Annotated in this window: 49 protein-coding genes, 2 tRNA genes and 1 pseudogene (2 of these 52 cut by a window edge); 19 read left to right on the top strand and 33 right to left on the bottom strand. The window is 65.9% G+C overall.

All coding sequences use genetic code 11. The features are described 5' to 3' along the window. The 6 genes from RPB_RS11120 to RPB_RS11095 all read right to left on the bottom strand — a co-directional run. Positions 1-786, bottom strand: partial view of a filamentous haemagglutinin family protein gene (locus tag RPB_RS11120; protein WP_011441106.1) — the 5' end (the start) only. Its footprint begins 11,307 nt before the window's first position; the window shows 786 of its 12,093 coding nt (coding positions 1-786); it begins with the start codon at positions 784-786; the stop codon falls past the left edge of the window. A gap of 113 nt (positions 787-899) precedes the next feature. After that, positions 900-1,844 carry a FecR family protein gene (locus tag RPB_RS11115; protein WP_245258342.1) on the bottom strand — a complete coding sequence of 315 codons (945 nt, stop codon included), beginning with the start codon at positions 1,842-1,844 and terminating at the stop codon, positions 900-902. Positions 1,845-1,869: 25 nt separating this feature from the next. Further along, positions 1,870-2,478, bottom strand: coding sequence for an RNA polymerase sigma factor (locus tag RPB_RS11110; RefSeq protein ID WP_011441104.1), 609 nt, complete (start codon positions 2,476-2,478; stop codon positions 1,870-1,872). Further along, positions 2,475-3,188 (bottom strand): STN domain-containing protein, encoded by a 714-nt coding sequence (locus tag RPB_RS11105; RefSeq protein WP_011441103.1) that lies wholly within the window; start codon positions 3,186-3,188, stop codon positions 2,475-2,477. The genes RPB_RS11110 and RPB_RS11105 overlap by 4 nt, the downstream gene beginning before the upstream one ends. Before the next feature lie 193 nt (positions 3,189-3,381). Beyond that, positions 3,382-3,756, bottom strand: coding sequence for a hypothetical protein (locus RPB_RS11100; RefSeq protein ID WP_245258341.1), 375 nt, complete (start codon positions 3,754-3,756; stop codon positions 3,382-3,384). A gap of 128 nt (positions 3,757-3,884) precedes the next feature. Next, complete coding sequence (locus RPB_RS11095; RefSeq protein WP_011441101.1) at positions 3,885-4,628, bottom strand: S1 family peptidase; 744 nt, start codon at positions 4,626-4,628, stop codon at positions 3,885-3,887. A gap of 224 nt (positions 4,629-4,852) precedes the next feature. Here RPB_RS11095 and RPB_RS11090 point away from each other — a divergent pair, with 224 nt between their 5' ends. Beyond that, on the top strand, positions 4,853-5,050 hold the full coding sequence (locus tag RPB_RS11090; protein WP_041798206.1) for a hypothetical protein: 198 nt from the start codon (positions 4,853-4,855) through the stop codon (positions 5,048-5,050). 191 nt (positions 5,051-5,241) lie between these two features. Here the strand turns inward: RPB_RS11090 and RPB_RS11085 are convergent, their stop codons facing one another. From RPB_RS11085 to RPB_RS11065, 5 genes are all read right to left on the bottom strand, one after another. Continuing rightward, complete coding sequence (locus tag RPB_RS11085; protein ID WP_198135168.1) at positions 5,242-17,349, bottom strand: filamentous haemagglutinin family protein; 12,108 nt, start codon at positions 17,347-17,349, stop codon at positions 5,242-5,244. A gap of 239 nt (positions 17,350-17,588) precedes the next feature. Then, complete coding sequence (locus RPB_RS11080) at positions 17,589-18,575, bottom strand: FecR family protein (protein WP_011441098.1); 987 nt, start codon at positions 18,573-18,575, stop codon at positions 17,589-17,591. Positions 18,576-18,691: 116 nt separating this feature from the next. Next, on the bottom strand, positions 18,692-19,171 hold the full coding sequence (locus RPB_RS11075) for an RNA polymerase sigma factor (RefSeq protein ID WP_049824677.1): 480 nt from the start codon (positions 19,169-19,171) through the stop codon (positions 18,692-18,694). Between the two features lie 94 nt (positions 19,172-19,265). Beyond that, positions 19,266-19,958 carry a TonB C-terminal domain-containing protein gene (locus RPB_RS11070; RefSeq protein WP_049824676.1) on the bottom strand — a complete coding sequence of 231 codons (693 nt, stop codon included), beginning with the start codon at positions 19,956-19,958 and terminating at the stop codon, positions 19,266-19,268. Between the two features lie 558 nt (positions 19,959-20,516). Further along, positions 20,517-20,602 (bottom strand) — tRNA-Tyr (locus RPB_RS11065). Positions 20,603-20,801: 199 nt separating this feature from the next. On the opposite strand from RPB_RS11065, the gene rlmB reads away from it, so the two are divergent. Beyond that, the gene (gene rlmB, locus RPB_RS11060; protein WP_011441095.1) at positions 20,802-21,623 is read left to right on the top strand and encodes a 23S rRNA (guanosine(2251)-2'-O)-methyltransferase RlmB; all 822 of its coding nucleotides are present in this window, start codon (positions 20,802-20,804) and stop codon (positions 21,621-21,623) included. 65 nt (positions 21,624-21,688) lie between these two features. Here the strand turns inward: rlmB and RPB_RS11055 are convergent, their stop codons facing one another. From RPB_RS11055 to RPB_RS11045, 3 genes are all read right to left on the bottom strand, one after another. Further along, positions 21,689-22,234 carry a hypothetical protein gene (locus tag RPB_RS11055; protein ID WP_011441094.1) on the bottom strand — a complete coding sequence of 182 codons (546 nt, stop codon included), beginning with the start codon at positions 22,232-22,234 and terminating at the stop codon, positions 21,689-21,691. 69 nt (positions 22,235-22,303) lie between these two features. Then, positions 22,304-22,792: a hypothetical protein gene (locus RPB_RS11050; RefSeq protein ID WP_011441093.1), complete on the bottom strand. Its 489-nt coding sequence runs from the start codon at positions 22,790-22,792 to the stop codon at positions 22,304-22,306. A gap of 162 nt (positions 22,793-22,954) precedes the next feature. After that, positions 22,955-23,029, bottom strand: a tRNA-Thr gene (locus RPB_RS11045). A gap of 135 nt (positions 23,030-23,164) precedes the next feature. On the opposite strand from RPB_RS11045, the gene RPB_RS25155 reads away from it, so the two are divergent. Continuing rightward, entirely contained in the window at positions 23,165-23,299 is a 135-nt protein-coding gene (locus RPB_RS25155) for a hypothetical protein (protein WP_283804839.1), read from the top strand. Between the two features lie 33 nt (positions 23,300-23,332). On the opposite strand, the gene RPB_RS11040 is transcribed toward RPB_RS25155, so the two are convergent. The 3 genes from RPB_RS11040 to RPB_RS11030 form a co-directional block, all read right to left on the bottom strand. Further along, the gene (locus RPB_RS11040; RefSeq protein WP_041798204.1) at positions 23,333-23,446 is read right to left on the bottom strand and encodes a hypothetical protein; all 114 of its coding nucleotides are present in this window, start codon (positions 23,444-23,446) and stop codon (positions 23,333-23,335) included. 374 nt (positions 23,447-23,820) lie between these two features. Continuing rightward, a complete protein-coding gene (locus RPB_RS11035) occupies positions 23,821-24,534 on the bottom strand; it encodes an outer membrane protein (protein WP_011441091.1) in 714 nt (237 codons plus the stop codon). 225 nt (positions 24,535-24,759) lie between these two features. Further along, complete coding sequence (locus tag RPB_RS11030; RefSeq protein ID WP_011441090.1) at positions 24,760-25,152, bottom strand: hypothetical protein; 393 nt, start codon at positions 25,150-25,152, stop codon at positions 24,760-24,762. A 298-nt stretch (positions 25,153-25,450) separates the two neighbouring features. On the opposite strand from RPB_RS11030, the gene RPB_RS11025 reads away from it, so the two are divergent. The 4 genes from RPB_RS11025 to RPB_RS24565 all read left to right on the top strand — a co-directional run bounded on the left by RPB_RS11025 (position 25,451) and on the right by RPB_RS24565 (position 29,362). Further along, positions 25,451-25,972 carry a tetratricopeptide repeat protein gene (locus RPB_RS11025; protein WP_041798681.1) on the top strand — a complete coding sequence of 174 codons (522 nt, stop codon included), beginning with the start codon at positions 25,451-25,453 and terminating at the stop codon, positions 25,970-25,972. Between the two features lie 123 nt (positions 25,973-26,095). Beyond that, positions 26,096-26,875, top strand: a complete 780-nt coding sequence (locus RPB_RS11020) for an NAD kinase (RefSeq protein WP_011441088.1) — start codon at positions 26,096-26,098, stop codon at positions 26,873-26,875. Between the two features lie 610 nt (positions 26,876-27,485). Further along, a complete protein-coding gene (locus RPB_RS24125) occupies positions 27,486-28,661 on the top strand; it encodes a DUF262 domain-containing protein (RefSeq protein ID WP_011441087.1) in 1,176 nt (391 codons plus the stop codon). After that, positions 28,658-29,362, top strand: coding sequence for an MAE_28990/MAE_18760 family HEPN-like nuclease (locus RPB_RS24565; protein ID WP_011441086.1), 705 nt, complete (start codon positions 28,658-28,660; stop codon positions 29,360-29,362). The genes RPB_RS24125 and RPB_RS24565 overlap by 4 nt, the downstream gene beginning before the upstream one ends. Here RPB_RS24565 and RPB_RS24120 read toward each other — a convergent pair. Further along, positions 29,326-30,387, bottom strand: a complete 1,062-nt coding sequence (locus tag RPB_RS24120) for a DNA cytosine methyltransferase (RefSeq protein WP_157038805.1) — start codon at positions 30,385-30,387, stop codon at positions 29,326-29,328. The genes RPB_RS24565 and RPB_RS24120 overlap by 37 nt on opposite strands. 234 nt (positions 30,388-30,621) lie before the next feature. Between RPB_RS24120 and RPB_RS11010 the strand changes: the two genes are divergently transcribed. After that, complete coding sequence (locus tag RPB_RS11010; RefSeq protein WP_245258340.1) at positions 30,622-31,017, top strand: hypothetical protein; 396 nt, start codon at positions 30,622-30,624, stop codon at positions 31,015-31,017. Between the two features lie 569 nt (positions 31,018-31,586). Here the strand turns inward: RPB_RS11010 and RPB_RS24880 are convergent. Both RPB_RS24880 and RPB_RS11000 read right to left on the bottom strand, forming a co-directional pair. After that, positions 31,587-31,763, bottom strand: coding sequence for a hypothetical protein (locus RPB_RS24880; protein ID WP_011441084.1), 177 nt, complete (start codon positions 31,761-31,763; stop codon positions 31,587-31,589). Between the two features lie 213 nt (positions 31,764-31,976). Next, on the bottom strand, positions 31,977-32,159 hold the full coding sequence (locus RPB_RS11000) for a hypothetical protein (RefSeq protein ID WP_011441083.1): 183 nt from the start codon (positions 32,157-32,159) through the stop codon (positions 31,977-31,979). 249 nt (positions 32,160-32,408) lie between these two features. On the opposite strand from RPB_RS11000, the gene RPB_RS10995 reads away from it, so the two are divergent. Both RPB_RS10995 and RPB_RS10990 read left to right on the top strand, forming a co-directional pair. Further along, on the top strand, positions 32,409-32,954 hold the full coding sequence (locus RPB_RS10995; protein ID WP_011441082.1) for a response regulator: 546 nt from the start codon (positions 32,409-32,411) through the stop codon (positions 32,952-32,954). A gap of 4 nt (positions 32,955-32,958) precedes the next feature. Next, entirely contained in the window at positions 32,959-33,537 is a 579-nt protein-coding gene (locus tag RPB_RS10990) for an Hpt domain-containing protein (protein WP_011441081.1), read from the top strand. 514 nt (positions 33,538-34,051) lie between these two features. Here RPB_RS10990 and RPB_RS10985 read toward each other — a convergent pair. From RPB_RS10985 to folE, 5 genes are all read right to left on the bottom strand, one after another. After that, complete coding sequence (locus tag RPB_RS10985; RefSeq protein ID WP_041798200.1) at positions 34,052-35,221, bottom strand: DUF2336 domain-containing protein; 1,170 nt, start codon at positions 35,219-35,221, stop codon at positions 34,052-34,054. A gap of 12 nt (positions 35,222-35,233) precedes the next feature. Then, positions 35,234-35,443, bottom strand: coding sequence for a hypothetical protein (locus RPB_RS24560; protein ID WP_157038804.1), 210 nt, complete (start codon positions 35,441-35,443; stop codon positions 35,234-35,236). Between the two features lie 861 nt (positions 35,444-36,304). After that, a complete protein-coding gene (locus RPB_RS10980; RefSeq protein WP_011441079.1) occupies positions 36,305-37,438 on the bottom strand; it encodes a transglycosylase SLT domain-containing protein in 1,134 nt (377 codons plus the stop codon). Positions 37,439-37,690: 252 nt separating this feature from the next. Then, positions 37,691-38,137 carry a phosphoribosyl-AMP cyclohydrolase gene (gene hisI / locus RPB_RS10975; RefSeq protein ID WP_011441078.1) on the bottom strand — a complete coding sequence of 149 codons (447 nt, stop codon included), beginning with the start codon at positions 38,135-38,137 and terminating at the stop codon, positions 37,691-37,693. Positions 38,138-38,165: 28 nt separating this feature from the next. Then, complete coding sequence (folE, locus tag RPB_RS10970; protein ID WP_011441077.1) at positions 38,166-38,855, bottom strand: GTP cyclohydrolase I FolE; 690 nt, start codon at positions 38,853-38,855, stop codon at positions 38,166-38,168. A 270-nt stretch (positions 38,856-39,125) separates the two neighbouring features. Here folE and RPB_RS10965 point away from each other — a divergent pair, with 270 nt between their 5' ends. Beyond that, the gene (locus RPB_RS10965; RefSeq protein ID WP_011441076.1) at positions 39,126-39,578 is read left to right on the top strand and encodes an iron-sulfur cluster assembly scaffold protein; all 453 of its coding nucleotides are present in this window, start codon (positions 39,126-39,128) and stop codon (positions 39,576-39,578) included. Between the two features lie 238 nt (positions 39,579-39,816). Here RPB_RS10965 and RPB_RS10960 read toward each other — a convergent pair whose 3' ends face one another. Further along, positions 39,817-40,737, bottom strand: coding sequence for a hypothetical protein (locus tag RPB_RS10960; RefSeq protein WP_011441075.1), 921 nt, complete (start codon positions 40,735-40,737; stop codon positions 39,817-39,819). Positions 40,738-41,040: 303 nt separating this feature from the next. On the opposite strand from RPB_RS10960, the gene yidD reads away from it, so the two are divergent. Continuing rightward, positions 41,041-41,406, top strand: a complete 366-nt coding sequence (gene yidD, locus RPB_RS10955) for a membrane protein insertion efficiency factor YidD (RefSeq protein ID WP_011441074.1) — start codon at positions 41,041-41,043, stop codon at positions 41,404-41,406. A gap of 304 nt (positions 41,407-41,710) precedes the next feature. Here the strand turns inward: yidD and RPB_RS10950 are convergent, their stop codons facing one another. Further along, positions 41,711-42,505: a DUF3750 domain-containing protein gene (locus RPB_RS10950; RefSeq protein WP_011441073.1), complete on the bottom strand. Its 795-nt coding sequence runs from the start codon at positions 42,503-42,505 to the stop codon at positions 41,711-41,713. 149 nt (positions 42,506-42,654) lie between these two features. Between RPB_RS10950 and RPB_RS23805 the strand changes: the two genes are divergently transcribed. Then, positions 42,655-43,008, top strand: a complete 354-nt coding sequence (locus RPB_RS23805; RefSeq protein ID WP_011441072.1) for a hypothetical protein — start codon at positions 42,655-42,657, stop codon at positions 43,006-43,008. Positions 43,009-43,303: 295 nt separating this feature from the next. Then, a complete protein-coding gene (gene chrA, locus RPB_RS10940; protein ID WP_011441071.1) occupies positions 43,304-44,551 on the top strand; it encodes a chromate efflux transporter in 1,248 nt (415 codons plus the stop codon). 24 nt (positions 44,552-44,575) lie between these two features. Here the strand turns inward: chrA and RPB_RS10935 are convergent, their stop codons facing one another. Next, positions 44,576-45,799: an alpha/beta fold hydrolase gene (locus tag RPB_RS10935; protein ID WP_041798677.1), complete on the bottom strand. Its 1,224-nt coding sequence runs from the start codon at positions 45,797-45,799 to the stop codon at positions 44,576-44,578. A 370-nt stretch (positions 45,800-46,169) separates the two neighbouring features. Between RPB_RS10935 and RPB_RS10930 the strand changes: the two genes are divergently transcribed. The 3 genes from RPB_RS10930 to RPB_RS10920 all read left to right on the top strand — a co-directional run bounded on the left by RPB_RS10930 (position 46,170) and on the right by RPB_RS10920 (position 47,093). Further along, complete coding sequence (locus tag RPB_RS10930; protein ID WP_011441069.1) at positions 46,170-46,379, top strand: cold-shock protein; 210 nt, start codon at positions 46,170-46,172, stop codon at positions 46,377-46,379. A 193-nt stretch (positions 46,380-46,572) separates the two neighbouring features. Next, positions 46,573-46,818, top strand: coding sequence for a hypothetical protein (locus tag RPB_RS10925; protein ID WP_011441068.1), 246 nt, complete (start codon positions 46,573-46,575; stop codon positions 46,816-46,818). A gap of 74 nt (positions 46,819-46,892) precedes the next feature. After that, entirely contained in the window at positions 46,893-47,093 is a 201-nt protein-coding gene (locus RPB_RS10920; RefSeq protein ID WP_011441067.1) for a hypothetical protein, read from the top strand. Here the strand turns inward: RPB_RS10920 and RPB_RS10915 are convergent. From RPB_RS10915 to RPB_RS23800, 5 genes and pseudogenes are all read right to left on the bottom strand, one after another. Beyond that, the gene (locus tag RPB_RS10915) at positions 47,083-47,493 is read right to left on the bottom strand and encodes a DUF3574 domain-containing protein (protein WP_011441066.1); all 411 of its coding nucleotides are present in this window, start codon (positions 47,491-47,493) and stop codon (positions 47,083-47,085) included. The two genes, RPB_RS10920 and RPB_RS10915, sit on opposite strands and share 11 nt — an antisense overlap. A gap of 661 nt (positions 47,494-48,154) precedes the next feature. Continuing rightward, positions 48,155-49,090, bottom strand: a pseudogene (ftsZ, locus tag RPB_RS25055) (cell division protein FtsZ); the annotation flags it as partial. A 322-nt stretch (positions 49,091-49,412) separates the two neighbouring features. Beyond that, positions 49,413-50,246 (bottom strand): hypothetical protein, encoded by an 834-nt coding sequence (locus tag RPB_RS24555; RefSeq protein ID WP_011441064.1) that lies wholly within the window; start codon positions 50,244-50,246, stop codon positions 49,413-49,415. 123 nt (positions 50,247-50,369) lie between these two features. Then, complete coding sequence (locus RPB_RS10905) at positions 50,370-51,488, bottom strand: MFS transporter (protein WP_011441063.1); 1,119 nt, start codon at positions 51,486-51,488, stop codon at positions 50,370-50,372. Between the two features lie 155 nt (positions 51,489-51,643). Next, on the bottom strand, positions 51,644-54,082 hold the full coding sequence (locus tag RPB_RS23800) for a diguanylate cyclase domain-containing protein (protein ID WP_011441062.1): 2,439 nt from the start codon (positions 54,080-54,082) through the stop codon (positions 51,644-51,646). Positions 54,083-54,606: 524 nt separating this feature from the next. On the opposite strand from RPB_RS23800, the gene thrS reads away from it, so the two are divergent. Both thrS and RPB_RS10890 read left to right on the top strand, forming a co-directional pair. Beyond that, entirely contained in the window at positions 54,607-56,661 is a 2,055-nt protein-coding gene (thrS, locus tag RPB_RS10895) for a threonine--tRNA ligase (protein WP_041798197.1), read from the top strand. 122 nt (positions 56,662-56,783) lie between these two features. Beyond that, a protein-coding gene (locus RPB_RS10890; RefSeq protein WP_198135167.1) for a tyrosinase family protein crosses the window boundary here: on the top strand, positions 56,784-57,671 show its 5' portion. 450 nt of this gene lie beyond the right edge of the window; 888 of the gene's 1,338 nt are visible here — the first part of the coding sequence; it begins with the start codon at positions 56,784-56,786; its stop codon lies beyond the right edge, outside the window.

The following is a 57,671-nucleotide window of genomic DNA, read 5'->3' as shown; positions in this document are numbered from 1 at the left end:
GATGCCGTAAGTGAGGAACTGATTGTCGGTGATGCTCGCCGCCGAGGCGATCAGGCTGCCGACAGTGATCTGGCTGGCGCCGCCGAAAATGATGCCGTTCTGGTTGATGATGTAGATCGAGCCGTCAGCCCGGATGCTGCCGAGAATGCGACTGGGCGAGCTTGAAGCGCCGACGCGGTTGAGCGCGACCCAGCTTGAATTTCCTTGCTGATCAAACACAAGGCTGGTGTTCGCGCCGATGTTGAAGCTCGACCAATTGAGGATCGCCTGCGCGCCGGTCTGCTGCACCGTGACGGTCGGCGCATCGCTCGGACCGCTTTGCATCGGCGTGCGCGCGTTGGTCCAACTCACCACCGGACGCGCGATACCACCCGCCGCGAGGCCGGAATCAGGCACCAGTCCGCCGACGGTCAGGCCGTTCGGCACGCCGCCAGAGCTGCTCGCGGCGGCACGTGCGGCTGCTTGCGCCGCCTGCATGGCCTGGATCGCAGTGGTTGCCCGCGTCAGCGACGCCGACCCCTGCGCCGCAGCCGAGGCCGCCTGCGCGGCGGCTTGCGCCGCCGCGTCTACGGCGAGAGTCGGCGCCGACAGCGTTGCGCCGCCGCCCAACGAACGCGCCGACGCGGGCGGCGCGCAAAGCAGCAGAGCGCTCGCGCTTACCGTGACCAGCAACGCGGCATGCGCGGCGAGTCGACGGGTTGCGCCGGGGGAACCAAAGAGCATACGGGAGGCGGCATTGGCAACGGGCATGGTCTCTCTCAGTTCGATCGGCGACACGGCTGGCATCGATCGTGCCCAGCACGATCGATGCGTCCGAGAGAGACGATTGCCGCGAAGCGAGTCTGAACCTGACGACGCGTTAATTTTTGTGAAGATTTTTTATCATGGTGGGACGACGGCTAGACTACGAGCATGACGCCGCCCGGCAGAGACCGGGTCCTGGCGCCGTAAGCCTGAGCCAGCCAGGTCAACACATCATCGATGCGATCGACGCGAAAACGGCCGTTGACGGTCCTGTTCGCCAGCGCAGATCGCATCAGGACGATCTTGCCGGGTCGATACCTGTTCAACTCCGCGATGACATCGGCGAGCGGCGTGTCGCGAAAGATCAACACCCCGTCGAGCCAGGCTGCGGCGTCGTTCGGATTGACCGACACCGTCTGGCCGAGCCCGGCGCGGTCATAACGGAGCTGCTGATTGGCGCCGAGTGTGGCGACGTGCGGTCCGCTCTCGACACGCACTTTGCCCTGGGAGCAGGTTACGCAGACGCTGTTTCCGAAGTTGCGGATGTCGAACCGGGCAACGCTGCCGATCGTCAACCCGCTGTCGGCCGCAACCACGAGCGCCCTCGCCGCCTGCGCCGGAACTTCAAACGACGCCTCGCCTGCAATCAGCGTGATCTGGTCCAGATCGCCGTGGGAAACCGGCACCGAAATCGCGGTCTGCGTGTTCATCCGCACCGCTACGTCGCCCGGCAACATCAGGCGTCGCTGCTCGCCGGTGGCTGTCCGATAGTCGGCTCGCAGCTCGTCGAGCGACGGCCACAAGCCAAGCGGCGGCATCACCACCGCGGCGCTCGCGGCAGCGGCGGCGAGCGCACCACCGCCCACCAACATCGCACGCCGACTCATCGGCGCCGCTGGCGACGGCCAGACCGGGACGCCCTCCTGGGCCACCAAGTCTCGCCCCGCGGCGCCGAGATTGCGCCACAACCTTGCCGCCTCGGCGAACTCTCGCTCGTGCGCGGGGCTCTGCCGGCGCCAGAGGTCAGCGGCATCGAAATCCGAGCGTTTGGCTTCTCCGGAGAGCAGATGCGTGATCAGCCGGCGTGCGTCGGTTCTCAATTCGGTTCTTTCGCCCCCGTCGGATCTAATCATCGCGCGCAGCCAGGATGTGCGGCCCGCCCGGGAGCGGTGATGAAAGTCTCTCTGGAAGAGACGTTTCTCGCGGCGCCAATCGGTACAGGTCCGCCGTCATTTTTTCGAGACGCTCGGCGCAATAATCGTGAGCGGCCTGCAACTCACGATGCACGTAGCGCACGGAAACGCCGTAACGCCGCGCGATCTCGCCGCGCGGCAGACCTTCGACACGGGCGGCGATCAGGATCGCCTTCTGCCGTGGCGGGAGTTCGGCCATGATGGCGGTGAGCAGCCGCAATTCCGAGCGTCCCTCGGCGTCGCGTTCGGCGTCCGGCGCGTCGTCGGAGATGCCGAGCAAGGTCGCAGCATCGGATGTGGACACCAGACGGTTTTCGGCACGCAGATGATCGCGGCCCATATTGATTGCGATGCGTAGCAGATAGGTGTCAGGACTGCGCACAGCATCGATCTGGCCGCCGCGCTGCAAGCGCAGCCAGGTATCGTGCAATGCGTCGCCAGCCAGTTCGGACGACCCGAGATAGCGTGTCAGGCGCCGTTTGAAATCGTCGTAGCGCAGCAGCAGGCGTTGCTGCAGCGCTGCCCAACCCGCCTCCGTCATCGCTCGACCCGCTGCCGCTGCCGCTGAAGCGTCCGGCAATCATTCTGCATATCCGGCAACACCGTCATGATGACCGGCTGAGCGAAGCCGGCGGGCGGCGGCTCACCGATTTGGATCCGCTGAAGCGCCGCCTCCAGCGCCGCGTCCCCGTCGACGTCGCCGGTGGTGTCGAGCAACGCCGAGCGCGCGATCAGGCCGGACGGCGCGATCCAAAGCCCGATCGCAATCCGATGTGGCACTATTGACGGACGCGCATCGCCGCAGAATGCCTGTCGAAGGCCAGCCTGAATCCGGCCGTAGTAGCGGATCACGGCGCTCCGCAGCACCGAATGGGCTTCTGACGCAGCCGGATCGAGTTCGAGGACGACCCCATCCTGCGCCATGTAACGCGGAACGAGGCCGGTACCGGCGAGCAGCCGGCGCAGGGCCACGTCCGGTGCAAGCGCGCCGCGGACATCCGAAGACTGCCGGCCCTTGGCCAGCGCGGCGTCATAGATCACCTGGAAGCCGGAGATCACCCCATAGGCTTCCAATGCCGCCCCCAATTGCTGCGCCGGGATGTCGAACGGCAGCGGACGCGCCGCGGCGCTGCTGGTGCCACGTTGCACGGGATCGGCCTGCTCCGCAGCAACGGGGCATGGGACATTCGCTGTCAGGCACAGCGCCAATAATGCAGCGGTTCGCCGACATCGCAAGACTGCCTGGCCCATCCATCTGCATCCAGTCGCCGGGCGGATGGAGCTGACACGTTGATCCGCGGGCAACGCCTCGTCTCGTAGTGAGGAATTGTGACAATTTGACCACGAAACCCCGCGAAGCGCGCCTGCTCGCGCTTGGGTGGAGCACCTTCGGAGCCGCCCCATCTCTGCCGCGGGGCGCATGGGCCTGCGCCGGTCGCCTCGCTTACTTCTTCAGATTGAGCGAGAATTGCAGGTTCAACGGCTGCAGCATCTCGGGCGGCGGGGGTTCGCCGACATTGCCGCGCATCAGGATGGTCCGCAAATCGGCTTCGGCCCGCGCATCGTTCAGAGCCGGAAACGCGATCTTCTCGACAGTGCCGTCGGGATTGAGCCAGGCCCGCACCACCAGCGTCGGCGGGAGCCCGCCGGGCTTCCCTGCCCGCTCGACGACATGGGCGCGAAACCGATTGGCGATCTCCTCGTCGTCGCTGATCCAGGATTCGAAACGGTACTGGACCAGCTTGGCGAACTGTGTCCACGACGGCGGCGCCGCAGCCGGGCTGCGATAATCCATCGACTGTGCTGCAGCCGTCTTCATGCCACCCGCGCAGACTGAAAACAGGCACAGGGCGAGGACGCAACTTCGCACACCCAGCCGATTGATCGCGAACACCGCCACTTCTATGTCTCCCCGGTCGGCCGAATCCGACGCCCGAACATCGCCGCTCAATTTTGCAGGCATGTGACCCGCGCGGAAATCGATGCCGCGCGATGGGCGCGCGAGCCGCCCCCGGCAATTTGAGGCCGGTCGTCCTCGGACGGCCTGACGCTGTGACTGGCGAGGAACGCCTTCGCTTCGGTGGTCCCGACCGCCTGCACGCGGTTGATCATGCGGCGCCGACTGACGACGCCTTCGACCAGACCGCGGCTGTTCAGAACCGGCGCGCCGCTTGTTCCGAAGCTGGCATTGGATTCGAGCTCCAGCGTCCCGCTACCGTTCCGGCGATCCGCAACCACCGCATTGGCGAGCGTCCCGCCGCCTGCAATCATGCCCGGCAGATTGTCATAGGACGCCGCGAACATCAGATCGCTGGTTGCGGGGGACGAATTTCGAGGGAACACGGCAGCCAGGCCGAGCGTCTTCGGCACCTTGAGCAGCGCAAGATCCTCACGCGGCGACAGCGCCACCACCCGTGCCGCGAACGACCGCCCCTCCTTGGCAATCACGACGCGCGCGCAATCCTCGACCGCATGGCGAGCCGTCAGCATGTGTCCGGCTCCATCGACAAAAAACGCAGTCCCGTTCAGCTCGCGCCGGAAACTGACTGATCTTGCCGTGTGCGACAGCCGGTCGGGTTGCTGCGACAGCTCTCGTCCGCGTTCGGCAATGCTGCTTGGCAACGACTGGCCCATCGCAGGCAACAAGCCGGCGGCGGTCCATCCAGCGATCAGAAGCGTGGTTCGAAGCATCGGCGCAACATGTCTCGTAGCGTGACCGTTGGAGTGAGCTGCCAGCTACTGACGAGCACCATCGTCGCTGTCAATCGCAATTCTCATTCGCAACATCCGGCCGCCGGGTCGCGGACCGCATACCGAGCGCGCGCGAGTTCGAATCCGATGCCCCCCCCCCCCCGATCGGCACTGTCCTGACAGGCTTGCGGCGGCGTGTCTGTCGCAATATGTTCAAACAATCGATGACCAACTCTGATGAGGACTTTGTGGCGAACGAAGCTCTCGAAACAGTGTCGAAACAAGATCAGTATCTTTCCGCCGTTCGACACGAATTGGATCTGTTCGAGCGCCGCGAACGCGACTTTCGCGCTCAGTTGCGACGGCAGAGGGCTGAGCAGTTGACCGAGGGATTGAGCCTCCAGCTCAGCGATTTGCGTTGATTTGAGTAGCGTCCCCGCTTCGCTGACGACCGTTTCCCGCGACGATGGTGTAGTCCCAGGCATCTGCTCCGGCTGCGAATGAGCCCGGTGATGATGGGGTCATGGCGATTGCCGAACGAGGCGCACGCAACCCTCGCGCCTAGCGTCGCAGCGATGCGCTGCCGCTTTGTGCAGGGCAACAGGGTCCGCCCTCAGCGACTCTCGAGGTTCCTTTTCTCTTCGGCGGTCAGCGCGCTCATCTGCGCCTCAGTCAGCGGGCCATTGCCGACGAGTTGAACCGGGCTGTTGACGTTATAGCTGTGCTGCTCGCGTGAGTTGTCTTTTGGGCCCTGATTGCCAGACCCAGGCTGACCGCTGCCGTCGCCTCCGCCGAAGCCGAGGAATTCAACCAGAATGATCGACGGTCGGTCGTTGTTCTGCGACGGGCCGGAGGCGGCTGGCGTCGCGGCACCTGCGACGTTATTTGCAGCCGTCAGCGCCGCGACTGGCGGGCCCTGCACGGTCGGCAAGCCTGTCGATGTCCCCTGAACCTGGATGTTGGCGGCATTGACGATCTGCAGCGCCGCGAGGTTGATGTTGCCCGAGACCCGGATGCCCGCCTCGCCGGCGTCGATGGTGCCTTCAGGCGCGATCAGGTCGACGTCGCCGGCGGTGGTGCCCGGCACCGGATTCAGCGTGGCGATGCCGGCGCCGGTCGAGGGCGCCTGCGGCGACAGCACGACATGGCCGTATTTGTCATAGATCCGCTTCGGCGGCGTGTAGATCTGCGTGCTCTTGGAGCCGCGGCCGGCGTTGATGTCGCCCTCCGCCGACCAGGCCAGGATGCTGCCGCCGAAGGTGGTCATGATGCGCGACAGGCCGAGCAGGATCGAGCCCTTGCTATAGAGGTTGATGTCGCCGGCGCCTTGCGTGATCAGGCCGGAGGCGGCTGGCGGCGTCACGCCTTCGACGCCGATCACCTGGCGGCCGCCGGGCGTCAGCAGCGCGATGTCGCCGCCGCCGATAGTGCGCACACCGCCGCCGTTCTGGAATCCGTTGCTTGCGACGGAGGAGAAGATCGAGATGTCGCCGTCGTAGGTGATCGGCCCGCCGAGCGCGTCACGGTCTGGGAACAGCGTGGCGATCATCTGGCGCCCGCGCAGATAGGATCCGTAGCGCGGGCTGGAGGCGTCGTTGTACTCGCGCCCGCCGGCCTTCAACTCGGCAAAGTAGACCTGGCGCAGGAAGATGTTCTGCTGCTCCGGTTTGAGCCCGCCGAAGTAAGCGCGGGCGTCGGCGTCGTCGCGGGTGGCGTAGCCGTAACGCTGCGCCAGCCAATCCTTCAGCTCGGCCTCGTAGGTCTTGGCGACCTTGCCGGGCTGATCGGCCAGCGGCGTACCGCTGACGGCGCGATTGGCAGGGTCGAGATAGAGCGACGCCACCGCGGCATAGTCGGCGCCGGTACTGCCGGCGCCGGCGAGCAGCGCGACCGAGGCCCCCGGCCGCAGATCGGCCGCATAGGCCGGGCCGGTGCTGACGATGTTGCCCTTGTCGGCGAGGTTGATGTCGCCGCCGGCGGTCATCGACAGTGTTCCGGGGCCGGCGATGCGGACGTTCGGGTAGATGATCTTGCCACCGGCCTGGATCACGGAGACGTCCTTGGCGTCGGCATGGAGGATGGATATTCCGGCGGCGAAACTGGTGCCGGGAAGCACGATGTCGCCGGCCGCGATCATCTCGAGCCGCTTGGCGGTCGCAAGCTGCAGCCCAACGATATCCCCGTTCACCGCATAGATGCGTACCGGGTTTGGATCGCCGGCGTGCAGATCGCTGGTGGCGACGTTCGGAGCCAGTGCGTAGAGACCGAAGGTTGGAGTGTAGATATCGGTGAAGGCATCGTACGTCGTCAGCGTATTGGTGCGCGACATCACGCTATTCGTCCATTCGACGAAGGCCGGGTGGAACGGCGTCGGCAGCAGCGCCGGATCGGCCGGCGACATCCCGCCAATAGATTGTCCGGAGGCGTAAATCGAATTGCGGGCGAGCAGCTCGATCTGCGCCAAAGGTGCCGGCTCCTGACTTATCCCGTTCCCGTTGATGTAGTAGATGCTGCCGCTGGCCGCCGCCGCCGTGTAGATCGGGGACATCCCAATGGATGTGACGAGATCGCCGCCGAGCGACATGATGTCGACCGCGGTGGACGCCCGCATCAGCGAGAACCAGCTCGCGACCGTGCTGCCGGTGGTCGGGCTGGCGATGTCGCCCGTCGTCGCGCTGTCGAGGATGCCAAGATCGCCGGCGCCGCTCATATTCATATCGCCGCGCGACCGCACGGTGGCCATGGCATCGCCGAGGCCCAAGCCAGGGCCAGCAAAGGTACCGTTGTTGTCCAACCCGCCAGCCACCAGTGGCGAGCTCGGACGTGGATCGCCGATCGTCACTGTGTTATAGGTCTTGGACAGGGCGCCGATCTGGCCGGCGGTGAGCGTGACGGCGCCGCGCAGATCGACGATCGAGCCGCCTCTCGACTTCTCATTGAGCTTGCCGGCGACGGCGATATCGACCGTCCCGCCGCCGGTCTCGACCAGTGTGCCGCCGCCGAGTACCCGGCCGGTGGACGCGACGGTGACGATCAGGCCGGTGTATTTCTGAAGAAAATAATCATAAGGCGCGATGCCGCCGGCGTTGCCGCCGATCGTAACGGCCGCGTTGCCGCCGCCGAAGGTGCCGAAGCCGTTGATCGCATCGACGGAGATCGATGAGCCGCTATTATAGTATTTGCCGAAATTGACCGACCAGGCGGTCTTCTGGCCGATCTCGTTGGCCCCCTGGCGAATCAGCCAGTTGCCGGCATTCAGCGTCTGCAAGGTCTGGTAGCCGGTGTAATCGCCCTGCACGACGACGCGCAGGTCGCCGCCATGCTCCGGATAGTAGCTGATGCGGTCGTTCAGCGTCGCCATCAAAGCGGGGGTCGACAACGACCCGGCCGGGAGTTTGGTGGTGAAGTCGCTATCGTCGGAGCGGGGCGCGCTCTGGGTGCCGGCGGTGTAGATGCCGAACAGCGACTTGGTGACCAGCGAGCCACCGGCCAGCAGATCGAGATCGCCGGTGCCAGTGCGGATCACGCTCGATATCTGCGACGTCTGATTGTCGCCGCCGGACCCGGACGGCGTGTGGGTGTGGTAGTCGTCGAGAGTCATGTTGCCCACGCCCGCCAGAGCGGTGGCGGAGAGCAAGGCACGGCTGTCGGCCGAGGCGAGATCGGCGCCGCTGACCAGCCGGATCGAAGCCGACATCGCCCCCGGCGCCAGCATCGGCGCGATCGCGTAGATCTTGCCCTTGGAGAGGGTGGTGACGATCAACCGGAAGTCGGGAACGACTGTGCCGACGTTGAAATGGAGTGGATAGCCTCCGACATATCCGACCAATGTGGTGCCTGCCGGCACCACAGTCCCCGGCGCGTAAGTGCGGCCGGTGCTGTCTTTCATCGCTGTCCATTCGGTGTTCGTCCAATCGTGGACGAGGGTCATGGGCTGCGGGTACACATAGGCCCACCAATTGTCGGCGTCGAAATAGCCGGCTGTCGTGTCGTGCGATGTGTCGCCATCGTCCACGGTAAACCCGCCGGGAAATAATCCCATGTCTATCGTAGAGGTCGTCGAGATCGTCCGGTCGCGGAAGTTGTTCTCGTCAGGGCTGGTCTTCGGCACGCCGAAGCCGTCGGTGATCGAGCCCTTGATATCGAGATTGCCGCTGGCGCGGATGGCGAGCGCGAGCGGCTCGCCGAAGCCGTAGGTGACCGAAGCCGAGTTGCGGTCGGCGTCCGCCCCGTAGCGATAGCCGGCGAGATCGAGATCGCCGAGCACCGTCAGCTTGCCGCCCGAGGCAACGCTGGAGACGATCTCGACGCCCGGCCGCAGGTGATAGGCGGCGCCCGCCGCAGTCTTCAGGCCGGTGAGACGGGTCTGCAGCCCGCTATTGCCGAGCGCATTGGCGTAGAAGGTTTGGTTGGTGGCGTCGATCTGCTTCAAGCCGACAGCGCCGGTCGGAACTCCCGTCGTGGTGTTGTCCTGCACGATCGAGCCGTTGGCATCGCTCGGGCTGTAGGTCCAGTAGGCATTCACGGCGAGGCTGCCGATGCCGCGCAGATTGAGCGGACCGGAGGCGTCGATCTGGATGTCGCCGCCGGTCTCCGTGCTGCGGCGGGCGTTGAGGTCGACACGGCCGCGCGCGACGCCGTCGGGCGACGAGGTATCGATGGTGGCGCCGGCATCGAGGCGCAGCCAGCCGGCCGCGCCGGTGTTGATCTCGACGCTGTTGCGGTTGGAGGCCTCGATCACCTGACCATAGCTGTCCAGCACCAGCGACGTGCCACGGACGTCAAGCACGGCGCTCCCGGTCAGCCGCACGTCGTCGCGCGCCGACAGCCGGACCGAACCGGTGCCGCGGCCTGCGGCGTCGATGCGGCCGGCGACGGTCAGGCTGCCGCCGTTGACCGCGATCGCCACGTTGCGGGCGCGGACGTCGTTGCCGACCACAAGGCTGCCGCTGGCGAAGGTGAAGGCGCGGCTGTAGCCAAAACCGCTGCCGTTCAGCGCCTGGTTCAGCGCCGCGAACGATGCGGTGAGATCGCCGCCGAGCGAGTCGGCGGTGAGGTTAAACGCGCCGTCGCGCGCGCCGTTGCCGCCGCCCGAGCCCTTCAGGGCGCCGGCAAGACGCGCGGCGCCCGCCGCCGTGATGGTCAGATTGCCGGCGTCGCTGCCCTCCGACGACAGATCGATCACCGAGCCCTGCCCCGTTATCACGTTGCCGGTCTGGCTGGTCAGCAAGATGTCGCCCGCCCAAGCCTGTTTGAGCACGCCGTTGAAATCGATAGCATGACCGGCGACGTCGAGCCGCGCCGCATCGGTGAGAACGAGATCACCGTTGCGCGCGGTCAGGCTGAGCCGGCCCGCCGGCAGCACGATCGCCGAGGCCACCGTGAGGCTGTCGCCATTGATCGACAGTGTGCCGCCGAGGCTGCCGGCTGCGCCGGCCGAACTGCCCGCAGGCGCCGTCACGTCGATGGCGTTGCTGTAGAGGCTGAAGGTCGCGCCGGATTCGGTCGTCATCAGCGGCGTCTGCAAGCTCAGCGCATTGCCGGTGCCGCGATAGGTCGCGGGATCGAAGCTCGACGTCACCGCCGGCCCGCTGCCATAGACCGACAACGTGCCGCTGCCATTGGCGCTGATGCGCTCGGAGGCGCCGAACTGGACGCGGTCGAAGCCGAGCATCAGGCGATTGTAGTTCGCGCCGCTCACCGGCGCGACGTTGCTCGGCGTGCCGAACAGGATCTGCCGGGCGTCGACCGCGAATGCGCCCGCGTTGCCGAGGCCGGCGATGCGCGCCACGGGCTGCGAATTGCCCTGCCAGACCAGCGTGTCGGTGACGATCCGGGCGGTGTCAGCCGAGGTGCCGTAGCCGTAGATCGAAGGACCGGCCAGCACCAGCTCGGCGAGACGGGACTTGCCGGTCGCGGGATCGATGGTGCTGAGGGTGACGTCGCCGAAGAAATTGACGCCGTTGCGGGCACCGAGCGTCAATTGTTCGACCGCCGGCGCGCCGGGAACGCCGCCGCCGGCGAACAGCGTGTTGAGGAATGTCTGGGTGAGATTGAGCCCGGCCGGCAGCACGCTCGAAACCGCGGCGAGCGAAGCCTCGGTGCCAATGTTGAGCGACGCCGCGTTGAGCGCCAGCCGCCGGGTGCCGAGGCCGATGCTGCCCTGCGTTGACAGCCCGCGATCGGCAAAGAATCCGATGCTGCCCTCCGAATAGAGGCCGCTGCCGTTCTTCATCAGGATCGAGGTGGTCGAGCCGGTGGGCGTGCCGATGATGAATGTGTCATTGGAGGCGCCAAGCACAGCGCCTCCGTTGATGTAGCCCAACTTGAGGCCGGTGGCGGTATTGAGCCAGGAGTAGCCGTGGCCTAGCGTCGAGACGATCACCCCCTCCGACAGCGTGACGGTATTGACCGCGCCGAGGAAGATGGAGTCCGCCGTCAGGTGGACGTTGGCGTCGAGCGTGAGGCTGCGGGCGGCGGCGGTGATATAGACATTGCGGTCAGTGTTGCCGTTGAGACTGCCCAAGCTGTAGACACTGCTGCCAAGCGAGACGTTCGGTGCGTCGACGGCCGCGATCGCCGCCGCCGAGACCGTCGTTACATTGGCGCTGTTGACCGCCTGAGAAGCATCGCCCGTGATCACGAGATCCGTGGTGGCGTTGTCGTAGATCCCGCGCGCCGGCGCCAGCACAAACACGCCGGACAGCCCACCGGTGTCCGCGGTGAAATCCGCCTTGCCGCTGAACATAAAGGCGCTGTTGACGGCATCCGCCGCGGTCGAGCGCACGCTGGCGGTCAAGGTGTGAGCGTCCGCCTCGATCATGTAGCGGATGTTGCCGAACTGAGCGGCCTGGGCCAGCACGAAGCCGGTATAGCTCTGCTCCTGGTATTGCGAATATTTCCGCACCGTCGGCGCCGGAGTGACGATGGCCTGGGTCGGCAGCGCATTGACGATCGAGGTGTCGGCGATACCCCGATAGACCGGGACGATGGTCGAGCCGTTGGCAAGCGTCGCCACGTTCGGCAGCCGCGTGGTCGTCGTGGCCGCGAGTTCGACACGGAAGGCGCCGGGCAACAGCGCGTAGCTTGCCGGCAAGAGCGTGTAGGTGCCGGCCGGCAGGCCGGGAACACCGGCCGGAACGGTGATCTGTTGACCGATGCCGGGCGTCGATCCGGTCCACGCCGTGTTGTAGCCGCCAGTGACCGGTGCCGTCACCACGCCAGGAACGATCGCATAAACGGAATTGCGGGCCGAGCTGTAAGTGTTGCCGGGATTGGCGTTGGCGAGCGGCGTCATGAGCACGTCGACCGAGCCGCCGCGGCCGGTGAGGAAGGCCGCTCCGGTGAGCGTACCGCCACCCGACAGATCGAGCAGCGCGCCCGCATCGACCGTCTGCCGCCGGCCATTAAGCGTTATGCCGATACTCGCCCGCGTGCCGTCCTTGAGCGCGAAGGCGCCTCCCAGATCCGCGAACACCGCCGCGGCGCCGTCTACGAGATAGTTGACGCCGTCGCTTGAGCCGCCATAGGGCATCACCAGCCCGTCGGTGCTCACCGAGGTGATGCTGCCGGACAGCAATTCGACCTGGGTCGGAGCCTTCCCCCCATTCAAATCGCTGCGGCCGACGATGATCGAGCCGAACGGCGCGCGAACGACACCACCCTGATATATATTGTCCGCATAGAGTTCGAGCGAGCCGAACAGCGAATACGGCATCGCCGGCGTGTCGCCGTTGCGGCGGATGGTCAGCACCGAGCCGGTTGCGCCATAGGTCAGGGCGCCCTGCCAAGTGGTCTGCGTCACGCCAGCGGCAGCGACCGCGCGCGCGCCGGAGGCCGGATAGACCTGCGCGGCGGTGAGCGTCAGATTGCCGCTGGCGCCGAGCGTGGTGACCCGGCCGGAGGTGGCGGTGCCGTTCTGGCCGACTTCCGTCGCGGCAGTGGCGGCAAGGAAGCGCAGATCGCCGGAGCTGATCACGTTTGTATCGCGATAAGTGGTCCGCACCCGGTTTCTGGCATCGACGAGATCGCCCGAGATGGTCAGCGCGGCGCCGGTCGGATAGGCCGCGCGTTCGTTCGGGAGATAGACAGACTGGTAGCTGTCATCCCCCATCACCGTCATGCCGTCGAGCAGAACGTACGGCGCCGACACCGACGCCTGGCCGGTCGCCGAACTGTTCATCAGCGGACCCTGCCGCAGCGTCACGCTGCGCGACATCGCCAGGCTGACATTGCCGTCGAACAGGATGGCGCCCCGCGCCCACAGCGACAGCGAGCCGAAGCCGCCGGCCTGGATCTGATCGACGCCGAGCCGGGCCTGGCCGAGCCGAAGGCCCGTATCGGTCGCACCGGCGACGAGGTTGCTCGACAGGCTGCTCGCGCCATAGGTCTGCGCCACCGTGATCACCCGCGCGGCGCGCGCATCGACCGGCAGCAGGGCGATTGGGTCCTGAAAGGATTCCAAAGCGATCGGCGGCGTCTCGAGCGTATAGACCAGCGTGCCGCCGCTGGCCCCTGCACCGCCCGCGCGGGCATTGAGGCGGCCGTCGTTGTAGATGCCCCATTGCGATGCCAGCGCGATCAGGCCGCCGTCGCTGGCGACGAGACGGGCGTCGGCCGGGTTGTCGGACGACAGCATGTCGAGTGTGGCGCTGGCGCCGGAGGCGTCGATCACCGCGCCGGGGCGGATCACCACGAAGGCGTTGCCGGACCGCAGCCCATAGCTCGCCGGCGTAACGTTGAGCGCGCCCAGCACCACCGAGCCGCCGGCGCTCAGAGAGCCGTATGCACGGCCTTTGAGATCGAACGCCGTATAGGCGAGACCGGAGACGTCGAGCCGCGCCTCGCTGCCGATCCACACCGAGCGGCCGCTCAACACATAGGGCGCAGTCGACAGCACCTGTGGCTGCCACGCATTGTTGACGAGGGTGATCGCGCCGCCGCGGGCGGTGATGCTGCCGTCGATGGTGATCTGGCCGGAGCTGCCGACGCTGACCGAGCGGCCGGGATCGACCGTGATCGACGCGCCGCGGCCGAGCACGAAGTCGCCCTGGCTCGCGCTCGAACTGTTCATCGAGCCCGGCGTTACATTGATGTCGTTGGGATTGCCGATCACCAGATCGGCGCCGGCGCGCTGCGTGATCGTGCCGCGAACGGCATCCTCGGTGAACAATGGCGGCAGGACCACGGGCGCGACGATGGCCGGATTGCTGCCCGTAGGCGCCGTCAGGCTCGCCGTGGTGAACTGGAACACCGGCTGCGTCACCTGAATCGATGCACCCGGCAGCACGTACACGCCGCCCGGGCTGGTCAGGCCGTAAGACGAGAAACCGCGGCTGAAGAACGTCGCCGCGTCGGCGATCTGCGGCCCCGTCAGAACCGCCACGGCCTGCTGCAGCACCGTGTCCTTGGGAATGACGGTGCCGGCGAGCGCCGTGTAGGCGCTGGGAATCGGTGTGCCGGCAGCGACGCTCTGCGTCGACGGCTCGGCCGGAAGTCCGTTCGGGAAAGCACTCGCGCTGACGAGAAATCCGGACGGAGCGTTCAGATAAATATAGTTGATCTGGGTTCCAGCTGGGATGATGGCGCCGGCTTGGTACCACGTGGTGTCGTACGTATCCGGGTCCGTGTAGTTCGCTCTGCTTCCGGCCGGGACCGTCCAGCCGCCTGGACCGATGAGGACGGATTCGTACCGATCGACTCCCCTGTATTCGGCAGTGCCGACCACCGTCTGCCCAGGCAAATACAAGCTTGGCGTCGTTATGGTCGTCGCGAACGGCAATATGCTGCCCGCCGGAAACACGGTGTCCTTGGCCAGTTTGAGGTCCATCAGGAAGCTCTGGTTCGCGGCGACGACGCCGCCGTCCGCCAGTCTTCCGCCAATCGAGATCGGCCCCTGGGTGATGATATTGAGTTTGCCACCCTTACCGAAGCCGTAGGACGCGAACTCCCCGTCGAGCGTCATTGCGCCGGTGGCGCGCAGCGTGATGTCGCCGCCGTCGCCGCCCTTGGTCTTGCCGTTGGCCAGGATGGCGCCGCCGGCGGAGGCGTCGAGCGACGATCCGTCCGCAAGCGTCAGGTTGGTTGCGGACAGCGAGATCGCGCCGCCGTTGAGATAGCCGAGACCGTAGGACTTGAGCGGATCGAGCGACAGGTTGGTCCACAGACCGCGGGTGTCGATCGCCACGCCACTTTCGACGGTCAGGCTGCCGCCCGACGATGTGAGGGCGATGCGGCCGGCCGGCGCGGTGAGATTGCCGGCGACGTCGATCTTACCCTGGGCGTTGAGATCGAGCACGCCGCCCGGCGCCAGCGTCAGGTCGCCCTTGATATCGATGGTCGACGTCGTCGAAACACTGATGCCGCCGAGCTGATAGCTCGACAACGCTGCGCTGTCGAACACATGGCCGGCACCTTGCGCGCCAGCCGATTGCGGCGCATCGGTGAATACGACGGAAGACCGCGCGTCGCCATAGATGCCCGTGGCGGTCTCGTAGAATCCGAGCCCTAGCCGGCCCGCCAGCGGCACCTGGGTCTGGCCAAGCTTGTAACCGTCGGCGGTCGACGCGGGCCGCGCCGCAGTCTGGCGCTCGCCGTCATAGACCTGCGCCTCGATCGTCGCCTCGATCTCCGACGTGCCCGCATAGATCTGCAGCAGGCCGGCGTCGCGGCCGACGCTGTAGGATTCTTGATGCACGATGCGCGTCGCGCCGCGATTGGGGCTGGTCCAGGTCTCGCTCTGACCCCAGCGCGGATGTTCGCGGGTGAATCCGCTGCCGTAGCTGATGATCGGCAAATTCGCCGGCGCGTCGCCGATGCTGTAGGCGCGCCCGTCGGCGCCGATCACAATGGCGGTGAGAATGTCGCCCGCCGCGTAGGTCACCATGCCGCCCGACAGGTCGAACAACGCGCCCTTGCGCGCCGTGACGTTCGGCGCAGTCAGCGTGATGGTACCGCCGACCGCGGTCCATTCGCCGATGGTGTGGCCGGTGTTGGCGACGTAGCCGGCGACTTCGAGCAGCCCACCCTTGGTGTAATAGCGATCAGACGCGTAGCCGCCGGTGCCGGCCGGCACCAGCACCAGATCGCGGGCGTCGATCCAGACGTCCTTGTTGATCAGGACGCCGCTGTCGCGATTGATCGGGCTGTCGCGCAGCTCGTTGGGCTGGACGTTGATCTTGAGGCTGTTGGCCGAGGCCGGCAGCACCGTGCCGGCGGTACCGGACACGTCGAGCGTAGCGCCGGTTTCGACCAGGATGCGCGTGGTCGAGTAGGTCGAGATCTGGCCGCCCTGGGCGAGCGTCAGCGAATTCGGCTTGAAGTCGACCAAGCCGCCCGAGACGATCTCGATCCGCGACTGATCCTGCCGGTCGTTCATCGGGCTGAGATTGTCGAACTGCGGCAGCCCCGCGTTGAAGCGGTTGGCGTTCTGCTTCGCCGAGTCGGCGATCAAAGCGTCGCGCTGGCTGTTGAAGGCAGTCGCCGTGTTGTCGAGCTCGGGCAACACGGCGGTGATGGCGTCGCCGGTCAGCGTCACGCTGCCGGTCGCATCGCTGCGCGAGTTCAAAAGATGGATCGTGCCGCGCTGATCGACCGAGATGGTCGAGATCAGGAGGCCGTTCTGCGTCACCGCATGGCCGGCCAGCGTGATGTCGCCCTGCTGAGCGAAAACGAGACCGCTGTTGCTCACCGCCCCGTTGGGGCTGTTGGCGGCTCGTACCGGCGCGACTTCGACGCCGCGGGTGGTCGACGTGGCGTTGCCGTCGGTGCTGTAGCCTGCGCGCAGAATGAAGCTGTCGCCGGCCGCCAGCACGGTCTGGCCCTTCGGCGTGGTGATGGTGCCGGCATTCAGCACCTCGGTGCCGAGCAGGATCACCGAACCGCCGCCGCTGGTCACCGCCAGGGGCGCAGCCGTGGTGATCAGAACTCCGGACTCGACGACGATCTTGCCGCCCGCCGCAGTGAACGACGGCGTGTAGCTGCCGCTCTGCGGCGAGAAGATTCCGTAGGTCAGGAACTGAGCGTCGGTGATCCCGGCCGCCGAGGCGATCAGGCTGCCGACATTGATCTGGCTGCCGCCGCCGAAGATGATGCCGCTCTGGTTGATGATGTAGACCGAACCGTCGGCCTTGATGTTGCCGAGGATCTGGCTCGGCGACGACGAGGCGCCGACGCGGTTGAGCGCGACCCAGCTCGAATTGCCCTGCTGGTCGAACACGAGGCTCGTGCTCGCCCCGACATTGAAGCTCGACCAGTTGAGGATCGCCTGCGCGCCGGTCTGCTGCACCTTGACGGTCGGCGAATCCGTCGGTCCGCTCTGCACCGGCGTGCGCGCGTTGGTCCAGCTCACCACCGGACGCGCGACACCGGCCGCCGCGAGGCCGGAATCCGGCACCAGACCGCCGACAGTCAGGCCGTTCGGCACGCCGGCCGCACTACCAGCCGCCGCGCGCGCCGCGGCTTGCGCCGCCTGCATGGCCTGGAGCGCTGCCGTCGCCCGAGATAGCGACGCCGAGCCCTGCGCCGCCGCGGATGCGGCCTGCGCCGCGGCCTGCGCCGCTGCATCCGCCGCAATCGCCGTCGCCGACGACGTCGCGCTCGCACCGAGCGAGCGGGCTTCGGCCGCAATCGTCGGCAACAGCAACAGAGCCAGCAGACTCGTGCCGTGCAACAGCGTCTTGCGCGACAGCGGCAGCACGGCGAGCGGCCGAGGCTTCGACATCTGACGGGAACGGCGCGGGCGGGACGAGCGGTTGAAGGACATTGACGACTTTCTCGATCGCGAACACGCGCGGCGGCAGAACGACTGAGATCGTTCATCACCCCACGCATGTCTTTGACACGCGCCGCAGCACCAAGCCTCAAAGGATTTTTGTGAAGGTTACGTGTCAGCCTGTAGCGCATCGGCATGCGCACAACTTCTCGGCCGCTGCGCCGGTGAGGCCGTGCGATCTCCGGTGGCTAGCTCAGCAGTACAATGCCGCCCGGCAGATCGCGGCGCTCGACGTCAAACGCACGCTGGATCTGCGCCAGCGCCTCGTCGGGACGATCGATCCTGAACCGGCCCTTGACCGGACTTCCCGCCATCCGGGACGCCAGCAGGATGATGCGTCCGGACCGATATCGGTTGAGTTCGTCGATCACCTCACGGAGCGGCGTCATGTTGAAGATGAGCAGGCCGGTCTGCCACGCCGAGACGACCGCCGGATCGATCGTCGCCACGGCGCCGAGTCCGCGTTCGCCATAGAACACCTGCTGTCGCTCCTGCAGCACCGCTCGCTGGCCGCGATAGTCGATGTCGACCTGGTGCGACAGACAGGTCACGCAGACCGACGTTCCGGCCAGACGGATGTCAAAATGAGCCTTGACCGCGGAGCTGCGTCCTTGCCCTGCGATCACTCTGAACGGCGCTACGCCTTGCTCCGGCAACTTGAACGACGCCTGGCCAGCGATCAGTTCGACACCGGCGGCGCCGCCAGCGGGCGCGACGGCAAGGCTGGTCTTGCTGTCCATCTGCACCGATACTTCGTCGGCAAGCGAGATTTGGCGCTGTTCGCCGGGCCCCGTGCGATAGTCCGCCCGGAGCTCGGACAGCGAGGGCCACAGTTCCAATGGCGGCCGGACGATCATCACCCCGGCTGCCGATGCTGCGAGCGCCCCGGCCAGGACCGCCCGGCGCGTCGTGACGACGCCATGGCGCCGCGACGCAGGACCGCGCTTCTGTGCTCCCGCATCCTCCCGCAAGGACCGCCCCGCCGAACCGAGCGCGGTCCAGAACTGGCTCGCCTCCGAGAAGGCCGCGGCGTTGCCCGGGTTTCGGCTGCACCATTCACGCAGCGCAGCGCCGTCGGCGGCGCTCGCATGCCCCGACGTGAGCCGCCGGACCCACGCATGCGCCTCACGCTCGATCGGCGTCAGTTCGCGGTCTTGCTGGTCGTTGTCGATCATGAATCAGTGGAAATCCGTTTCCCGCTGCCGAAGCGACGCTCCGCCGTCGCGACATGCGGCAATCATGTAGCAGACACGTCTCGTAGGCCGCTCCCGCATATTCTCATCACAATTCGCTACCGCGGCGTTTTCTGCTGGAAGCGTAACATGCAAAATTCTTGAGCGCGTCGCAGTTCTTTCTCGACCAGACTCACCGAGATCCCCAACCGGTCGGCGATCTCATGCCGCGACAGGCCGTCGACGCGGGCTGCGAGCAGGATCTCCCGCTGGCGCGGCGTCAACTCCGTCATGATCCGCTTCAGCCTCTCGATGTCGGAGCGCCCCTCGATGATCCGCAAGACGTCGGGGGCGTCGTCGGCAATGTGCAGCAACGCGTCGACTTCATCGGCGCTCAGGCGTCTGGTTTCCGCCCGCCGCAGATTCAACGCGTTGTTGAAGGCCGCGCGCAACAAATATGCAACGGGGTTGCGCACCTCGCCGACGACTTCGCTGCCGTTCAGGCGCACATAAGTATCTTGCAACGCATCGTCGGCCCAGTCGGCAGATCCCAATCGACGTGTCAGACGGCGTCGCAGATCGCCGTAGCGATCGACCATGACCGTCAACAGACTCCGTTGGCCGAAAGATTCACGCAAGACAGGAACTGCCTCTCCGAGACCATGCGCGGTCCCATCCGAATTGCACGGAGCTCTACTCATCGCGCGATCCGCGCGCAAGCCTCGGTGGACAGAAGCCAGCCGTCGAGGTCGTCTGCGGCAGGACGATCATCGTGAACGGTTGCGCCATCCGCGGTGGAGGCAACCGGCCGACCACGATGCCGCCGAGGGTTTCGGGAATCGCAGCATCCAACCGCTGATCGCCCGTCGAACTCAGCAATCTGGGACGAACGACTTCGCCCGACGCGTCGACCGAGAAGCTGATGACCGCACGATAGCCCCCGGTCTGCGTCTCGGGACGCAGACAGAGTGCCCTTACGACCGTCTCCTGCAACAGGCCGGAATAGCGTTGCTCGTCGACATTTTGCTGCGACAATGCGGCCTGCGCGATTGCCGAGGCCGTCGCTAGTGACGCAGCCGAGCTCGGCACCGCCAGAACCACAAATGCATTGTCATTCGTGTATTCGCCGATAAGGCCGGTGTGCAGCAGCAGGCGCTTGAGCGCTTCGGCAGGAGTGAAACGCCCCTTCAGGCCTTGAGACCGAAGTCCGATCGTAAGATTGCCATTGTAGACGGCAATGCTGCCAGTCGCGGTGCCGAACGCATCCAGCACGCCATCGAGCGATTGCGCTGGAATATTGAACTCGACGTGGGGATCTGCAGCTGTGGCACTCGGCGCAGCAAACACGATGGCGCCCCAGAGAACCACGAGGATCTGAAATCTCACGACACTCGGCACTGCGACACGGGATGTTCTGAGGCTGGAGCGATGCAATCATAAGAGAGAACGGCCACCATAGCGACGCCGTTTTACATTGGAATGTCATCTCCGCAGGAGTTGCCCAACCAAGTGCCTCCTGACGCAATGCGCTGACCGCTTTACTCGAAGCGGGGCCGGAGGTCACACTGAAGCGCCCTCCATCCCCGCCACCCTGCGCCCTTCGGTCGGACAGCACTGTCGCCCCCAGGCTCCTCGTCGGCCGCGGCGGAGCGCCGGCTCATTGCCTCGACCCCGCCTGGTTCTCCGTGAGGAACCCAAATGGCCAGCCGTCGTCCTTCTCCAATCCTCCGTTGACGAAACGAGAGCGAACTGATTCACAGTCAATCCGAGATCGCCGAGACGACCGAGGCCGCCAAAGCCACCGATAGCCCCCAGGTCCCGTTTGAAGCCGATCTCGAGGCCCAGGCAGCCGATCTCGAGGCGGCCGTCGGCCAAGCCATCAAGGCCTGCACAGGCGACCGGTGCGGCGCGTCTATTCGTTAATCTTTTCAATTATTTGTTGGATGGTGGGGGAGGCAGGACTCGAACCTGCGAAGCCATAAGGCGGCTGATTTACAGTCAGCTCCCTTTGCCACTCGGGACACTCCCCCGCCCGTGCCGCCGGCCGAACGCCTTTGGCAGGCAAAACCGGAACCGGACAGCCGCAGCGAGCCCGCGGGCGGGCCTGCAACGCGGCGCGGTTATGGGCGATGCGCCCCCCTCAAGTCAACCAATCACATGACAATTTCTTGGGCCAATCGGCGGCATGACCAAATTGCCATGGGCGCGGCCGCGTGGGACAACCGCGCGATGAGTCCGAAAGAGCGAAATCCGCGGTTCCAGCGCCGCGACGACCGGGACCGTGGCCGACCGCAGGGATCAGGCGGGCGCCATGGCGCGCGCGAGCGCGATCCCGACGGGCCGGCGATCCTGTATGGCTGGCACACCGTCACCGCCGCGCTGGCCAATCCCGCGCGCCGCATCCGCAAGCTGCTCCTGACCGAGAACGCGGCGCGCAAACTCGCCGACGAGAACATCAACACCAGGATCACACCGGACATCGTGCGTCCCGGCGAGATCGACCAGCGGCTCGGGCCCGACGCGGTGCATCAGGGCATGCTGGCGGAAGTCGACCCGCTGGAGTCGCCGCGGATCGACACCCTTCCCGAGGACGGCATCGTGCTGGTGCTCGACCAGATCACCGATCCGCACAATGTCGGCGCGATCATGCGCTCGGCCGCGGCGTTCGCCGTCAAGGCGATCGTCACCACCGCGCGGCACAGCCCGGAGGCCACCGGCGTGCTCGCCAAATCCGCCTCGGGCGCGCTGGAGCTGGTGCCGCTGGTGCTGGTCACCAACCTCGCCCGCGCGCTGACCGAACTCGAGGACCGCGGCTACCTCACCGTCGGGCTCGACAGCGAAGGCAGCGCCGACCTCGCCGCAGTCGAGCTGCGGCAGCCGCTGGCGCTGGTGCTCGGCGCCGAGGGCAAGGGCCTGCGGCAGCTCACGCGCGAGACCTGCAACGTCGTGGCGCGGCTCGACATGCCGGGCGCGATCAAGAGCCTCAACGTCTCCAACGCCGCGGCGCTGGCGCTGTATATCGGCGCCAGCCGGCTCGGGCTGATGCGGTAGCCTGCAAGCGTCGACGCCCGCCCGCATCGCTGCGGACGGGCGCCCTGCCCTCGCCTGGACGGCGATCAGTAATAGCGGCGCAGCGGCGCGTGGTGGCGATGATGCGCGCGCGGTCCGTGGGCAACATGGCGCGGCACGCCGTAATGCCCGCGGTGATAGGCGCCGTGCTGCATGCCGTAGCGGTGATGATGCCGAACGTGGCGACGGCCGTAGCTGTAGACCACCGGGCCCATCGCCGGCGCGCCAACATATTGATGCGTCATCGCGTTCGCATAGACGCCGCCATTGTAGGCGGTGCCGGTCCGCCACACCGAGATGGCGCGGTTGTCGTAATACGGCGCCGGCGCGAAATTGCCCGGGCCGGAATAGGTCGGGCCCTGATCGACGTAGTAATAGCGCGTCGGATCCGGCAGCCTTTCGAACGCCGCGGAACCGTAGCCATAACCATAGCCGTAATCATACGGGACATAGGCCGCGGAGCCGCAGCTGCTGACCGCGCCGCAGGGCGCGCAGGCGCCCGCGTACAGGCCGCCGCCACAAGCCAGCGCCGGCGCGGCGCTGACGGTCACGACGGCCATCGCCGCCACCAGTCCCGAGATCATCTGACGCATGTGTCTCTCCTGTTGGGTGTCTTTTCTTGGTTAGGTCACGTTGAAATGACGCAGTCCGCAGCGCGCGATCTAGCCGCGCGGCCCGCGGAAATTCGGCTCGTAGGGCGGCCGTCCTCCGCGTTCGTCCAGCGGCGGCGCGATGATCACCTGCGGCGGATCCATCGGCAGCGGCGCCGCGGCGGGCTGCGGCGGACGCGATTCCACTTCCCAGGACTGACGGAAACTCTCGGCCGGCTTCGGCAGCGGCCGGTTCGCCGGCGGCTCGACCTCGAGCCGGCCATAGCCGGGCAAGCGGTTCGAGCCGGGATAATAGTGCCCGACCTCGGGCAGGCGGACCGGGCGGCTGCCGTAGAAGGTCGGCTGCCGGTGCACGCCGCGCTCCAGCCCCCAATCGCCTTCAACCACCGAATAGGACACGTCGCGGCCGTTGATGATGATCGGCACGCCGGGGCGGCCCGGAACGACGATGGCGAAGCCGCCGCTGTCGGCGAGCGCCGGCGCCGCGGTCAGGGACAGAAGCAGCATCGCCTGCGCAACGCGCAGCGTGGGGCGTTTCATGGACATGACCCGAGGGTAGTCGAAAAGCCTGGCGGATGGGTTAAGGCGCGGTGGCGGACTTCCGATAAGCCTAACGCACGTCGCAGAATCCGAGTTCCATCGGCTGTCGTGCCAAGCGAATCGTTAACGGCGGCTGGGTCGGCGCCGCGATGTCGAGGAGACTGGTGCCGGCGGAGAGGATCGAACTCCCGACCTTCGGTTTACAAAACCGCTGCACTACCGCTGTGCTACGCCGGCGTCGCCACGGGGGCGCGAGACAGCTAGCAGCGCGGGGCGATCGGGACAAGTCCGGGACCGGACTTTGCAGCGGATTCGAAGCTGCGCGGCGGCGTGCTGCAGATCAGCTGACGCCCAGGAACGGATCGCCCGCCAATGCTTTGTCGCGCCATGGGCAATGACAAATTCGACGACCCGAGCCGCAAAGGCAACGAGCCGGCGCCGCTGCTGATGATTGCCGTCGCGGTGATCCCGCTGCTCGGCGTGGCGGCCTGGATGCTGTTCGGTTGACGCTGCGGGCTGCCGCGACCGCCGCGGCGAGCGCTAGCGCCGCGACGCCAGCGCGGCGGCGATGCGGCCCTGCACGACCACGCCGAGCCAGATCACCAGCGTCGATAAAGCGGCGGCGGCAATCACCAGAACATCGATCTGAGCCATGGGACTCGTCCTCTATGGTGCATGCGGGCGATATCCGCACGCCCCGCCCCGGCCGGCCTTGATGCCGGTCAAACGCCGCGACGGCCGGCCGGCATCAGAGCCAGCGGGCCAGCACGGCGAGGTTGACCGCGCAAGCCAGCAGCAGCGCCAGCGTCAGGCCGATCGGCATCCCGTCGATGCGGGTTTTGGAGATCGTCGTCATGGCCGGACCATCGGGCGATTCTGGCCGCGGAGTCCCGAGCGATATTTTCCGCCGGATTTAACACTCGTTAACCTTCGATTCCCGCCAACGCCGCGCTGTCCCGGACAGCCGAAAGGCCGGCGCGTGGCCGGCCTTTCGTCCTAGGATTTCGGTCGGAAAAGCGCTTCGTGTCCTAGTACTTCGCGACCGCGGGGCCGCCCCAGCCGAACCGATAGTTGATACCGGCCTTGACGGTGTGGTCGTCGTTGCGGAACGTGGTGCCGACCATGTCGGCCGGACCGCTGGTGAAGGCGGTGTTGTCGAACTTGTAGTATTGATACTCGACCTTGGCGGACCAGCTCGGTGCGAACATGTATTCGAGGCCGGCGCCGACCGTGTAGCCGTCATTGCGGCTGCCCGACGTCGAATACGCCGCCGGGATGCCGCCGGCGGTGGCGACGCCGAGGCTGGAATCGCGGAAGGCGTAGCCGCCCTTGGCGTACAGCAGCGCCGGGCCCCAAGTGTAGCCGATCCGGCCGGTGACCGAGCCGAGGCCGCGGGTGTTCTCGGTCGCGGTGCTGCCGGCCGGGAAGATCACGCCGGTGTTGTTCGACGCCATCCAGCTGTATTGCGCTTCGAGGCCGACCACCCAGTTCGGCGCGAACTGATAGTCGAAGCCGCCCTGCACGCCGCCCATGAAGCGGCCGGAATCGCTCTGGAGGTTGTTGCTGCCGGCGAAGGCGCCGCCAACATTGCCGCCGATATAGAAGCCGGTCCAGTTGTAGACCACCGTCGGCGCAGTGGCGGGCGGCGCCTTGGTGTAGGCCGGCCGCGGACCGAGATCGGCGGCGAAAGCCGGTGCGCCGAGCGCGCCGAGCGCGACTGCGCTGAGCAGAAACTTCTTCATCGTCGTCCCTCGTCGTCTCGCGTTCGATCCCGTCTCACGTTCGATATCGTCCCGCGTTCGGTCTCGTCCGATCTAATCAAACAACGTGGCGCCAGTTTGGTTGCACGGCGGCGAAGCCGCAGCGAGGATCGAGCGCGACTGTGACGGCGACATAGCGCTCGGGAACTCGCGCGTAAGAAGCGCCGGTCGACAGATTAGTCGCGGCGGATTGCGATTTGGTCGGGTCTATCGCGACAATTTTTCCAGTTCCGGAAACGGCGCGGTGACGACGCCGGCGCACAGCTCCTGGGGGTTGGCGGCGACGCGGTCGAGCCGGCCGTCGACATGGACGATCGCGAGTTGCTGCGGCTTGGCGGCGGGCGGGGTGAAGCGCAGACAGGACACGTAGCGCACTTGCCCGCCGAGCGGGCGCTGCACCGGCTCGGCCATCGCGGCGTCGCGCAGTCCCGCCGGGTTGTTCAGATAGCTGCGCAGAAACGCCGGGATCTCGCTGCGATAATTCGCCGGAAACGGCTGCACCGCGGCGCCGCCGTCGCCCGGCCCGGCGCTGGTGACGCAGCCGCCGAGCGGGACTGCGACGAGCAGCGCGAGCGCGATGCGGCGGATCGAAGCGGACACGGCGGGCTCATGAATCGGCGGCGGGACGCCCAAGCCATAGCCGGTTCGCCGCGGAAATCAACGATTCCGCCGTGGCATGTGATCGCGCGCGGCGCGCTTCGGCGGCAAGCCTGTTGCCAAACGCCGCGGCGCTTCCGATCATGCGGCGCAGTGAAACCGCTGCCGCCGCGCCTGCGTATGAACCATTGGCCGGCACGGCGCGGCAAAGGGTTCGAGGCCGCGGCCGGGAATGTCCGGCGAGGCGCGGTGTTTCGATCAGGGCGTCGCCCTGGATGGGTCGACAATGGAGGGATTGCTGATGACCAAAGCTTCGCGACTGCTCGCCTTCGCCCTGCTCTCGGCCGCGCTGATCGCGCCGCCGGCGTTCGCCGCGCCGGATTCCGACCCGGCGCCGCCGCCGAAATCGGACGCCAAGTCCGGCAAGAAGAAAGACGACCGCAAGTCCGAGCAGCGCTTCCAGGACGGCTACCGCGCGGCTTACGCGACGATCTACGACCGCGCCGACTACGCCGCCGGCATCGATCAGCTGAAGGCGCTGAGCCGCGACGACAACGCCTCGGTGGCCACCCTGATCGGCTATTCCTATCGCAAGCTCGGCGACATGAAGCTGGCGCAGGCGTATTACGAGCGCGCGCTGAAGACCGACCCCGACCACGTCCGCACCTGGCAGTATTACGGCCTGTGGCAGGTCGAACAGGGCCACCGCGAACGCGCGCGCTATCATCTCGACCGCATCGCCGCGCTGTGCGGCAACACGTCGTGCGCGGAATACACATCGCTCGCCGAGGCGATCGCCGGCGGCGCCGGCGGATCGTACTGACCGGCCTCGCGCGGCCGCCCGCGGGCGGCTCGACAAAACCGGCAAAGGGCGTATAGACCAGCCCGGCGAAGCCCGCCTCCCGGCGGGTTTCGCGCCGTCCACGCCCGCGCAGAGCTTCGCCGCATGACTCCCTCCCCGCGCCGCGACCGCATCGCCTTCGTCGCGAGCCAGAGCGCGGAAGCGCAAGCCGCACAGGCACAACTCGTGTCGCTCTACGGCGATCACGACGCCGCCGAGGCCGACGTCGTGGTCGCGCTCGGCGGCGACGGGCTGATGCTGCAGACGCTGCATCAGCAGATGCGCAGCGGCCTGCCGATCTACGGCATGCACCGCGGCACGGTCGGCTTCCTGATGAACGAATATTCGATCCACGATCTGCGCGGACGGCTCGAGGCCGCGCGCGAGACCGTGATCCATCCGCTGCTGATGCGCGCCACCGACATCTACGGCGAGGTGCACATCCACCACGCCATCAACGAGGTCTCGCTGTTTCGGCAGAGCCATCAGGCGGCGCGGCTGCGCATCATCATCGACGAGCGCGAGCGCATGAGCGAGCTCGTCGCCGACGGCATTCTGGTCGCGACGCCGGCGGGCTCGACCGCGTATAATCTGTCGGCGCAGGGCCCGATCCTGCCGATCAACGCGCAGTTACTTGCGCTGACGCCGATCTCGGCGTTCCGGCCGCGGCGCTGGCGCGGCGCGCTGTTGCCGGACAACGCCTTCGTGGTGATCGAAGTGCTGGAAGTCGACAAGCGCCCGGTGGCGGCGGTGGCCGATCACGACGAGGCGCGCGACGTGCGACGGGTCGAGGTGATTTCCGACAAGACCATCGCGCTGCGGATGCTGTTCGACCCCGGCCACAGCCTCGAGGAACGCATCCTCAGCGAGCAGTTCGGCACCTGACGGCGAGCGCCGCCGCGACGGGCTTTTTCAGTCGACAGATCAAGCACTTGCGCCTGACCTAGTGGGTCTTGCGGCAAACCTGTGGCAGCGCCGCCGGCCGCCGCGGCGACCGTTGAAATCATTCGGGAATTCCGATCGACGTCTTGCGGCAAACCGGTGACAAACCTGTGGCACGCACGCGCGGCGCCGAATCCGGCTTGCGGCCGGATGGTGGCGGCGACGCCCGGGGCGCGGTGGGCGGTATCGGGATCGGGTCTGCGCCCGGCGTGACCAGGGGGACACAGGTGATCGGACAATATTCCTGATCTGTCGTGGCGCGATCGCCACAGTCGGCGGGTCGGCGCAAATGCAAATGCTTCGCACCGCAGACTCCCCTCGCGCCGGGGGGAGGTCGAGAAGGTGGACCCGCGTTGGCTGCCTGCGAACGGCCAATGCCGGCTAGACCATGATAATTGCGCTCCATCCTCTTGTCGAGATCATCGCCTAGATCGTGCGATCGAACACTTTCTCAGCATTTCATAACCTGCTTGAGCGTCCTTCGTCGGAAAAGCGATGGGCAGCCCGCCAACATCTTTGCTAGTCTCCAACAGGCAAGAAGGGATTCATACTAATGGCGAATGATAATGATGACTGCGAAGAGCAGCTCACTTTTTTTACGACAGAGAAACCGCACCGTACGCAACGAGAGATCGAAGCCGCAGAGAGCCAAATTGTCGCCCAGTTGCGAGACGTACGATACGTAGTTCGCGAATATCCGATCGAAGTCGTAGTTCAAATGTACCTAAGCGGTAGAAGCGAAGATCGCAACGAAATATATGTGCCAGACTATCAACGAGACCTAATCTGGTCGGAGAGACACAAATCTCGCTTCGTCGAGTCCCTTTTGATTGGACTCCCGATCCCTTTTCTTTTCGTTGCAGACGTCGGGGACGAAGAAGATCCAGACAAAGCTGGCAGACTAGAAATCGTTGACGGCGTCCAACGCATTCGAACCCTTGCGGAATTCCTAACCGGCAGGCTAACACTAAGTTGTCTTGATCGCCTTGATCGTCTGAACGGTTTTCGTTTCAATGATCTTCCAATTTCCAGACAGCGACGCTTCCGCAGAGCTACACTCAGATTGATTGAACTGACAGAGGCCGTTACCGAAGACGTGCGTCGTGAGATGTTCGACCGGATCAATAGCGGATCAGTCAACCTAAAAGCGGTCGAAGTCAGAAGGGGGATGCAACGCGGCCCATTTCTTGATCTTGTTACCGAACTCGCGGCAGCCCCCCTCCTACACCAACTAGCGCCAATTTCGGACGGACTTCGAAAGCGATTTGAGTATGAAGAATTAGTCACTCGCTTTTTCGCATTTCTTTACCGTTACGAAGACTACGGGAAAGGAGGAAAGGTCGTCTCCGAATTCTTGCTCAACTATGTACGCGACACGAACAAGAAATTAAGCTCTCCAGAAGGCGACAGAATTGCTGAAGAAATGAAGCGCCAATGGCACGAAATGCTAGAGGTAGTACGAGGCTATTTCCCCGACGGCTTCAAGAAGCGCGGCCCCGGCCGCAAGGTTCCTCGGGTACGTTTCGAGGCAATCGCAGTGGGCATCGGATTAGCGATAAGAGCACTTAAGGACGACGGAGACAGCTTTAAGATTCTCCACATAGACAACATTGATGAATGGCTTGAAAGTGACGAATTCAAAGAATGGACCACCAGTGACGCCTCGAACAACAAATCGAATCTTGTAGGACGCCTCGAATTTGTCCGTAACAAAATGCTAGGCCGATGACCTATACTTTTCTATCCGATTTTGAAGACCGCAAAAGGCAAGTTCGCCACTATCTCGCAGTTGTGAGTAAAGCAGAACGAGAGACGGGACTTGGCGCATCGCGCGTTCAAGACGGACGGCTTCTTACACTTAGAGCAGGAACGTTCCTCATCCTTTATAACCTCATTGAGGCATCGACACGCGGCGCGCTCGAAACGATCCACGACAAAATCATAACAAGCGAGATTCCTTTCCATCTACTAACCACTCCTCTAAAGAAAGAGATCATTCGCCTGTTTAAGAAAGAGGCAGATCCAGCGACACACTGCTCGATGGATGACTTCTCTTCTGCGTTCGTAGCAATCGCTTTGGCGAACGGTATAAAACTGTCCGGGAATGTAGATGCGAAAGCAATTCGTGTAATTTGCGAATGTTATGGTTTTTCGCATCGAACCGATAGCCGCACCACGCGCGATGGAAGCGACCTGGTAACGATCAAACGAAATCGAAATGACCTCGCGCACGGGCGCAAGACGTTTGAGGAGATCGGGAGAGACCACACTGCCCCCGAACTACTTCTTCTGTCACGACGATCAATGCGATATATGGACGGAATATTGAGCAATGTCGCATACTATTTGGAACACGAGCGCTATCTGGAATTGCCACCAATCGCGCTCGACATTCAGCCTCTATCAGTGCGTTTTAGCGCAGTAACGTGATTTAGAATGGCGTTACCGATTGCCAAGCCAAGGGCCGGCGGCACAGCATTTCCGATCAATCTGCCTATACCTCGAAAATTCACACGACTCCCAGTCGGAGCAAACTGAAAATCTCGAGGAAACGATTGCAGAATGGCTCCCTCTCGGAGAGTAATCGCACGATCTTGCTCCGGGTGGCCGAAGCGACCATTCCCAAAGCCGTAGAACTGAGTTGTAATCGTCGGTGAGGGTTTGTCCCATGACATACGTCCATACACGGACGGATAGGTCTTTCCAGACCCAGTCTTGTGACATGCGACACGCATACGCTTTGGCCATTCCCGCCAGGTGCCCGCCGGCCTTGATTGGCGAATTCGTGCCAGATTGCGCGGCGTCAAAGCGCGAGACGCATGAAGCGGATCGACAGGATTGGCTTCTCCCGCTTTCACAGGGGAAAGCTTGCCGATTGCCTTCTTCACCGTTGTCGGCGGTGTTCCAATCGGCTCGGGAAGTCGAATATCTCCAAATTTGGACGCCAAGAGTACCAGTCTCCGACGATTCTGGGGCACTCCGAATTTGGAGACATCCAGTACATCCCAATTCAGGAAGTAACCTTGCGACTTGAGGTCTGTAACGAAGTCTTGCCAAAGCGGGAGATTCGCGAGGCGAGGCACATTCTCTAGGGTGACAATGTCCGGATCTGACTCACGAACTATGCGCAGAAATTCTAGTAGCAGTTCCCACCGACGATCAATTGAACGTCGCTTTGTCGTGTATCCTGAGAACGGCTGGCACGGTGCACATCCGGCCAAAACTCGAATCGAGGCATCGCCAAATAGGCTATCTACGGCCTTCCCCGACAGGCTGGAAACGTCCGCTTCAACAAACATGGCTCCAATATTGGTCTCGAAAGGGAAACGACATGCCGGATCGAGATCAATTCCGGCTGCGACCTTTATCCCGCTGATCTTCAAGCCCAATGAAAGGCCAGCGGCCCCGCAAAAAAGGTCGACCGCCACAATCCTCGACGGCACTTCTCGTTGCATCGCGTGATTCCCCATTATCGGAAATTACCCTAGCACGCAGGGGATTTTGATCTTTTTTTGCCCTAAGGCACACGCGGTGATGGGATTTGATCTTGGACGGCCCATCTGATTTGGCGAGCCATGCCTCTCTATCTGGTGCGTGGCTTCGCGACGCATCACAATAGCAGGTGTTAAGCGCGGATTTGTGCACGCGGTGATGCAATTGGGTCCGCTGGACGCTGCGCCAGTTGTCCATTGCTGGCGTGGCTATGCTGCGTTGGGTCCGCAGCCCCTCCCCGCGCGGGCGAGGGTGATCGCATCCGGATCACACGGCCGGCCCCTGCTGCCGCGACGCGTCGTCCCCGGGGCCAGGCGGCGACGGAGGACGGCGCGCAGATCGCAGCCTCCCTCGATCTCGGCGAGACCAAGCAGAAGCCGTCGTTCCCGGCCGGCGCGGTGGAGCAGACCGCCGCGGTGTTCGCGGCGTTGGCCGCGGCGCCCGGCCCGCGCGACGCCAAGGCGCTCGCGGCGGAATTCCGGCGGACCAAGACCACCGAGAAGAAAGTCGCCGAGGTGCTGGCGTCGCTGGCGCGGCTCGGCTACGTCGCCACCGCCGACGGCGTCCACTACGCGCTGCGGCGCGTGGCGTAAGCGCGCCGCCGCGCGCCCCCGCCTCGGCCTCGATCACCCTCCCCGCAAGACAGGGCGATCGCGTATGAAAGTCGGCGGTTGCTGCGAGCATCACCCTCCCCTGGAGGGGGAGGGTCGGCGGGCAGCGCGCGCAGCGCGGTGCACGCCGGGGTGGGGTGAGAAGCGGGCACGGCGGATGAACTCTTCGCCACCCCACCCCGCTCGCTGCGCGAGCGACCCTCCCCCTCCAGGGGAGGGTGAGCCGCGTCGCGCAATGGCCATCGACATTGCCGAAGCGCCAGCGCCTCTCACCTCGGGATTCCGGGCTCGTGCGCAGCTTCGCTGCGCCCGCCCCGGAAGGACGGGGGGACGGCGGGACTTGCGGCTGGCGCGTTCGTCCGCGGCCCATCCTTCGAGGCCCGATCGGCAACGCTTCGCGTTGCCGATCGGGCGCCTCAGGATGACGTCGAAGGTGGTGCGCCTCGGGATGACGGCGAAGGTGGCGCGCTGCTCAGGATGACGGCGAAGGTGCGCGCTGCTCAGGACGACATCGCAGGTGGCGCGCGGCTTCGCCGCCCCGCCCGGCCCGTTCAGCCGCGCTTGCGCGGCGCCGGGGCGCGCTGGGGGACCAGCTCGTGGACGGGGCTGAAGCGGTCGACCATGGCGCGCAGCCGGTTGATGCGGCGCGCGTAGTTCGCCATCAGGCCGATCAAGAAGGCACTGCAGGCCAGGATGAAGATCAGAAACGCGGTGAATTCCTCGGTCATCGTATCGCCCCCTGCCCGGCTCGCCGTCGCGGCGGCGGCTCGGTGCGGCCCCGCGGTGTCGATCGTAGGCGTGTCGGGGGCGTTGGCAATGACCGTCGACAATTCCGCCGCGCGCAGCTGCCTCGATCGCGCGCGATGGCTAATCGCTGCTTAAGCGCGCCTTGCTGCGCCGCAGCGCAAAATCGATCGGCGCGGCCCGGCGGCGGCGGCGTGCTACTCGTGATAGAAGTGGCCGTGCGGCTCGGTCAGCGAATGGTCCCAATGCGCCGCGTGCCGGGTCCTTGTTTCGCAGCTCGGGCACTGATACTCGCGCAGCTGATAGCCCGGCACCAGCGGCCGGTTGCCGATCAGTTCGAGCGTCTGGTTGCAACGCGGGCAGCTCGGGGGGGTGGTCATCGACGCGCTCCGAATCAGTAACGATCCGAGGTTAGTCGGGCGCCCGGCGCCGCACGAAGCAGCGCGATACCCGCCGCGAAATAATCGCCGCAGCGGCGCGTCGCAGCCGGCCCCCGGGGTGTGGAGCCCGGCGGCTGCGGCGGGCGTCTCGCACCCTGGGCGACGCGCGCGCTGCGGCAACGCTTCGTTAACGACGTCCGCCTATCGTTAACGCCAGGTGTATCCTCGTCCGGCCGAGCCCGCTGTTTCATGTTCCGCATCGACTTCAACAAGCTGCGCTTCCTGGTGTGCGACGACAATCCGCATATGCGCCGCATCCTGCGGACGCTGCTGCATTCGTTCGGCGCGCGCGAAGTCTACGAGGCCGAGGACGGCGCCACCGCGCTCGAGACCTTCAGCCACGCCGCGCCCGACATCGTCATCACCGATTGGGAAATGCCGATCTTCGACGGGCTGGAACTGGCGCAGATGATCCGCCAGCCGGATTCCAAGGCCAATCCCTACGTGCCGATCATCATGCTGACCTCGCATTCGGAGAAGCGCCGCGTCACGCTGGCGCGCGACGCCGGCGTCACCGAATTCCTGGTCAAGCCGATCTCCTCGAAGGGGCTGTATCAGCGCGTGCTCAACGTCGTCGCCAGCCCGCGGCCGTTCATCAAGACCCGCAATTACTTCGGCCCGGACCGGCGGCGCAGCGTCGGCGGCGGCTATATCGGCCCCGAGCGCCGCGGCCACGGCGAAGCCGACATCATCCAGCAGGCCTCGCTGCTCGACAAGGCCAAGGTCGCAGGCTGACGCCATGAGCCGAAAACGCCCCGACGACATCCAGGTCGCGACTTTTCCCGACCATCAGGTGATCACCCAGGCCAACCCGCTGCGCAAGGTGATGCGCCGCGTCGACGGCGCGCATCTCGACGATTCGGTGGCGCGCGCCGAGCAGGCGCTGGCGCAGCTCGCCTCCGAATTCGCGCAATGGATGCGGGTCGAATGCGACCGGCTGTCGGCCGCTCATGCGGCGCTGGCGCAGGCCGGCGTCACCGCCGACACCAAGGCCGAATTGTTCCGCGCCGCGCACGACATCAAGGGCGACGCCGCCACCTTCGGCTATCCGGCGGTCGCCGCCGCCGCCTTCAGCCTGTGCCGGGTGATCGAACACGCGCCCGACCTCGCCGCGGTGCCCGACGAACTGATCGCCAACCACGTCCGCGCCATCCAGGCGATGGTCCGCGAAGGCGCCGCCGCCGACAAGGCCGAGCTGCAGCGCGCGCTGAACCGCAAGCTGCGCAGCGTCGCCGACGACTACCTCGCCGCCGTCAACCGCGACCGCCCCGACCACCTCGACGCCGTGCTGTCGCCGAGCCTGGCGCCGGGGGAGTAGTCCGGCGCGCGCCGACATCCAAGCCCGCCCTTCCGGGACGCGCGCAGCGCGGTGGTACCACGTCGGTCCGCCCCGCGCACGGCGCGCCCCCTCGCCCCGCTCTTCGCGGGGAGAGGGTTGGGGTGAGGGGCGACGCGAGTCGCTGACTCTCGGCTCTGGTACACAAGTGATGCGCCCGGCCGCGGCGAGACGCCCCCTCACCCGCCCGGCTTCGCTCCGCTACGCCGGACGACCTCTCCCCGCGCGCGGGGAGAGGTGAAGGAGACCGTGCCATCCTCCGAAGCTGAACGATCACCTCGCCCCGCGCACGGCGAACTCCCTCGCCCCGCTCTTCGCGGGGAGAGGGTCGGGGTGAGGGGCGACGCGAGTCGCTGACTCTCGGCTCTGGTACACAAGTGATGCGCTCGGCCGCGGCGAGACGCCCCCTCACCCGCCCGGCTTCGCTCCGCTACGCCGGCCGACCTCTCCCCGCGCGCGGGGAGAGGTGACGGCGGCCGCGCCTCGTTGCGAACAGCTACGCCGCCATGCGCTCGAGGCGCTGGACGAATTGCTCGGCGATCAGATCGTCGCAGAAGGCGTTGGCGTCTTCGCGGGCGGATTCGGTGGCGAAGCGGCGCAGCAGGATCAACAGCGGCGCGGCGGCATCGGCGCCGGTCTCGCAGCGCGTCAGCACGCGTTCGACCATCAGCCGGCGCAGCCGCGCGGCGTTGCGCTCGGTGCCGACGAAGCCGATCTCGTGCAGCGCCTCCAGCGCGGCGCGGAACGCCGGATACGTGCTCTCCGGCAGCCCGGCGCGCGCCAAGAGCGCCGTCAGGCCAGGGCCGCCGCGCTCGTGCAGCAGCGCCGCGACGCGCGCCTGCGGCAGGCCGGACAGTTCGACCAGAGCGCATTCGAACAGATCGAGATTGCCGGACAGCAGCGCGCGCAGGATCAGCCCGGCGGTGAGCTGCGAGGTGGCGCGCAGATGCCGCATCAAGGCGACCATGTCGTCGCCGCGCGCGCGCGCCGCCAGCGCCACGGTGGAGCGGTCGACCGCCTCGGTGGTGGCGCGCGCGGCGCGATCGGCCGTCAGCCAGCCGCGCGCCACGACGAATTGCTGCAGCGTGTCGGACAGTTTCGCCATCAGCGCCAGCCGCGTCGCCGCCGGCAGATCCTCCAGCACCAGCATCGACTCGCGGATCGCGGCGAGATGGCCGTGGCGCTCGACGATGCGGTCCCACGAGAACGGCGCCAGCTCGGCGTGCGGATTTTCGATCAGCTCCAGCGCCGCGGCGGCGGTGCCGACCTCGGCGATCGCCGCGCACACCGCGGCCGGCAGCCGCACCCGGCGCGCCACCGCGCATTGCACCTGATCGTCGCCGGTGGCGACGATGTCGACCAGATCGGCGTCGATCAACAGCGGCGAGAATTCCAGAACCGGCAGCGCCACCGACGGCTGATCGGCGGCGAGCGCGCGAATGATCGCGGCCGGCGCCTGCGCGCTGCGGCAGAACACCTGCGCCATGGTCTGGCGCACCAGCGCCGAGACGTCGTCCAGCATCAGCAGCAGCGCGCCTTCGGCGGCGGCGCGATCGGCGGGAGAAAGATCGGAGACCAGAAACGCCCGCGCCAGCGCCCGGGTCGCCTCGGCACGCTCGCCCGCGGGCGCGTGACGTATCCAACTGATGAACTGCCGAACGATCATGGGCATTCCGGCTTACGCAACGACGACATCGTGACGCGATGCCAACGTCACACTTTCTAAACCATGACGCTTAACAAAGGGTTCACCATAACTGGTTGGGTTTGTTGCTGTTTCGTTAACGGCGGAAACGTTCGGACATCCGCGCACGCCGGTCGGCAGGCGATCGAGGGCGTTCGTTGCGACGATGAGTTGCGCGTCGAACGATCGGTAGCGCGCGGCCATCCTTCGAGACGCCCGGCTACGCTCTGCGAGCGAATCCGGGCTCCTCAGGATGACGATGAGGCGAGTTGGTCGCTCGATGAGCTGAAGCGAGTTGTTAGTTGCTGGCGCGCCCGGCCGCGGTGAGACGCCCCCTCACCCGGATCAGCGCTCGTCAGTTCGCGGTTGAACGAACGCCTCGCCCCGCGCACAGCGAGCTCCCTCACCCCGCTCTTGCGGGGAGAGGGTTGGGGTGAGGGGCTGCGGCGGTTGCGACGCGGGAGTTGTTAGTTCGATACGATCGCTCGGCCGCGTCGAGACGCCCCCTCACCCGGCACGCATCTGGCGATGCGCGCCGACCTCTCCCCGCGCGCGGGGAGAGGTGCAGGACGCGGCGTCCTGCTTCGAAGCTGAACGAACGCCTCGCCCCGCGCACAGCGAACTCCCTCGCCCCGCTCTTGCGGGGAGAGGGTTGGGGTGAGGGGCTGCGGCGGCTGCGGCGCGGGAGTTGTTAGTTCAAGGCGAGCGCTCGGCCGCGTCGAGACGCCCCCTCACCCGGCACGCATCTGGCGATGCGCGCCGACCTCTCCCCGCACGCGGGGAGAGGTGCAGGACGCGGCGTCCTGCTTCGAAGCTGAACGAACGCCTCGCCCCGCGCACAGCGAACTCCCTCGCCCCGCTCTTGCGGGGAGAGGGTTGGGGTGAGGGGCTGCGGCGGCTGCGGCGCGGACGGTCGTTGGTTCGATACGATCGCTCGGCCGCGTCGGGACGCCCCCTCACCCGGCACGCATCTGGCGATGCGCGCCGACCTCTCCCCGCGCGCGGGGAGAGGTTCGCTCGGTGCGTGCGGCGATGAATTCAGATGAAGCGCCGCTGCTGCTGCGATCAGCTCGCGTAGGTACCGTTGCGGTCGCTGAACAAATCGAGGGTGCGCGGCGGGCGGATATTGGGGGTGGTGGACAGCGCGGCGGATGGATCCACCAGGCCGAAATCGGTCGGCGCGGTCGCGGCGGCCGGCGCGTAGGACATCGTGGTGCTGGAGGCGCCCGACGTCGCCGCGCGCGAGGCGGCGTCGGTCGAGGTGCTCGATGCGCCGGTGGCGTTGCTCCACAATTCGCGCACCGCCGGCGACACCGGCTCGCTGCGGTCGCCGCCGAGAAACAGCGTGCGGAACATCGGCTCGGCGGACTGTCGGGTCGACGACGCCGTCGCATCGACCGACGACACCGCGCCGACCGCCTCGACGGTGCGGGCGTCGGGGAAGCTCGACAGATAGGCGGCGTTGTCGACCGACCGCGCGGAGGCCAGCACCATCGCCGCACCACTGACGGAGGCGGTCCCGCCGGCCGAGGCCAGCGCGGTCTGCGTCGCGGACGAATTCGCCGCCGCATTGTAGCGGCTGTTCAGATTGTCGTAGACCTGCGCCACGCTGCGGGCGTTGCCCGAGCGGTCGTAGAAGATCGACTGGTTGGCGGCGGCGGCGTTGGGAAACATCGCCGCGGCGCTGGCGTTGGGCGTGTCCTGCGCGGCGCTGATCAGTTTGGACGCGCCGCCGACGCCCATGAAATGCGCCATGTAGAGTTCGGAGTCGGACGGCCGCCGGCCGAGCGCGCCGGTCAGCTTGAAGCTGTTGGACTGCGTCAGCGCGCCGGCCATCGCCGAACTCACCACCGGATCGTTGCGCAGATCCATGATCGCCTGGCGCGTCGCCGGATCGCTGACGGAGTAGCTCCCGGACGCCGATTTGCTGATCGCATCCGCATAGTCGCCATAGCCGAGCTGGCCGCCGGCCTCTTTCACGGTGCCGAGCCAGGTCTGGTCGATGAACTGGAACAGTCCCTTCGCCGAGGAGGTCGAGGCCGCGGCCTGCGGATTGAAGTTCGATTCCATCTTGGCGGTGGTGAGCAGATATTCGAAGCTGGCGCCGGTCGAGCCCGAGGCCTGCTTGATCGCGCCGGCAATCTTCGCCCGCGCCGGATCGACGAGGCTGACCGCGGAACTGGCGATTTCGGCCGACATGATGGAGGACCCTGCTCCCCGAGCTGCGGTGAGACTCGCGCGTGACACCGGCTGCCACGGTGCGGCCGGTATGGTTAATGAGGGGTTAATAAGGCTGGCGAGTGCCTCTCGCTAAGCACCGTCATTCCGGGGCGCGCCGTCAGGCGCGAACCCGGAATCTCGAGGTTGGGAATGCCGCGCGATGAACAGCTCGGGATTCCGGGTTCGCTCGCTGCGCGAGCGCCCCGGAATGACGGGAAGAAGCGCGTGGCGCTACTTGCCGTAGACCTTGTCCGGGTCGAACTGCCGCTCGGCGTCGACCATGGTCAGCAGCGGCTCGCCGGAGGCGTCGCGGTCGATGCGGCGGTAGAAGCAGGACTTGCGGCCGGTGTGGCAGGCGGCGCCGCCGGCCTGGTCGACCCGGATCCAGACCGCGTCCTGGTCGCAATCGATGCGCATCTCCAAGACGCGCTGGACGTGGCCGGAGCTCTCGCCCTTCTTCCAGAGACGCTTGCGCGAGCGGCTGTAGTACCAGGCCTCGCCGCTCTGGATGGTTTTCTCCAGCGCTTCCGCGTTCATATGCGCCACCATCAAGACATCGCCTGAACCCGCGTCGGTGGTGACGCAGGTGACGAGGCCGGCCGCGTCGAATTTCGGACGCAGCGCGATGCCCTCCTCGATATCATCGAGCGCGGGCGATGCGGCAGCAGATGAGCACACGAGCGTTTTCCTCTCGCAATCCTGCGGCTTAACCGCGGTTGCGAATCATCGACATGAACCGCGCCTGCTCCGCCGGATTGTCGCGGAACATGCCGGTGTAGCGGCTGGTGAAGGTCGAGGCGCCCTGCTTGCCGATGCCGCGCACCGACATGCAGGTGTGCTCGGCCTCGATCATTACCGCGACGCCGCGCGGCTTCAGCACCTCGTCGATCGCCGCGGCGATCTGCGCGGTGAGGTGCTCCTGGGTCTGCAGCCGGCGGGCGAAAATCTCGACCAGCCGCGCCAGCTTGGACAGGCCGACGACGCGCTCGACCGGCGTGTAGGCGATATGCGCCTTGCCGTAGAACGGCATGACGTGGTGTTCGCAATGCGAGGTGAAGGAGATGTCGCGCACCAGCACGAAATCGTCGTAGCCGGCCGTCTCGCCGAAGGTGCGGTCGAGCACTTCGGCCGGGCACTGGTGATAGCCCTGGAACAGTTCGTCATAGGCCTCGACCACCCGGCGCGGGGTGTCGAGCAGGCCCTCCCGCTCGGTGTTCTCGCCGATATAGGACAGCAGCGTCTTCACCGCCGCCTCGGCTTCGGCGCGCGACGGCCGCGGCTGATCCGGCTGCACCGCGGCAGCGAGGAATTCCGACGGGTCGAGCTCGGCGGGTTGAAAATCGGTGCGGGCGTCCGCGGACTTGCCGGCGCGGAGCGGCTTGATCTTGGCGTCCATCTTCTCTCCGTTCGACCGGCCCCTGCGGGCCGGATGTGTCACCGGGCAGACGGGCGGCCAGCCGCCGGTCGTCTTGATCCCTTCAGCGAACCCCGCCGCGCAACATCCTCGGCGCATGGGGGTTCACAAGATACGGACGGCGGTTTCAGCGCCGCGCGGCGGACTGTGTTTCGCCGCCTCGCCTCCTATATAAGATGATACGCCGGAACCGCCAAGGCAGCCCCTCCGAATCCATCGGCGGGCGGGCGGAACGGCCCGGACCCTTTCGCGATGCTGAACGACATCTACAACAAGCGGATCATCGAGCTGGCGGGCAATATCCCGCGGATCGGCCGCCTCCCCGACGCCCAGGCCACCGCCACCGCGCATTCGAAACTGTGCGGCTCGACCGTCAAGGTCGACCTCAAGATGGACGGCGATGTGGTCAGCGACTTCGCCCACGAGGTGAAGGCCTGCGCGCTGGGTCAGGCGTCGTCGGCGATCATGGCCAGCCATGTCGTCGGCTCGACTTCAGGCGAACTGCGAGCGTTGCGCGAAAGCGTGCGGAAAATGCTCAAGGAAAACGGCGCACCACCGGACGGCAAATGGGCCGACATCGCGATGCTGGAGCCGGTCCGCGACTACAAGGCCCGCCACGCCTCGACGCTGCTGACCTTCGACGCCGTGGTCGACGCGATCGGCCAGATCGAGGCGCAACGCGCCGGGGCGGGTGCCAGCGCGTAAGCGGCTTCATTCAAGCCGCAGATTTCCGTGTCCCGGACGCGATGCGGCGCGCCGTGCCGCTGCGCTGATCCGGGACCCCGGTTGCTGGCGGCGCGCATCCGAGCTCGGTTCTGATGCCGAAAACCGGGGCCCCGGATCTGCAGCGCATCACGCCGCGAAAACGCGGCGCGCTGCACTGCGTCCGGGGCACGAGGGTCCGGGGTACGCGGGTCCGGGGCGCGAGGGTCGGGCGCGGAGCTTATTGCGGAGGCGGCGCGGCCGGGGCGGTGCCGCCGGTCGGCAGGGCGGCTTCGGCGGTTTTGGTCGGGGTGGTGGGCACCTGGACGAAGCGGTCCTGCACCGGCTTGGGGCCGGTGGCGGGACTTGCCGCGGCGACAGGAGTGGCGGCGACCGGCGTCGCGCTGCCCTCGCGCTTCGGCGGCAGCAGCTCGGCCAAAGCCTGGGCGGTGACCAGATTGGCGTCGCGCAGTTCCTGCGGCGACAGCTGGTGCAGATCCTCCCAGGGCGGCACGCTGAGCGCGAGCGCCAGCAGGTCGCCGGTGCCGCCCATCTCGAAGGTGTATTTGGCGAGCCGGCCGATATCGCGCTCGATGATGGTGAGGTCCTGGGCGGTGTAGCTGGCGGCGCGGGCGTCCTCGGCGCGGTCGCCCATCCAGATCTGGTGGACCCGGACCCGGGCGCCCTCGGGCACGTAGCGGGTCTTGCCGGCCAGCAGCAGGAACACGCACATCGACTCGCAATAGGCCTGCGGCGCGATGCCGGCGCGAACGCCGGACGGCGTCTGCGTCCGCACGCTGGCGCCGACCGTGGTCATCAGCCCCATCTTGCGCCAGCGCCGGCCCAGCGTGATCGCGTCGTTGACCGAGCCACCGCTGGAATCCAGCACCAGCGCCGCGCCGTCGAGCGGCCGGCTGCGGGCGAATTCGTCGAACTCCTTCGGGGTGTCGGCGGTGACGATGCCGACCGCGCTGATCCAGCCGGTGCAGTTCGGCTCGCAGGCGACCCAGTCGAACCGCATCGGAAGCTTACGCTGCTCGAGGCTGCCGCCGGCCTGCGCCGATGGCGTCGGCCCCGCCGCGGCGCCGAGCAGCACAAAGCCGAGCGCGGCGACGCGTGTGAGCGTCGATCTGGCGAAGCGGGACAGAACAGCGGCGTTCACCGTGGCTCCTTCGACTCCGGGTCTTCAACTCCGGGCTGGCTTCAACTCGGGCGGACTTCAACTCGGCGGACTTCAACTCCGTCAGCAGATGCGCGAAAGGTTCCGGTGAATATCGTCGAATCCGTCACGCTTACGTTATCTAAGGTTCATGGAAAATCCGGCGTTGATCAATCGCAATCGGTCCGGTCGACGCTGCACTGCAGTCAACAAAGTGCGATATTTCCGTGTCTGTTGCGCATTTGCAGTAGTAGAACAGTTCCCCGCACAGGAACCCGGCAGTTCCGCGACCGGATACGAGGCAAGATGCACAGCCGGCTTCCAACCCATGCCGCCGACCTGCTGCAGGCGCTCAGCCGCCTGCCGCGCAACGCCGGTCGCGGCCTGATCTGGGTGTATCGCCACAGCTTCTCGGCGCTGGTCGGCTCGAACTGCCGGCATCTGCCGACCTGCTCGCAATATGGCGACGAGGCGATCGGCCGGTTCGGACTGTGGGCCGGCGGCTGGATGACGCTGGCGCGGCTCATTCGCTGCAATCCCTACGGCACCTCGGGGATCGACAACGTCCCCGAGACGCCGCCGCCCGGCGCGCGCTGGTACCTGCCCTGGCGCTACGCCCGCTGGCGCGGCGTCAACGGGCCGGACTGTGGCTGCGGACATCATGATGAGTAGGATGGGCAAAGTCGCGAAGCGACGTGCCCATGCGCCAGAGCAGCTCTGGCTTTGATGGAATCACCGCCGTCATCCTGAGGTGCCCGCTGGGCCGCGCCATGCGCGGCCCAGCGGGCCTCGAAGGATGAGCCGCAGGTGCCTTGGCCGCATCCTTCGAGGCTCGCTGCGCTCGCACCTCAGGATGACGACTCCGGACGCGAGAATGCCGTGGTTGCTTCAATCAAGCGATGAAGCGCGCTAGGCTGCAATGCTTATCAAGGAGACGCGTGGGCACGCTGCGCTTTGCCCACCCTACCTTCTTTGCTCAGATCGGGCTCAGCCCGATGCGGCCGAGGCCGGGCAGCTTGATCGCGGGGCGGCGCAAATCGAGGCCGAGCACGGCGCCGAAGACGTTCAGTTCGATGCCCTCGATCCAGCCCAGCGTCAGCCCGAGATAGCCGCCGAGCGTGGCGCGGATGCCGGTGCCGGACGGCGTCCAGCCGATCCAGCCGCCGTCCCACGGATAGTCCTTGCCGATCGCGGTCGGCGGCAGCGTGGTGCGCAGTTCCGGCACCGCGGCCAGCGCGGCGGCGACGAAGGTGTTGGAGTTCGGCCCGGGCCAGGCGCGATAATCGCCATAGGCGTTGAGCTTGTAGCTTTTGATCGCGGCCTCGATCTTGGGGATCATCGCGGCCGCCGCCTCGCCGTCCGCCGCGGCGATCAGTTGCGGCTCGTCGCCGAACCAGCGGCCGTCGGCGACGAAGCCGTTGACCCGGACCGGGTCGCCCCAGGCGGTGTAGTCGTAGCGGGTGTAGCGCGTCGCGTTCGCCGGCTTGACCACGATCCAGCTATGCACCGCGAAGATGCCGCGCCAGCGCACCGTGCGCGCCGCGAACACCCGCACCAGCGGCTCGGGATGCGCCGCCGCCGGCGGCAGCAGCCCGGCGCTGGAGCGGTCGGCCGCCTGCCACGACACGCTGCGATCGCCCAGCGCGTATTTGCCGGCCGACACCGCGATCGGCACGATCAGAAGCAGCAGCAGCAGGATCACGAAGCGTCTCACGAGGGTCTGTGCGGGATGAGGAGCTGATAGAACGGATGGGGTCGATATAGGTTGCATGCGCCTCCCCGCCAGCGGCTGGCCCTGCGACGCCGTTACCCACTGCAAACCACCTCGTCATCGCCCCAGGCTGGTGCGACGCAGACAACCGCGGCACGGTCGGCGGGTTCCCGCTGCGGGGTGGCGGCGGGGACGTCGGACCGGGGCGGATGATCGAAGCAGCGCAGCACCATCAGCACGGCCGGGCCGCGCGCGCGGGGCTGTGCGCGTGGCTGCTGCGGCTGCTGGCGCTGACCGCGCCGCTGGCGCTGGCGCATTGCGACGCGCCGACACCGACCTCGACGCCAGCCTCCTCGACGCCGGTCGCGACGCCGGTCGCGTCGCGCGGCGGGACGGTGGCGACCGCCGCCCAGGCCGCCAGCTTCAGGCAGCGCTTCCCGGGGCCGCAGGACGATTTCGAGGATCGCTTTCTCAGCGCCGACAGCTTCCCCGCGCCGCCCTCGCGCGACGCCGCGACGCCGAAGCGGATCGTGACCACGATCGAGCGCTTCCCGTCGCGCTGAGGCGGTTCATCGAATGATTGAAGCAACGCGGCATTATCGCGTGCGGAGTCGTCATCCTGAGGTGCGAGCGCAGCGAGCCTCGAAGGATGCGGCCAAGGCGCTTGCGGCTCATCCTTCGAGGCCCGCAGCGCCGCGCATGGCGCGGCCCAGCGGGCACCTCAGGATGACGGCGGTGATCGCATCAAAACCAGAGCTGCGCTAGCGCGGTTGCGAGCTCCGCGCGCGGCGAGGCTGGCCCGCGCGGCCGACATCGGCTATCGGCATCAGCCCGGCCTTCGTTCGACGCGGATCGATCGTGACCAACTCCGACAACAGCGCGCCGTCAGACGCCGAGGCCCCGGCCGATCGGGCCGGCACCGGCTCGGCGCTGGAGGTGTTCCGGATCTTTCTCGCGCTCGGGCTGACCAGTTTCGGCGGGCCGATCGCGCATCTGGGCTATTTCCGCGACGCGTTCGTGATGCGGCGAACATGGATCGACGAACACGCTTATGCCGAGCTGGTCGGGCTGTGCCAGTTCCTGCCGGGGCCGGCCAGCAGTCAGGTCGGATTCGCCATCGGCCTGATCCGTGCCGGCCCGCTCGGCGCGCTGGCGGCCTGGGCCGGCTTTACTCTGCCGTCCGCGATCCTGCTGGTGCTGTTCGCCTATGGGGCCGCCGCGCTGGACGGCCCGGTCGGGGCCGGTCTGCTGCACGGGCTGAAGCTGACGGCGGTGGCGATCGTGGCGCAGGCGGTCTGGGGCATGGCGCGGACGCTGTGCCCGGATCGCAGCCGCGCCTCGATCGCTTTGGTCGCCTTCCTGGTCGTCCTGCTCGGCGGCTCGTCGGCGATGCAGATCGCGGCGATCGCGCTCGGCGCCGTGGCCGGATGGTGGCTGTGCCGGGAGGGCGCCGCCGCGCCGTCGGCCCCGCTGGTCTTCCCGGTGTCGCGGGGCGTCGGCGTGGCGGCGCTGGTGGCATTCGCCGTGCTGCTGGCGGGGCTGCCGCTGCTGGCGAACTGGACCGCCGCCGCCGGCGTCGCGCTGTTCGAGGCGGTGTACCGCGCCGGCGCGCTGGTGTTCGGCGGCGGCCATGTCGTGCTGCCGCTGCTGCGCGAAGCCTTCGTCACGCCCGGATGGGTGAGCGACGACGCCTTCCTCGCCGGCTATGGCGCAGCGCAGGCCGTGCCCGGCCCGCTGTTCAGCTTCGCGGCCTATCTCGGGACCATCGTCGGCCCGCAGCCGCACGGGCCGGCCGGCGCAGCGCTGGCGCTGGTCGGCATCTTCCTGCCGGGCCTGCTGATCCTGCTCGGCGTGCTGCCGTTCTGGAATGCGTTCCGGCGGTTCACGGCCGCGCAGGCGGCGATGCGCGGCGTCAACGCCGCGGTGGTCGGGCTGCTCGGCGCGGCGCTGTACGATCCGGTGTGGACCAGCAGCGTGCACGGCCCGGTCGATGTCGGCATCGCGCTGACGGGCTTCGTGCTGCTGACGGCGTGGCGCGCGCCGCCGCTGGTCGTGGTGGCGGGCAGCGCGCTCGCCGGCGCGCTGCTTGCGGTCGGCGCGGTGTAGCGTCCGGTGTCGCCGCGCCGGCGGTTACTTGCCGTCGAACCACGCCTTCCATTGCGGCACGGCGGTGGCGAAGGTGCCGCGATGGCTGGTGTCGCCGGTCGGCACCGCCTCGATCTTGTCGTTGCCCATCGCCTTCTGCCAGGTCATCGGCAGTTGCCCGAGCTCGGTGCGGATCGCCTCGTCGGTCAGGCCGTAATAGGTGCGCACCGGGGTCTTCACCACCCAGCGATAGGACTGCGTCTGCGCGACGATGCGGCCATAGGCCGAATTGGCGAAGTAGTGCGTGTCGAAATATTCCGGCCGGATCAGCTTCTTCAGATCGGTCGGGATCGCGGCCTGGTCGAACGGCTCGCGCAGATAGGCCTTGCGCGCGTTCTCATACGTGTCCTCGGTCAGCAGCGAGCGGGCGAGACCCGGCACGCCGTAGTAGTTCTCGAACGAGAACGCGGTCAGGATGAAGATCGTCGGAATCCAGCTCGCGTCGATCTTGCGCGGAAAGTCGAGGAAGCCCTCGAACGCGGCGAAAGCGTCGGCCGGCGCGCTGGCGGTGGCCGCCGCATTCACCTTCATGCCGGCGGCTTCAAGCTTCTCCAGCATCGCCAGGGTGACGAAGCCGCCCTGCGACCAGCCGCTGAGGAACAGCTTGGTGTCGGCGAGCTTGAGATCGGCGAGCACGGCGCGGCTGGCGACGACCATGTCGTAGGTCGCCTGCTGATGGCTGCCCTTGACCATGTAGCCTTCCGGCTCGGTCGAGCTGCCCATGCCGAAGTAGTCGGCGCCGATCACGAGATAGCCCTGCCCGGCGAATTGCGCGATCATCAGCTGGGTCTCGGGCGACTGCTCCGGGAACGACGGCACCTCCTGCTTTCCGTACACCGTGCCGTGCTGATAGGAGACCATCGGAAACGACGTCGTCTTGGTATCGGGCACCGCGATCAGTCCGGTGGCGACGATCGGCTTGTTGCCGCGCTCGGGCACTACCGACGAATAGGTCACGCGATACAGTTTCACCGCGTTGGTGGCGGGCGTGTAGGTCACCTTGATGCCGGCGAATTTCGGCGTGTCGGTGGTCAGGATCTTGTTGAGGCGATCGACGTCCCAGCGATCGAGATATTGATAGGAGACGCCGGAGGCGACCTGCACAGGTTCGCGCGACGGCTGTTGCGCCGCGACGGGAGACGCGGCGAGCGCTGCGCCCGCCAACACGACACCGATCCGAACCAGGGCTGTCATCTTCTTCGTCGTCATCGTCATCGTCGTCATCTTCGTCATGTGTCACCGAGACGTTCGCGTTGCGCGCGGCTGTGTAGCAATCGACGGTAAAGATTGAGTTCCGTCGATGCGCCGCCGACCTTGTTTGCTGCTACGCTCCCCCGCGCGCGCCATCGCGATGACCGACGTCGGCAGCGCCACATTGCGAACGCATTGTGAGCGCTGCTTCGCCCCGCGGCTGCGACAGATACGCCGCTTGTGTTGGCCGGCCATTTCGGTTAAGGTCCTTTAATTCGATTAGCCGCTGAACTTTCTGAACGCGCCCGCGGGCTCCTTCCCAAAGACATCGATTAGTTGAACGACGGCGTGTGATCGTCACGCGTCTATATGCTTTGGAGAAGACAAGATGCCGACAGGGACCGTGAAGTGGTTCAATGGACAAAAGGGCTTCGGCTTTATCGCGCCGAACGACGGTGGCAACGATGTGTTCGTGCACATCAGCGCCGTTGAGCGCGCCGGGCTTTCGGGCCTCGCCGAAGGCCAGAAGGTCAATTTCGAGCTCAAGACCGACAAGATGCGCGGTAAGACGAGCGCGGAAAATCTCGAGCTGGTCTGATCCAGCTCGCTCCGTTTCACGGATGTACTGAAACGGTAGGTGTGACCCGCTCGATCCTTTGCGATTGGGCGGGCGTCGCCATGTCTGCAGTCGGCTCATCTCCTGGTTCACCGGATCCGGCTGAAGAGGCTGCAGACGCGTCATTCAAGAGCGTCGCGTCGACAGGCGCCGCGTTGAGAGCGAGGATCCTGAGATGGTCGGCAAGAACGACAGCGAACGATCCCCCGCGAGCATCGACCGTGCCCGCAAGAAGCTGCTCGCCAGCGAAGAAGGCGCGCGCACCATGGCGCAGTTCCAGACCGAAGCGGTCAATGTGCGCAAGAACATGGAGCGCCTGAGGGCGCTGCGGCTCGCCAAGGAAGCCCAGGCCGAGAGCGACGCCCAGACCGCCGCGGAGAATGCCCCCCCGGCGAAGAAGAAATCGCGCAAGAAAGCCTGATCGCCGAGACAAGCTGATCGAACGGAGACGCTCGTTCCGGCCGCCGTTCGAACCCGTTCCGTCTGGAGTTGACCATGGCCGTGCCCGACGACTTCAGACTGATCCGCGAGATCCGCGACGCCGGCGGTCGCAAGCAGGTGTTCAACCCGCGCGACCAACAACGCTACGAAGACCTGGTGGTGCTGGGCTGGCTGAAGCGCTCGCCCCCGCTGGAGTCCAAATCGGCGTTCTATCAGATTACCGACCGCGGCAAGGCGGCCGCCGTCAGAAGCTGACGCAGCTCGGCCGCACCGACACCATCACCGCCTGCTGGCTGAAGCGCCGCTTGAAGAGTTCGGCGATCTCGCCCAGCGCCGCGCGCTTGCCCGCATCCTCGGCGAACACGATCGTCACCAGCTTGGCCTTTTCCCGGACGACGCGGCCGCGCTCGGTATCGCGCCATTGCCCGGCGCCGTCGACCACGGTGAAGCCATCCGGAAATCGCGGCGTGATCTCCTCGGCGGCGAACCGCCTGAAGTCGGCGTCGCTGACGCCCGGCCGATCGCCGATGTTGCGGCCGAAGGCGAGTTCCGCACTCAGCATCGGCCGCGACGGCGGCAGACACGCCGGCGCCGGCAGCGCGGCGCACCCGGCCAGCGTCGCCGCGACAGTGCATCCGATCAGCAGGCGCAACATCCTGGCCCCCAGCCCCATCGACGAGTCTCGACAGACCGCATAGCACGGCGGCGACCGCAGTGGCATGGGCCACAGGCGCAACGAGGATCTGGTGAGGCTCGGCTCGCTGAAACGCTTGCTGTGGAAATCAAACTTGCGTTCTCACAGATCATCGAACGCGGCGGATCGACGAAGATCCAGAGTTGATAGCCACGCGTTGCCGCACCAATCGCATGGTCATCCACCGCTTTTCGGCGAGCACCAGTGACGTCGCATCAACCTGTCTTCAGACGCCCTTACCGATTCAACTCTCGCACAGATAGTCGACGTCCCCCCGCAGGGTTAATGGCAAGTTGGTCATCAAACATCTGATCAATCGCGAACCCAATCTAGGTGCGCAGTTTAATCAACGGTCTATAGGGCTAACAGAGTTCGCCTCGTTCCTTGGTTCCGGTGTCTCTCGGGACCCCGGCGTGACTTCTGAGGCCGATTGCAGCAACTCCGTACCAGAGGTGTTTCCAAACTGAGGCGGCCCAAATGTGCCGACCTCCATCCCTTCCACAGAACTGGGGAGTTCGGAACTAGGAACAGACCCGTGCATGGGTCGCCGAACTGTCTTCAGAGGGAGACGTCCGGTTCCGCGGAAAGACACGGCCGAGTCTTCCGAATTACGTGGCGGGCGTGGACTCTCGATGCCGGTGGCGACAACCGCCACGCGGATGTTGTCTTCGAGGGCTACTTGGACGGTGGCGCCGACGATTATGTTGGCATCCTGGTCAACTTCCTCCCGGATACGGGTGGCGGCCTCGTCGACTTCGAAAAGAGTCAGGTCGTTTCCGCCCGTGATCGAAATCAGGAGGCCGCGGGCCCCCTTCACCGAAGAGCGATCGATCAAAGGACTTGTGATCGCAGCTTCAGCGGCGATCAATGCGCGCTTCTCGCCGGATCCTTCGCCGGTGCCCATCATTGCATTGCCCATTTCGCTCATCACGGCTCGGACGTCGGCAAAATCGAGATTGATCAGGCCTTCCTTCACCATCAGGTCAGTGATGCAGGCAACGCCCGAACAAAGCACCTGATCGGCCATCGCGAACGCGTCGACAAACGTAACCCTCTCGTTCGCGACCCGAAACAGGTTCTGGTTCGGGATGATCAGAAGCGTGTCAACGACCTTGCGCAACTCGGTGATGCCGGACTCCGCAGTCCGCATACGGCGGGCACCCTCAAAATGGAAAGGCTTGGTGATGACGCCGATGGTGAGGATGCCCATCTCGCGCGCTGCTTCGGCGATTATCGGGGCTGCGCCGGTGCCAGTACCGCCGCCCATTCCAGCCACTACGAATAACACACTCGTATCTCTAAGAGCATCTCGGATCTCATCAATGGCCTCTCGCGCTGCATCTGCTCCAATATCAGGCTGCGAGCCGGCACCGAGACCTTCCGTCCTCCGGACACCCATTTGAATCCGCATCGACGCCTTCGAACTCTTTAGCGCCTCCGCATCTGTGTTCGCGGCAATGAATTCAGGCCCACTAAGACCAGAATTGATCATATAGTTGATCGTATTGCCACCTGCACCACCGACGCCAATCACGACCACTCTCAGATTACGATCCACTCGACCTAAGAAAGCGCCGGAACGATCCTCCAGTCTCTCCGCCCGAAAACCTCGAGCACCCAAAAATTCGGCACCAGCAAAATTGGTAGTTGAGTCCCAAACAGCGCCTAACCAACTTGTTTCCGCCAGGTTGGCACCTGCGAAGTCAAATCCTCGGAGATCAGAGCCGCGAAAATCTACACCAGCAAGATTCGCCCCACGAAAATCTTCCGATGGACTTAGTCTTGCGGATTTTACCAGATCCGAAAACGACGCCGAGCGACATCGAAACACAGCGGCGACTCGATCGCGCTCATCGTCGCATAGAAATTGCGAATATTCCTCAACCATTAGAGGCACCCAGAGTATTCTTCTCCGCCCTCACCTTCTGGCGAGCGAGAGTCACGATCTGACCAATGGAATTCAACGATGACTGACCGCTCCTTCGATTCAGCGCTATCGCAACTACGCGGCCTGCTACAGCAGCCCGATTCCTTTCTTCCTGATCTCGCTCGAAACGAGCGTCAGTGGTGAAATAGGCGAATTCGTCTCGCTGAAACCAAAGATCTCTGAGATCACAACGATAACTGACCGAAATCTCGATGGGGTCTTGACTGTCAGAAACGATGAAACACAATGGGGTTCCCCCAATTATGCGATTTTCAAGAACGCCGTCGGCATTCAGTCCAATACCGTGGACCCGCCAGAAGTTGTGCCCAGCGTCTGCTACCCGCCAGTATACCTGATAGTACTCACCATCTTTCTGTTCTGTCTTGGAAATCGTTCTGCTTAAATGAGCTCCAGCAGCAACTGCTACTCTGGACAAACCAAAGATCTTACCTATGTCGAAACCTACATCAGCACCAGCAGCCGCGTCCTTTTTAGTCTGGTCCGATTCGTTCTGAGTGATCTTGAATCGGCCCGCTTCTACTTCTAAGCGGCCCTCGTTGCTAATTCGACCGCAACTTGGTTCCACGATCAGTTCACCAGACAAAAAGCCAAATGTAACCCCTTGGACCTGACCATTCACTTCGATTCGTTCGCGGATTCGCCCGCACCACAAAGCGACGAAAATTCCAAATCCGTTTTCACTCAGCAAGTTTGCTGACGAGTCGACTGAGATCGACGCTAGTCTCTCATCAGCAAACCGAGGCGATCCCACCGAAAATGCCCACATGATTCCATCACGACTTGGGAACCGGCCGCGCGTATCGCAGCTTACTAAGCCAGAGAGTAAAGCAACCCAAAGCTGTAAACTAGGAATTTTTGGAACGGTATGCCGGGCCGAAACGGTTATTGATTACCGATTGGTCTCCCGCGTCGCGAACAGCACCGCGAGCAGCGCGCAGGTCATCACCGCGGTCGAGACGTAGCCGTTGACGTGCATCAGGCCGGCCGCGAACAGCGCGCCGCCGATCGCCGAGCCGATCGCCTGGCCGACATACAGCACCGAGGTGTTGAGCGACACGGTGACGCCCGCCAGCGCCGGATCGGCGGTGAGCAGCCGCACCTGCTGCATCGAATTCGCCGCCGCGAAGCCCAGCCCCCAGATCGCCACCGACGCCGCCATCACGGCGAAATGGCCGGCGCCGAACGTCCAGCCGGCGATGCCGGCGAGCATGAAGGCGGTGAACAGCGCCGAAGTGTTGTAGGAGCCCCAGCCGTCGACGATCCGGCTGGCGATCACGCTGCCGACGAAGCCGAACACGCCGTAGAGCGCGAACACCAGCCCGATCTCGGCGGGGCCGGCGCCGGTGAGCCCGGTCAGCAGCGGCCCGAAATAGGTGAACACCACGAACTGCCCGGAGGTCTGCAGCGACGACACGCCGAGCAGCTTGAGAACCCGGCGGTTGCGCCCGACCGCGGCCCAGGTCGACAGATCGACCGGCGTCGCGCGCAGCCCGCCCGGCAGCCGCGCCCACAGCAGCACGAACGACATCAGGCCGATCGCGCCGAGCAGGCCATAGGCCTCGCGCCAGCCGAAATGGCCGGCGACGAAGGCGACCATCGGCACCCCCAGCGCCACCGCCAGCGACCAGCCGAGAAACACATAGGCCATGGTGCCGCCGCGCTTCTCCGGCGCCACCAGCAGCGCCACCGCGCCGGCCGCCTGTGGCGTATACAGCGCCCCGACCGCGAGCATCGCGATCCGCAGGGCCAGCAACACGGCGTAGTTCGGCGCCAAGGCCGAGGCGAGATTGCCGAGCGCCAGCACCAAGAGCGTCGTCGTCAGCAGCAGCCGGCGGTCGATCCTAGAGGTCAGCCACGCCGACAGCGGCGAGCCGATGCACAGCACCACCGCGCCGAAGGTGATCAGAAGGCCGGCGTCGCGGATGCTGACGCCGAGGCCCTGGGACAATTCGCCGAGCATGCCGGCCGGCGCCAGAACCGCGGTTCCGGTGACGAAATTGCCGAGCATCAGGGCGGAGGGGGCGAAAGAGCGGGACACGCCGAGGGGTCTAGCAGGATTTCAATGCAGGTGCATTAAAATTTGCGGACGGTCCGCGCGGCGCCGCCATGCGCGAAACCGGCAACGGCCGCGCCCTGTTCAGCCCGGTCCGACCGCCGACGCGATCACGCCTCCGGCTCGAAGAATCGAAATCCATTCCGGCCCTCGGACTTCACCGCATAGAGCGCAACATCGGCCATCTTGAGCAACGCCGCCGCATCCGTTGCGGCGTGCGGCGCTATTGCAATCCCGATGCTGATCCCGACCGAAACCTGCGCCCCGCCGAGGTCGAAGGGTTGCGAGATCAACCTGACGATTCGCTCGGCCAGCCCCTTCGCGGCCTTGAAGCGGTCCCCTGCGCCGAACTGAACGATCGCGAATTCGTCGCCGCCGAGGCGAGCGAGAATGTCGGTCTTTCGGACGGAGGATCTGAGCCGTTGCGCAGCTTCCCGCAGCAACTGGTCTCCCGCCGGGTGCCCGAACGTGTCATTGACCTGCTTGAACCGGTCGAGATCGAGCATGAACAAGGTGAACGGCTCGCCGTTCCGCTGCAGACGCGCCACCGCCGTCTCGACGGTTTCATCAAACGCCGCGCGATTGGCCAGTCCGGTCAGCAGGTCGTGGTGCGCGAGAAAGAGAATTTCGGCCTCGCGGCGCTGCTGCTCGGTGATGTCCTCGTGGGTGCTGACCCAGCCGCCTTCCGGCAGAGGCTGCCGGGTCAGGTTGATCAGCCGCCCATCGGACAGTTGCTGGATCCGGCTGGAGGTATCGGTCGGAAGAACATACAGCTTCAGCCATTCCTCCTGACTTCCGATATCATCCGCAACGACGCCGTTCGCGATGCAGGACTGAACGATGTCCCGGATATGCGTGCCGACTTGTTGCAGCGCTTCCGGCAAGCGATAAAGTTTGGCGTACAAATTGTTGCACATCACCAGCCGACTGTCGGCGTCGAACATCGCGACGCCGTCGCGCAGATTCTCGAGTGCGACTTTCAGCCTTGCCGCCTGGACGATCTGATCCTGTTCACGAGCCAGACGGAGCTGTGTGAGTTCGGCCTTCGTTCGCCGGGCCGTCTCGCCTTCAATGAGTTTCCGGAATTCGTGCGCGATCGCGATATCGCCTTCCTTCCAAGGGGCGGAATGACCGCTCACGGTCTGGATCCAGACGGCGAAGGACGCGCGGGGCGATATCAGCCCGGTGGCCGCATCGGCCAAGGCGGGTTCGGCCGGGTTGCCGCCCCAGCGCGTCGTGCGCGACTGTTCCGGGCGAAACCACAACATCGCGTCGTCCGCGCCCACCAGCGGCAGCAGCAGCGCGCCGCTGCCGCCCCGCTTACACGCGGACAGTTCGGGATGGCGCAAGCCGAGGTCGTCGCACGCCAGCAATTCGCCGGCGGATTCATCACGCAGCCGCGCGAGCGCCCGCTCGGCCTGGCCGGGCGGCGGCGTCCGTCCGATGCAGCGAACCACCCCGGCGAAACTGATGATGGCGCCCGCGGCATCGACCAGATCAAGCAACTCGGATTCGGTCGCGGCGAACGCCTCGAGCATCGTCGGCGCGGACGCGAACTGCTCGGCGAGCCGCATCATGGTGGCGTTGCGCTCGACCCTCTTCCTGGCGGCCTCGGCCTCACCCAGAGGCCCCAGCAATGTGGAGACGAACTGCCCCAGAATGTCGGCGGCCGCGCGCAGCTCCGGGCCCGGATTTCGCGGCGTGCGATGGTGACACACCAACATGCCCCACAGCTCCGGCCCCTCCGCCAGTCCGATCGTCAAGCTCGCCGCGGTCTGCATGTTCTGCATGTAGGCCAGATGATAGGGCGAGACGCTGCGCAAGGTGCTGCAGGTCAGATCGAGCGGCGTCCCGTGATCGAGCGTCCGGTCCGTGAGCAACGGCACCGGCCGATAGCGGGAATCGACGATCGCGCCGACGCGCTGGCGCAGATAGAGCTGCCTGGCCTGAGGCGGAATGTCCGATGCGGGATAGTGAAGCCCCAGATACGGATCCATCTCGCAACCGCGAGCCTCGGCGATCACTTCGCCATGGCCGTCGGTGTCGAAGCGGTAGGCCATCACCCGGTCGTATCCGGTGATCTCTCTCAGGCTGCGCACCGCGAGCGCACAGAGTTCGCGCTGCCCCTCGGCGGACCTGAACGCGTCCAGCACGGCGCGGACCCGGTGAACCGGCGAGATCGGCGCAACGCTCGGCGAAACAGGTTCGACATCGATGCAGACCTGCGGGCCGACCCGGTACGCAGTCAGATGCAGGTCTTTGCCGTACCAGCCGGACAACTGATACAACGCGCTGTGGTCGCGGGAAATCGCGTCCAGGATGGTGCCGCTGGCCAGCGCTCCGATCGACTGCCGAAGCGTTTGTCCCAACGCGGCGCCGGCGGAAATGCCGAGCATCTCGTCCAGATTGGCGCTGGCATGCGTGACCACGGAAGTGTCGACCCGCGCGGCGAGAAAGGCCCCGTGCGGCTGGATCGCGCCGGGGATATGGATCGGCTCGCGGTCGCAAATCGAATAGTCCAGATCTGATTGCACGATTTCACTCGCCATGGCTGATCGTCTCTTTCCGGACCGGGCTGGGCCGATCAGCCATGACTCCGAACCGGGCGCCCACCGCGCGTGGAAACGGCGGGTCGTCGTCGACCCGCTGCGAAACGAACGGAAACTGAGTCTGGCGCGCATTCGCATCGGGAGATGCCAATCAGTCACGCGCCTTCAATGTGCTGCGCCCGAACGGCACCAATCGGCTCGATCGGCAGACGACCTATCGAACAACCCGTCCGGCGCGACTTCGTTCCTGTTCGTCGCCCACTGACACGGCCATCGCCTGCGCCCTGGCCAGCCTGCCGGCGCGGCGAGGTCGCGAGCTTGACGGCGGACGGCAGCAGGCGGCGCATTGCCCCTCGCCGCCCAGTTCAATGCCTTTGCATTCAACCAGGCCCCCTCGCCCCGTCATTTGCCGCAGCCGGGGCCCCAAAAACCCCCACGGCTTGGTTGCATCGGCGGAATCGCCTGCTATATCGCTCGTCCGCTTACCTGCGCTCGTGTGCAGGAGTGAGCCACAGGAGAACGACATGACCGACAAGACCCCTGCCCCGCCGGCCTCCGGCTTTCAATTCACCCTCTCCAATCTCAAGCCGGCGGTGAGCGCCGAACAGGTCACCGTGACCTTCCCGGACGGCAAGACCCGCGACTATCCGCGCGGCACCACCGGGCTCGACATCGCCAAGGGAATTTCGCCGTCGCTGGCCAAGCGCACCGTGGCGATGGCGCTGAACGGCGTGCTGACCGACCTCGCCGATCCGATCGAGGAAAACGCCGCGATCGATTTCGTCGCCCGCGACGATGCCCGCGCGCTGGAGCTGATCCGGCACGATTGCGCCCATGTGCTGGCCGAAGCGGTGCAGAGCCTGTGGCCGGGCACCCAGGTGACGATCGGCCCGACCATCGAGAACGGGTTCTACTACGACTTCTTCCGCAACGAGCCGTTCACGCCTGAGGATTTCGGCGCGATCGAGAAGAAGATGCGCGAGATCATCCAGCGCGACAAACCCTTCACCAAGGAAATCTGGAGCCGCGACGAGACCAAGAAGGTGTTCGCCGACAATGGCGAGATGTTCAAGGTCGAGCTGGTGGATGCGATCCCCGCCGACCAGACCATCAAGATCTACAAGCAGGGCGACTGGTTCGACCTGTGCCGCGGCCCGCACATGACCTCGACCGGCAAGATCGGCACCGCCTTCAAGCTGATGAAGGTGGCCGGCGCGTATTGGCGCGGCGACAGCAACAACCCGATGCTGACCCGGATCTACGGCACCGCCTTCGCCAAGCAGGACGACCTCGACGCGTATCTGAAGCAGATCGAGGAAGCCGAGAAGCGCGACCACCGCAAGCTCGGCCGCGAACTCGACCTGTTCCACTTCCAGGAGGAAGGCCCCGGCGTGGTGTTCTGGCATGCCAAGGGCTGGAGCATCTTCCAGTCGCTGGTCGGCTATATGCGCCGCCGCCTCGCCGGCGACTACGACGAGGTCAACGCGCCGCAGATCCTCGACAAGGTGCTGTGGGAGACCTCCGGGCACTGGGAGTGGTACCGCGAGAACATGTTCGCGGCGCAATCCGCCGGCGAGGACGCCGAGGACAAGCGCTGGTTCGCGCTGAAGCCGATGAACTGCCCGGGCCACGTCCAGATCTTCAAGCACGGCCTGAAGAGCTATCGCGACCTGCCGCTGCGCATGGCCGAATTCGGCGTGGTGCATCGCTACGAGCCGTCCGGCGCGATGCATGGGCTGATGCGGGTGCGCGGCTTCACCCAGGACGACGCCCATGTGTTCTGCACCGAGGCGCAGCTCGCCGACGAGTGCATGAAGATCAACGACCTGATCATGTCGACCTACTCCGACTTCGGCTTCGACGGCGAACTCACCGTCAAGCTCTCGACCCGGCCGGACAAGCGCGTCGGCACCGACGAGATGTGGGATCACGCCGAGCGGGTGATGGCCACCGTGCTCAGCGAGATCAAGGCGCAGGGTAGTAACCGGATCAAGACCGAGATCAATCCGGGCGAAGGCGCGTTCTACGGGCCGAAATTCGAATACGTGCTGCGCGACGCGATCGGCCGCGACTGGCAATGCGGCACCACGCAGGTCGACTTCAACCTGCCGGAACGCTTCGGCGCGTTCTACATCGACGCCGACGGCGCCAAGAAGGCGCCGGTGATGGTGCACCGCGCAATCTGCGGCTCGATGGAGCGCTTCATCGGCATCCTGATCGAGCACTTCGCCGGCAATTTCCCGCTGTGGCTGGCGCCGGTGCAGCTGGTGGTCGCGACCATTACTTCCGAGGGCGATGAGTACGCCAAGCAGGTGGTCGCCGCGGCGCGGCGCGCGGGACTACGCGTCGACATCGATTTGCGCAACGAGAAGATCAACCTCAAGGTGCGCGAGCATTCGCTGGCCAAGGTCCCGGCGCTGCTCGTCGTCGGCAAGAAGGAAGCCGAGACGCATTCGGTCTCGGTGCGACGGCTCGGCAGCGACGGCCAGACGGTGATGCCGACCGCCGAGGCGATCGCCGCTTTGGTGGACGAAGCGACGCCGCCGGACGTGCGGCGGATGCGAGCGCAGGCGGCGTGAGGCGTTCGTGGCGCGGTGAAGCCGCCGCGCCACAATCGTCCGGCGATCGGGATCGATTGCAGGATGACTTCTAATGAGGTAGTCTGCCGATATTACTCTGACGATCAAATTGCTGCGCTTATGTGTGCGTCGCGGAAAATCCGCGACCTGTTACCTTGTTCGATTGCCTCGCGATTATTTTCAGCCGCTTGCGCGTGGAGAACCGCGACATGCAGGTCCAAATCGATATTCCCGGTGAAGATGCCCAAGGTCGCGTGTTTCTCGGCTGGACGCCCGTTCAGGCCAGCGCCCGGTTGTTGCAGGGTCCAGGTGCCGGCTCCGTCGACGTCGAGATCAGCAGCGCCGGCGCGGTCGGCGGGCTGGTGTTCGATACGGCGCGAACGCACAACGGCGGCTCGCGCCTGACGCTCGGCCTGCCGGGTGACGGCCGGCCGGTGACGTTCTTCGTCGCGGGCGAATTCCTCAAGCCGAGTTCGCGTTACGGCGACGCCGCCATCGCCGTGAAGGACAAGGCCAGCGGCGCCCCGCTCGCCAGCAAGCCGGTGATGGTGCGCATCCGCAAAAATGCGGTCACGTTGAGCCAGGAGGAGCGCGACGACTTCCTCGCCGCGCTCGGCACCCTGAATGCGCGCGGCCAGGGTCCCTATCGTATCGTTCGCGATATGCACGACGCCGATTCGGATCTCGAAATCCATCGCAACGAAGGCTTCCTGCCGTGGCACCGCGCCTACGTGCTCGGGCTCGAGCGCGCGCTCCAGGCGATCAACCCGGTGGTGACGCTGCCCTATTGGCAGTTCGACGCGCCCGCGCCTGTGCTCTTCACCATCGACTACATGGGACGATCCGACGAATCCGGCCACGTCGTTTTCCGGCCCGGGCACTCGCTCGAGCACTGGGTGGCGAAGGATACGCCCGGGATCGTCCGCGTGCCGCGATTTGCGTCCGACGCTCCGGCGCTGGTCATCAGCGAAGACGATACGATCAGGCTCGGCGGGGCGACAGCCGATTTC

Source organism: Rhodopseudomonas palustris HaA2, assembly GCF_000013365.1.
GTDB lineage: Bacteria > Pseudomonadota > Alphaproteobacteria > Rhizobiales > Xanthobacteraceae > Rhodopseudomonas > Rhodopseudomonas palustris_J.
The sequence above is the reverse complement of the archived record's forward strand: the minus strand, read 5'-3'. Positions and strand labels throughout refer to the sequence as shown.

Bases quoted from the DNA above. Each gene is read 5' to 3' on its own strand.
- RPB_RS10925 (WP_011441068.1), top strand. From the start codon at position 46,573: ATGGTCGGCAAGAACGACAGCGAACGATCCCCCGCGAGCATCGACCGT.
- yidD (WP_011441074.1), top strand. From the start codon at position 41,041: ATGCACAGCCGGCTTCCAACCCATGCCGCCGACCTGCTGCAGGCGCTC.
- rlmB (WP_011441095.1), top strand. From the start codon at position 20,802: ATGAGTCCGAAAGAGCGAAATCCGCGGTTCCAGCGCCGCGACGACCGG.
- RPB_RS11055 (WP_011441094.1), bottom strand. From the start codon at position 22,234: ATGCGTCAGATGATCTCGGGACTGGTGGCGGCGATGGCCGTCGTGACC.
- RPB_RS24125 (WP_011441087.1), top strand. From the start codon at position 27,486: ATGGCGAATGATAATGATGACTGCGAAGAGCAGCTCACTTTTTTTACG.
- RPB_RS11105 (WP_011441103.1), bottom strand. From the start codon at position 3,188: ATGGGCCAGGCAGTCTTGCGATGTCGGCGAACCGCTGCATTATTGGCG.
- RPB_RS23805 (WP_011441072.1), top strand. From the start codon at position 42,655: ATGATCGAAGCAGCGCAGCACCATCAGCACGGCCGGGCCGCGCGCGCG.
- RPB_RS11035 (WP_011441091.1), bottom strand. From the start codon at position 24,534: ATGAAGAAGTTTCTGCTCAGCGCAGTCGCGCTCGGCGCGCTCGGCGCA.
- RPB_RS24560 (WP_157038804.1), bottom strand. From the start codon at position 35,443: ATGGCCGCGCGCTACCGATCGTTCGACGCGCAACTCATCGTCGCAACG.
- RPB_RS10965 (WP_011441076.1), top strand. From the start codon at position 39,126: ATGCTGAACGACATCTACAACAAGCGGATCATCGAGCTGGCGGGCAAT.
- RPB_RS11050 (WP_011441093.1), bottom strand. From the start codon at position 22,792: ATGAAACGCCCCACGCTGCGCGTTGCGCAGGCGATGCTGCTTCTGTCC.
- RPB_RS11085 (WP_198135168.1), bottom strand. From the start codon at position 17,349: ATGTCGAAGCCTCGGCCGCTCGCCGTGCTGCCGCTGTCGCGCAAGACG.
- RPB_RS24120 (WP_157038805.1), bottom strand. From the start codon at position 30,387: ATGCAACGAGAAGTGCCGTCGAGGATTGTGGCGGTCGACCTTTTTTGC.
- RPB_RS11110 (WP_011441104.1), bottom strand. From the start codon at position 2,478: ATGACGGAGGCGGGTTGGGCAGCGCTGCAGCAACGCCTGCTGCTGCGC.
- RPB_RS25155 (WP_283804839.1), top strand. From the start codon at position 23,165: ATGCTTTGTCGCGCCATGGGCAATGACAAATTCGACGACCCGAGCCGC.
- folE (WP_011441077.1), bottom strand. From the start codon at position 38,855: ATGGACGCCAAGATCAAGCCGCTCCGCGCCGGCAAGTCCGCGGACGCC.
- RPB_RS24555 (WP_011441064.1), bottom strand. From the start codon at position 50,246: ATGTGGGCATTTTCGGTGGGATCGCCTCGGTTTGCTGATGAGAGACTA.
- RPB_RS11020 (WP_011441088.1), top strand. From the start codon at position 26,096: ATGACTCCCTCCCCGCGCCGCGACCGCATCGCCTTCGTCGCGAGCCAG.
- RPB_RS11025 (WP_041798681.1), top strand. From the start codon at position 25,451: ATGACCAAAGCTTCGCGACTGCTCGCCTTCGCCCTGCTCTCGGCCGCG.
- RPB_RS24880 (WP_011441084.1), bottom strand. From the start codon at position 31,763: ATGACCGAGGAATTCACCGCGTTTCTGATCTTCATCCTGGCCTGCAGT.
- RPB_RS10920 (WP_011441067.1), top strand. From the start codon at position 46,893: ATGGCCGTGCCCGACGACTTCAGACTGATCCGCGAGATCCGCGACGCC.
- RPB_RS11080 (WP_011441098.1), bottom strand. From the start codon at position 18,575: ATGATCGACAACGACCAGCAAGACCGCGAACTGACGCCGATCGAGCGT.
- RPB_RS10905 (WP_011441063.1), bottom strand. From the start codon at position 51,488: ATGCTCGGCAATTTCGTCACCGGAACCGCGGTTCTGGCGCCGGCCGGC.
- RPB_RS10935 (WP_041798677.1), bottom strand. From the start codon at position 45,799: ATGACGACGAAGAAGATGACAGCCCTGGTTCGGATCGGTGTCGTGTTG.
- RPB_RS10995 (WP_011441082.1), top strand. From the start codon at position 32,409: ATGTTCCGCATCGACTTCAACAAGCTGCGCTTCCTGGTGTGCGACGAC.
- thrS (WP_041798197.1), top strand. From the start codon at position 54,607: ATGACCGACAAGACCCCTGCCCCGCCGGCCTCCGGCTTTCAATTCACC.
- RPB_RS11040 (WP_041798204.1), bottom strand. From the start codon at position 23,446: ATGGCTCAGATCGATGTTCTGGTGATTGCCGCCGCCGCTTTATCGACG.
- RPB_RS24565 (WP_011441086.1), top strand. From the start codon at position 28,658: ATGACCTATACTTTTCTATCCGATTTTGAAGACCGCAAAAGGCAAGTT.
- RPB_RS23800 (WP_011441062.1), bottom strand. From the start codon at position 54,082: ATGGCGAGTGAAATCGTGCAATCAGATCTGGACTATTCGATTTGCGAC.
- RPB_RS11075 (WP_049824677.1), bottom strand. From the start codon at position 19,171: ATGGTCGATCGCTACGGCGATCTGCGACGCCGTCTGACACGTCGATTG.
- RPB_RS10990 (WP_011441081.1), top strand. From the start codon at position 32,959: ATGAGCCGAAAACGCCCCGACGACATCCAGGTCGCGACTTTTCCCGAC.
- RPB_RS10980 (WP_011441079.1), bottom strand. From the start codon at position 37,438: ATGTCGGCCGAAATCGCCAGTTCCGCGGTCAGCCTCGTCGATCCGGCG.
- RPB_RS11090 (WP_041798206.1), top strand. From the start codon at position 4,853: ATGACCAACTCTGATGAGGACTTTGTGGCGAACGAAGCTCTCGAAACA.
- RPB_RS10930 (WP_011441069.1), top strand. From the start codon at position 46,170: ATGCCGACAGGGACCGTGAAGTGGTTCAATGGACAAAAGGGCTTCGGC.
- RPB_RS10950 (WP_011441073.1), bottom strand. From the start codon at position 42,505: ATGCAACCTATATCGACCCCATCCGTTCTATCAGCTCCTCATCCCGCA.
- RPB_RS10915 (WP_011441066.1), bottom strand. From the start codon at position 47,493: ATGTTGCGCCTGCTGATCGGATGCACTGTCGCGGCGACGCTGGCCGGG.
- RPB_RS11000 (WP_011441083.1), bottom strand. From the start codon at position 32,159: ATGACCACCCCCCCGAGCTGCCCGCGTTGCAACCAGACGCTCGAACTG.
- RPB_RS11095 (WP_011441101.1), bottom strand. From the start codon at position 4,628: ATGCTTCGAACCACGCTTCTGATCGCTGGATGGACCGCCGCCGGCTTG.
- RPB_RS11100 (WP_245258341.1), bottom strand. From the start codon at position 3,756: ATGAAGACGGCTGCAGCACAGTCGATGGATTATCGCAGCCCGGCTGCG.
- RPB_RS10985 (WP_041798200.1), bottom strand. From the start codon at position 35,221: ATGATCGTTCGGCAGTTCATCAGTTGGATACGTCACGCGCCCGCGGGC.